The organism is Gellertiella hungarica (assembly GCF_014197145.1).
Taxonomy (GTDB): Bacteria; Pseudomonadota; Alphaproteobacteria; order Rhizobiales; family Rhizobiaceae; genus Gellertiella; species Gellertiella hungarica.
Window position 1 is genome coordinate 849,189 of record NZ_JACIEZ010000001.1, and the last position, 51,438, is coordinate 900,626.

A 51,438-nucleotide genomic window follows, 5' to 3' on the forward strand; every position below is an offset into this window, starting at 1 on the left:
GTTGTTGATGCTGATGACGGCCCAGTGCGCTTCGTTGCAGGCGCTGTCATCACAGATGAGGTTCATCCAGACCGCGCCATTGCCCATGCCAACACCATCGCTGGAGACGATCAGGTCTCCATAGGTCATGGATTTGATGGCCTTGCGGACAGCGGGGGTGACGACCTCGTCCATGCGCTCCGCCAGCTCGTCCGCATCCGCGATCTCGCCATTGGAGGTACGCAGCGGAAACTCCGTTACCTCCGCAAGCGCCGCGGCATCGCCATTCACGATGGCTTCGCGTGCGCTCAGCATGGGTTCGTCCAGATCGTCGGCAAAGCCGAGGACCTGTTCGATCCGGTCGTGGACGGCCATGTCGTCATCCGCCAGCGCGGGCATGGCGGCAAGGCAGGGCGAAACGAGGAGAGGGGCGGCGATAAGGGCAGCGATACGCAGGGCTTTCATGGACAATCCTTGTCTTTGCGTTCTGGTCACACTGCCTCTGGAATAGCACGGGCTCGTCAATTCCGCGTGTCCCGCCCGCGCAAATTGCAGAGCCTCATCCTAGTCGTCCCCAACCATTCTTGTGCAACAAACTTTGGGGATTTCCGGCTGCTTCGACCGCCGCGGCATCCGCTTCGGCAGGCACGTTCCTCCCCATCGAATGACCCCTTGACCCGGCCCGGCAAAAGGAGCATAAAGCGATGAACCGTACCGTACGGTACTTAATCGAAAAGCCTGATCGAGCCCCGCCATGACCGGTGATCCGAGGAGACAGCCAGAGTTTTCGCCCCGCCAGAGCGCGGTGCTGGAGGAAGCGCTGCGTCTGCTCGTCGCGGGCGGGGAAAAGGCCCTTACCACCGCCGGCGTTGCCCGGGCAGCGAATTGCTCCAAGGAAAGCCTCTACAAGTGGTTCGGCGATCGGGACGGCCTGCTCTCCGCCATGATCGCCTATCAGGCGAGCAAGGTGCGCACGCTGGAAACCGAGGGCGAGCGGCTGACCGCGGTGAGCCTGCGGGAGCGGCTCGAGACCTTTGCGCGGGATCTTCTGGCGGTGCTTTCGGGCGATGTCTCGCTGGCGCTGAACCGTCTGGCGATCGGTCAGGTCAGCCGCGAAAGCGCCAAGCTCGGCGAACTGCTGCGCGAGCGCGGCCGGCGGCAGATCGACCGGCGGGCGAGGGCGCTCCTGGATGCCGGTCAGCGCGCCGGGCTGCTCTTCTTCGGTGACGCGGAAGAGGCTTACCGCACGCTCTACGGCCTGATCGTGACCGATCTGCATGTGCGCATGCTGCTCGGCGAAGCGCCTGTGCGCGACGGGGAAAAGCGGGCTGAGAAGGCGGTCTCCGCCTTCCTCAAGCTCTATGGAACGGACAAGGTTTTGGCAGGCTGACCCGCCTGCCGGGAAAAGGAATCAGCATCCCGCCGCGCCACAGGCGGGCGGGATGCGGTGAAGACAACAAGACGAGCCAAGGGAAGGACATAGTCACATGCGCGTCTATTATGATCGTGATGCCGATCTCAACCTGATCAAATCGAAGAACGTCGTTATCGTGGGCTACGGCTCGCAGGGCCGCGCGCACGCGCTGAACCTGAAGGATTCCGGCGCCCAGAACGTCGTGATCGCCCTCAAGGCCGGTTCGCCGACCGTGAAGAAGGCCGAAGCCGACGGCTTCAAGGTCATGACCGTTGCCGAAGCCGCCAAGTGGGGCGATCTGCTGATGATGGCAACCCCGGACGAGCTGCAGGCCGACATCTACAAGGCCGACATCGCTGCCAACATCCGTGACGGCGCTGCCATTGCCTTCGCTCACGGTCTCAACATCCACTTCGGCCTCATCGAGCCGAAGGCTTCCGTCGACGTCGTGATGATCGCGCCGAAGGGCCCGGGCCACACGGTTCGCGGCGAATACCAGAAGGGCGGCGGCGTTCCCTGCCTCGTGGCCGTTCACCAGAACGCATCGGGCAATGCTCTCGAACTCGCTCTCTCCTACGCCTGCGGCGTGGGCGGCGGTCGCTCGGGCATCATCGAGACCAACTTCAAGGAAGAGTGCGAAACCGACCTCTTCGGTGAACAGGTCGTTCTCTGCGGCGGTCTCGTCGAGCTCATCCGCGCCGGTTTCGAAACCCTGGTCGAAGCCGGCTACGCTCCGGAAATGGCCTATTTCGAGTGCCTGCACGAAGTGAAGCTGATCGTCGACCTGATCTATGAAGGCGGCATCGCCAACATGAACTACTCGATCTCCAACACGGCCGAGTGGGGCGAATACGTGACCGGCCCGCGCATCATCACTGCCGAAACCAAGGCCGAGATGAAGCGCGTCCTGCACGACATCCAGACCGGCAAGTTCACCTCCGAGTGGATGCAGGAATGGAAGGCCGGTGCTGCCCGCTTCAAGGGTATCCGCCGCAACAACGACGCCCACCAGATCGAGGAAGTGGGCGCCCGCCTGCGCGGCATGATGCCCTGGATCGGCAAGAACAAGCTGGTCGACAAGACCCGCAACTGATCGGGGCTTGCCGATCCCGGTCATCTGATCCTGCAGGGCTGTCGCCCTGCGGGGGATCGTCAAGAACAAGCCGGTCGACAAGACCCGCAACTGATCGGGGCTTGCCGATGCCGGCACTTCCCTACCGAATGCGGCCTCCGCCATCCTGAATGGCGGGGGCCGTTTCTGTTTGAAGAGAGCAATTGACATAAATAGGAATCCTATATATTGTTTCTTCCATGGAAACACCCCTGGACGAAAACAGCATCGAATTCCGCTTGAGCGAGGGGCTCTCCCGGCTGGCCACCGTGCTCGGCGCGGATGACCGGGCGCGGGCGAAGGCGCTTGGGCTGACCGCCACGCAGCTGTCGGTGATCGAGCTCCTTGCCGGCCGGCCCGAAGGTGTCGGCGTGGGCGAGATTGCCCGTCACCTTGCGGTGACACAGCCAAGCGCGACGGATTCGATCATTGCACTGGAGCGAAAGGGGCTGGTCGAGAAGGTGTCACCCGTCGGTGACCGCCGGGCGAGCATCGTTCGGCTGACCGTGGAGGGCAGGCAATCCACAAGCGCCGGCGTCGCCGTTGCGGGGGCGCTGACGAACGCCGTCTCGCAGCTGCCCGAAGCGCGCAAGGAGGCGCTTCTTGTCACCGTCATCACGCTCATAAGGACGCTGCAGGAGGCGGGGGCCATCCCGGTGCAACGCATGTGCCCGACCTGCCAGTATTTCCGCCCGCATCACCACGCCGATCCCCGCCAACCCCACCATTGCGCGCTCGTGGATGCCGCCTTCGGCGATCCGGAGCTGCGCGTGGATTGTCGCGATCACCGTTCCCCCGATCCCGCGCAACAGGCTGCCACCTGGCGCGCATTCACCAAGGGATGAACCCCTCCAGGCAACAGAGAAAGAAGGAGAACAATCATGCATTTCCAATCACTGGCCGGCGGGCTGCTCGCCGGAGCGGCACTGCTGTGCCCGATTTCAGCCGGCGCCCACGACATCAAGGCCTCGCCCTCCGAGAAGACCGAGGCGGCGTTCGACATCATCGAGACGCGCGTGACGATCCGGGGCGATGAGGCCGTGTTTTCCTCGCGCCTGCGCGGAGAAGCCGGCAGCCGCAAGCCGGATGCCACAGGCAAGTTCGAAGACTCGTCCGTCTATGCCTATGTCTGGCCGACATCGCTGAACAGTGCGGATGTGGGGTTCGAGGCCGACAAGGGGATCGTGGCCCTGGCCGTCACCTTCCATCCGGATTTCGATGACGGGGCGGGCGGGGCCGCCAATCGCACCGTCTGGCATCCGCACTGGGTCGTGCTGGCCAAGGACGGGGCCTGTGGCGGCGGCTTGAAGGTGGTGGACATTCCCGAGGGAACGACGCCGAAAGTGCCGCCGACCTGGCCGAAGGTGCCGCTGCTGATCGACAGCCCGTCCTATCCGACGACGCTGGCGGGCGATTCGGTGGACGTGACGGTGCCGCTTGCGGCCATCGGCGGCAAGGGGCTTGAAGGCGCTTCGTTCGATGGCGTCACTGCCGGGCTCCGCATCGATGCGAACCTGCACCAGCCCTTGCTCTGCGTGGCCGATGTCTTCAAGGTTGCTTCCGGTGACCTGAGCCTTCCGGGGCGCATCATGCCGGCCGACTGACCTGCGGCCCGTGCCGGCCCGGTGACTGCCATCGCCGGGCCGGCTGTTCCTCCCTCCAGGCAAATGGAAAGACAGAACAGGATGATGATTAACGCCGGCAACAACCCTGACGCAACGCAAAATGCGCGCACCATCCCCCTGAAGGCTCTGCTGATCGGCGATGTCCGGCCCCTCGGCGCCCGGGGCATACCGAGCGGTATCGTGAAGGAAGCGGTCCGGCGACCGCTGATGTTGACGCTGACCGGCTTCGAGGGTGACGGGCAGGGCGATACCGTGAAGCACGGCGGGCCGGAAAAGGCGGTTCATCACTATCCCTTCGACCATCACGCGGCCTGGATCCGGGAGATCGGCGAGCACCCGCTCATGGGCGCGCCCGGTGCCTTCGGGGAGAACCTGTCCACTGCCGGTATCACCGAAACCGACGTGGCCATCGGCGATGTCTTCCGTCTGGGCGAGGCGGTTGTCGAGGTCAGCCAGGGGCGCCAGCCCTGCTTCAAGCTCAACGAGCGTTTCGGGCGTGACGACATGGCCGTCGGGGTGCAGAAGAGCGGACGCACCGGCTGGTACTACCGGGTCCGGGAGCCGGGGCGCGTTGCTCCGGAGGCCGAGCTCCGGCTGCTGGACCGGCAGGCGCCCGACTGGACCATCCACCGGCTCTGGCATCTCTTCTATGTCGACCGCCTGAACCGGGAGGGGCTGGAAGGCATAGCCTCGCTGCCGCTTTTGGCAGATAGCTGGCGTGCGCTGGCCCGCAAACGACTGGAGAGCGGCGTCGTCGAGGACTGGAGTGCGCGGCTGCAGGGCCGCAGCCCGGCGCGATGAAGGAGTCGGTTCTAAAATAGGTCAGCATTGTTGACATATCGACCTCTGCGTGATCAACTTTTCCCATCACGGGGAAGAGGAGCCGCATCATGCTGCAATGGGAAAACATCTTCGCAAGCCGCGCCTCGCGCATGAAAGCCTCGGAAATCCGGGAGCTTCTGAAGCTTCTCGAGCGTCCAGACATCATTTCCTTCGCCGGTGGAATTCCCGACCCCGCACTGTTTCCAGCTGAAAAGGTCAGTGCTGCTTACGCAAAGATCATGAATGGCGGTGCCGCGTCCTCCGCACTGCAATATTCCGTCAGCGAGGGCTACCGTCCCCTTCGGGAATGGCTTGTGGGGGAAATGGCAAAGATCGGCATTCCCTGCACCGTCGACAACATCCTGATCACCTCCGGTTCCCAGCAGGTTCTGGATTACCTCGGCAAACTGTTCCTCTCGCCGGGCGATACGGCGCTGGTCACCTGGCCGACCTATTTCGGCGCGCTTCAGGCTTTCAATGCCTACGAACCCGTCTATGACCGCTTGATCCCGATGGGCAACCGCACGCCGGAGGACTATCAGCGCCAGGCTGCCGCCGTCCGGGATGGCGGGCGCGTGAAGTTCGCCTATGTCACGGCGGACTTTTCCAACCCGACCGGAGAGACGCTCAGCCGGCAGGCTCGCCTGCACCTGCTCGATCTCGCCGCCGAGATGGACATCGCGGTCATCGAGGATGCGGCCTATCAGTCGCTCCGCTACGACGGCGAGCCGGTACTGCCCATCCTGGCCCTCGACATCGCCCGCAACGGCGGCGACATCGAGAACACCCGCACGCTTTACAGCGGCAGTTTTTCCAAGACCCTTGCCCCCGGGCTGCGCGTCGGCTTCGTGGTGGCGGCAAAGCCCGTCATCCGCAAGCTGGTACTGGTGAAGCAGGCCGCCGATCTGCATTCGTCCACCATCAACCAGATGGCGATTGCCGAGGTCGTGCCCGACATCTTCGAGGAGCAGGTGGCCAAGATCCGCACGGCCTATCGCGCCCGTCGCGACCTGCTGCTGGCAGCGCTCGAGAAACACATGCCGCAGGGCGTGCGCTGGACAAGGCCGGAGGGCGGCATGTTCGTCTGGGTCACCTTGCCGGAAGGGCTTGACGGGGCGGCGCTTCTCGCCCGCTCTCTCGAAACGGAGAAGGTTGCCTTCGTGCCCGGCCAGGCCTTCCACGCGGATGGTTCCGGGGCAAACACGCTGCGCCTCAGCTTCTCCTGCGCGAGCCCCGACATGATCGAGGAAGGCATGGCGCGTCTCGGTCGGCTATTGCGGAGCGTGATCCTCGATGCCGCCAGCCTGGCCATGAAGGCGGCAGGCTGATTTTTATTGTTCTTCATGATTTTCTCCTTATCGATGGTGCGCCTGACAGGGAGAGAATCGCGCTATGGCCTTCAGACTGGCGACATTCAACGTTGAGAACCTGCTGACGCGGTTCGATTTCTCCGGCTTCCGCAACGAACTGCGGCAGGACAGGACCTTGCGTCTCCTCGATATCAGAAACGAGGCGGTCTACCGCGAAATGGAGGTGGCCCGCGTCGTGGCCGCCACCGACGACACCCGCCAGCAGACCGCACTGGCCATCGCCGATACCTTTTCCGACATGATCTGCCTCCAGGAGGTGGAGAGCCTCGATGCGCTGACGGCCTTCGAAGCAAACTACCTGTTTCGCATGGTCGGCAATGGCTACCAGCACAAGTATCTGATCGAAGGCAATGACAGCCGGGGCATCGACGTCGCGGTCATGATGCGGGACCGCACAGCGGACGGCGAGGCCATCGAGTTCGTCACCATCCGCAGCCATGCCCATCTGACCTACGAGGAGGCAAACCTCTTTTCCTCCGATCTCGCTCCGCTCGAAAAGCCCGAGAACCGCATCTTCCGCCGGGATTGTCTGGAAATCGACATCAAGGTGGGCGGCCGGCCGCTAACCGTCTACGTGGTGCACTTCAAATCGAAGGGAGGCACCCGCGGTCTGCCACCGGGTGCGGCAGGAAGCGACCCGACCCTTCCCGTCCGGCGGGCGGAGGCGGCAGCGGTCCGGGGAATCATCGAGAAGCGCTTTGGTCCGGATGGGGTGAAACGGGCGAATTTTGCCATCTGCGGCGACATGAACGATTTCATGGAGCAGGTCACCGTGACCGGCGATCGGCGGAGCGGCTACAGATTCACGCCGGAAGCGGTGCCCGGTTCTGCGCTGACGGTTCTGGCCGCCGGCGGTTTCGCCGAGAATGTGGTGGAGCGCCGTGCTCCGCTCGACCGGTGGACCCATTACCACGCCCGCGGTCCCGAGGACCGGCACCTCTGCCAGCTGGATTACATCTGGCTGTCGCCCGCGCTTGCTAGGATCAATGCGGGCCGGCTGCCGGAGATCGTCCGGGGTGGCCAGCCGCATCGCACCGTGTTTCCGCCCGGGCAGGAAGTGGAGCGTTACCCCCGCATCGGATGGGACAGGCCGAAGGCGTCCGATCATTGCCCCGTGGTGATGGAGATCGATCTTTCATGAACCAGATGCTGCTCGAAAGGCTCGCAACGGGTTTTCCCGCCGACGGCTCGGTCTTTCCGCTCGCCTCCGCAAGCATTCGTGTTTCCCCGGATCCTCATCCCCTCTATGTCGAACGGCGGGAGGAGATCGTCGCCAACTGGCAGGCCGAGGTGGCCCGCAATCCCTTTCTCTACAATGGCGAAATGATCCTGCTGCGCAGCATGTCTCTTTCCGGTGACAGGCTTGAAGCGCTTGGTCATTGCGTGCCCTATGCCACGCATCTCTGGTGGAGGAAGCAGCCTGACAGGGCCGGCGGGTTCCATGCCTTTTCCTGGGCCGTGCCGCTGACGGCAGACGGCGCTCTGATGGCCATCCGCATGGGGCCGAAGACCGCCAATCCCGGTCTCGTCTATTGTGCCGCCGGATCGCTGGAGGCGGAAGACGTGCGTGACGGCATCGTCGACCTGCGCGGCAACATGCATCGCGAGGTTCGCGAGGAAACGGGGCTCGATCTCTCGGAGGCGGAAGAAGACCCGTGCATGTTCGGCGCGTTTCGCCTCAACACGCTGATGATGTTCCGGTTCTACCGTTTTCGGGAAACGGCCGCCGACCTGGAGGCCCGGGTGCGTGCCCACATGGCCCAGGACAGCGAGCAGGAAATCGACGACATCCTTGCGATCCGCAGCGCGGATCCGCAGACCCATCGCTACAGCCAGTTCATGCTGCCGTTGCTCGATATGGTGTTCCACCGCAGTTGACACCGGCTGCTCTTGAACTCGCTCCTGCGGTCGGGCACCTTGTGCCCCGACATGATCAAGGAGAAGTGCATGACCCGGTCCTATCGCATCTACGACGTCTTCACGGAACGGCGGCTTGAGGGAAATCCCCTGGCGGTCGTCTTTGACAGCGACGGACTGAGCGATCAGGCCATGCAATCCGTGGCGCGCGAATTCAACCTGTCGGAGACGGTCTTCGTGCGAACGCCGGAAAATCCGCTGCACAGCGCCAGCCTCCGGATCTTCACGCCGGCCCGGGAACTGCCGTTTGCCGGTCACCCCACGGTCGGAGCCGCCATTGCCATTGCCGAGCGGGCAGGGGCAGTGCCTGCGGTCGGCATGGTCAGTGTTCTGGAGGAACAGGTCGGGCCGGTGCGTTGTGCGGTGCGTCTTTCCAGCGGGGGCGCCAGTTTCGCCGAATTCGATCTGCCGCGGCGTTCGGTGCAGCTGGGAGGAGGGCCGCCTCGCGAAGGGCTGGCCGACGCGCTGGGGATCAAGAGCACGGAAATCGGCTTCGAGAATCACCTGCCGTCGCTGTGGAGCGCCGGCGTGCCCTTCCTTCTCGTTCCCGTGCATGACGTGGGGGTCGCGGAACGCATCGAGTTCGATCCGCAGCTGTGGGAGAAGGTGGCGCCCTTTGCCGAAGGCCACCTCGCTTCCGCCTATATCTACTGCCGTGGCGGCATTTATCATGCTGCCCGCTTCCATGCGCGCATGTTCACCACGGACATGGGGATTTCCGAAGATCCTGCCACGGGTTCTGCGGCGGCAGCACTCTCGGGGGCCATACACCGCTTCGACGCCCTTCCGGACGGTCATCACAGCACGCTGATAGAGCAGGGCGTGGAAATGGGCCGGCCCTCCTACATCCATCTTCACATCGATGCCGCGCAGGGCAAGGTGGAGAACGCGCGGATCGGCGGACATGCGGTGTGCATTGCCGAGGGTCAGCTGCATCTCTGAGAAAAGGTGAGCAAAAACAGGATGTTCGGTAAAAAGTTCAGTTTGTGACGAATTTTTTTCGACGATGCGCTGGACAAGCCCGCTCATCCTGTTTATACGCCCCATCACGCCACGGCGACGGGCGGACGGGTGATTAGCTCAGTTGGTAGAGCAGCTGACTCTTAATCAGCGGGTCGTAGGTTCGAGCCCTACATCACCCACCATTAACTCTCTGAAATAGTTGACATTATTTGAGCCCCTTTGGGGCTTTCGCCCATCGCGGTTTGTCTAGATTGGAAACCGTTTCCAATTCACTTTCCGTTCTTGTTCTTGAAAGCTTCCGGTTCGATCTCGCTCCAGCGGGCTTCCATCAGCTTCATCGCGTCTCGGGCAAGGCTGCGCAAAGCCACCTCTCGCCCATAATGCTGCACCATCTGCGCTGACATGTTGCAGATCGCTCCCACCTGATTTTCGGTGCAGCCCACTTCCAGCAAATTGATCACGGCATTCTTCCGCAGGCCATGGAAGACGATTCGGTTCTCCCGGAACGGCTTGAACTCGTCACGCTCCATGAGCTTCTGCCATTCTGTCCGAAATCCGTCCGCAGTCTTGTAGTGCGTTGCGCGGGCGCCGGCGTGGAGCATAACGCTGTCGTTCGTCGGAACACGATCGATCCACTGCCGGTAGGCGGAATGTATTGGTATCCAGACCGTCTTCTTTGTCTTCTGGGCCCGCACCGCAATCGTGTTCTCGCCGGCCTTCGGCTTCACCATCGCCAGAACATCGCCTTGGCGCTGGCCGGTGAAGAAGGCTGACATGGCGATCATCTGGAGGTGGAACGGCGCGTGCTCTAGAAGGAGCTCGAACGCCCAGTTGGGCCACGGCACCCAGGGCTCAGTCCCCGGGATCTTCTCTGTATGTTCAACCGGGTTGCTCGTGCAGTATCCTCTCGGGACGCCCCAGGCCATCAGGCGCGAAAGGAAGGCACGGAACTGGTTTGCGGTCGCCGGCGTGTCGCCAAGCTCATCGATCATCAACTGTGCGTCTACCGTCGTCAGATCGGACGGCAGCTCATCTCCAACCAATTCGATTATCATTTTGCCCGACGCCTTGTATCCGCGCTTGGTGGATGCGGACAGGCTCGACCAATGAGGGTTGGTTTCATCTTGGAACGCCTCCACCAGCGATTTGAAATCGCGGATGCCTTCGCGGCCGCGCTTGACGAAGGCGGAGAATGCCTTCTCGGCCGCCGGCCAGAATGCCTTGTCCCTGTGATCCGGAAGTCTTTTCCCGTCCAGAACGAAACCCTTGGAATCACGATCCAGCGCCTCGCAGACCGCTAGGCGCGGGGTGAAGGTGGGCTCCAATGGCTCAGGAAGGGCAATGGACGGCCAAGCAGCGGCCGTGTTCCGGTTTCTGGTATAGAACGTGTACACGGTCACCGAGCCGCGCTTCGAGCGCTTTGTGACCCGGTGAACATGCCTAGGCAGCGCTACTGTTCCGCTTTTCCCTGATCTTGTCACGGAACCTTGCTCCTATTCCTGATGAGACTTCCACGACATGCAGTTTCATCGCCCTATCGAGGTCGTCTCGATACCAAAACTTCCGGCGAGTGCTGTCAACGACCCGGGGGAGCGGGTAGACACTTCCGACACGCTCGAGGAAATCCTCGACATGCTTCTCTCCGCAATAGCCAGCTGCCATTTCTGCGTTCATGCGGGGCGGCCAGCTACCGGCGGGGAACGTTGGAGATCGACGCGTGCTCACTCCCTGCCCTCCCTGCTGCGGATGGCGGCGGCGCGGCAATCTGGGAGTGTGCCTACCCACTCCAATGCTTCTTCAGTGTTGAAGCAGTCTGGTTCGTAATCATCGAAATCCGGGTCAACGGCGTAGATCAACTCTTCGCTTTCTCCATCAAGCTCTATGGTCCATGCTGCCACCACTTCGCCGGGGCAAATATGCTGCCCATACGCGAGCACAGAACATGACAAACCCTTGCGACGAAGCGCCGCTTCAATCTTGCGCTTGCTCATTTCTTCACATCCTCAATGGCACGGGCATGGATAGCTGCGGCGATATCTTCGGCGGCTTTCCGCGCCGAAAATGCCATAATCGATAAGTCTCCATCCCATGCCGCTTTTTCGTTGTCGGCCACCTCCGCACACGCCTCCCGCTCTTCCCGCCGTCCTGCCTCGTATGCGTCGGAGAGGGCGGTGGCGATGAGTGTTATCGCCGCGTCCGTGGAGGTGCGGTGATCGGCATCGAGCGCGTTCTGATAAAGCGTTGTGGCCTCCCTGTAGCGGTCAGTCATTGGCCTCACCTCCCTTCAGGGCGGCTCGGGCGTCTGGGCTGAACGAATACCCGACCTTTGTCAGCCTCTTGCTGTCGTTGGCTCCGAAATAGATGGTCTGCTCGCCGCCCCACCAAAGAGCCTCTCCGAGCTGCGGTTCATCCTCTGATGGCTCTGCGTAGACGTATGTTTCGTCAAACCAGCCTGGGCGATATTGAGAGATGACGTGATAGCGAACGACCTGCCGGCCATCCTCCAGCGTCATTGCCAGCTTCTCGATTATGTTCCCACCGCCGCTCACGCCTCACCTCCCTTCAGGGCGGCTAGACGCAATTCGGCGTTAGTTTTGTCGCGATGTAAGTTCCACAACAAAGCGATACGTTCTGCTGCTTCCCTCAGTTCCTCGTAGCTCAGCTTGTAGGAGTATGCTGTTGTGGCGAGGCCAATGTCATCGACTGCCAGCCGAACGGAACGATGCCCATCCCATGCGGCTTCTTGACTGTGCAGGGGGTGGTTGTCTCCGTACGTCCTTACTTCGCGCTGGTCTGTCCAGTGGTTTTCCGGCGTCCCGCTCATGCCTCACCGCCTTCGATCCATTCGAGAGCATTCTTTGCCTTCTCCTGCACCGTCAGGTGACGGCCACGACGGATAGCGCGAGCGGCTATCGTTAACGCTCCGCGTGCCCAATCACGCGTTTTCCACAGCGTCTCGGAGAGCATGACATCAATGAGCGCGGCGCATTCTTCGCGCGTCTCCTCCACCGCCTTATCCCGTTCCTTGATTGCTTGGGAGAGGGAGGCTTCGGCGGCGGTGGCGCGGTCTCGTATGCCGGCAGCCATGTTGCTGATTTGAGTGATGATGCCAGCCGTATCATCAAGCATCTGCCATTCCGCAACATGTGGATACGACTGCTCATGCATGGCTTGCGCAAGCATACGTGCCTCCCTGTTTGCTGCATTGGATGCGGTTTCGAGGCGGGTGATTTCAGATCGAGCCGTTGTGAGTGCGTCTGCAAGGTTGCGAGCCTTCCCGTTCCAGAACCGCCACAGGCTCTCCTCTTTCGCCTCTCCGTCAAGTTCGGCAACCTGCTGCCGAAGCCGCTCGTTCTCCTCCTCCAGCGCCTTCACGCGCTGCTCTGCGGTGGTGGCGCGAGAGAGCGTGTCGTTGTAATCCTCGATAGCCGCATCGGTGATGCCCTGAGCAATGCGCAAAGATTCCGTCAGCCGCTCGTTCTCCTCCCGGAGATCGGTGGGCGGGGTGGTGAGGGCGGACAGGATGCGACGCTCGTAATCGGCTTGGGCGGCGGCTTTGGCTCCTGCAATCCCACCGTCAACGAGAATTCCTGATCCTTGCTTCCAAGGTGCCCAACATCCAGTCCCATCGATCTCCCAAACAGAATAGTGCCCGAACACGCTTTCAGCTACTTCCGTGTAGGTTCCAGAAGCGCCTTCTTTCCACTCCAGCGGCTTTACCGCCTCGGCAGGCTGCACGGATAGGGCTGCCTCTCGCACGATGACGCGATAGATATCCTCGATCACCGAGGCGTCTTCCAGCGCGCCATCAAAAACCTCGTCGATGATTTTACCCATCAGCGCACGGCTGATGCCGGCAGGCTGCGCGGATAGGGCGGCGGAACCACAAATGGCGCATGGAATGTTCGGTGCCTTCGGGTTATCTTCGCAGGCGCAGCACTTGATTTCATCAGTCACGGTCATTGCTCGACCCTTTCATATCGGCCTTTGGCCCAATTGAATTTCATGTCTGCCGGTGGCTTGCGAAAGCTGGACGGCTTCTTGATGCCGAGCGCCTTGTCCTGCATCCGCACCGTCTTTGCGGCCATCGGGATGTCGTGCTTGGTGGTCTTGTGCTTGTGGCAACGGATGCAAACTGCCGCGCAGTTCTCCAGGCTGTTGTCCTTGGAGTTAGCATCCATGATGATGTGGTCGAACTGCACGCCTGAGCCGAGCGGGGCGCAGCAGCGCTGTCCATCTGGCAACCCGTACATCTTGCCAACGGCCTCACAGGCCATCCCAGAGCGTTTCAGGGCCTCTCGCTTGGTGTGCTTGGAGAACTCCTTCCGGGCCATTCACGCGCCCTCCCTGATCATCTGCGTCTTGATATCGCGCAGTTCCTTGATGAGGTGACGGCGCGGCTTGTGTGCGCGGCGTGCGGCTGCAATCTGGGTCTCAAGCGACCGTATGCGCGGGTTGGCCCGTCGCATGCGTACGCCGGTCCACCATGTGCAGATTTCGAAGGTGATGCGGTCGAGCCATCTCATGGTTCACCGCCTTCCGCCTTGGATAAGCCAAAGAACGACAGAACCTTCTCAGCCAGGGTCGGGCGGCGCTGCCACAGCCTAAGTTCTCCTACACGGCAACAATTCCCGCCGAACATTAGCTCAACTTTGCAAAACCAACCGACGCGCTCGCATCGTCCGTCCCATGTTCTATGCACACATGTTCTGCAGGACTTAACCTGTGTCATCGTGCAGCCTCCTGCGTTTCCTGCTGATCGAGCCGTGCCATGCTGATCGCGCCAAAGCTGGCAGCCCAGACAACAAGACCGGCGATGATGGAGAGGATGAGAACCCGCGCCGTGCTTGCCACACGCGAGGCCTCAAGGATTTCATATATGGGTATCTGGCAGCACCCATCCGGGCAGCCGCAATCAAACTGGCGGGCAGGGCAGGTCATTGTGCGCTCCTCGGCTTCAGATGCTCCGGAGAGCAGTCGAGAACCTCTGCGAACCATGCGATGGCCTGTTCTTCCGTCCGCTGCTCGTTGATAACGGCCCTGATCGCCGCCACGGCTGATTTCAGTTGTCCCTCGGCAGCCCGCGACAGGTGTGAAACAAGGTTTGCCGACATCTGCCCGACGAGTGCCAACCGATCGCCAGGCGGGAGGCTCTTCTCCCGCGCCGTAGACAGGCCCTTGCGGGCAAGATCCACCAGGTGGATGCGGTCGCTGCTTGTAAGGTTGGAGGCCGAAGACGGGGGCGGATCTTCGGCCTCCCCGGACGAGGTGCAGGGTTCACTCTCGTCCGTTTTGGTATCTGCGTTCAGGTTGAACACCACGCCGCGCTCGGTGCCTTCCTTGATGATGAATTCCAGAAACTCGGTCATCTCGTCCTTCGACAGGTCTGACGATGACAGCTCGATTGGCAGAAAGGTCTTCTTGTCGAGGCTCGGCAGGAAGGTGATCTCCCGGCCGAAGGCGTGCAGAAATATTGCCTTCCATTCTGCCGGCTCGTACTTCCGGCCCGCATGGTCAAGCTGCCTGGAAACCTCTGTCAGCAGCGCCCACATCAAATCGTTTTGCGGAAGGCTGCGCTTCGTTGCCTTGATTTCGACTCGGCAGCCCTTGGACGCGCCTTGGATTATGCGGATGGCTGCGGCCTTGTCTTCGTGACTGTTCAGCACAAAAAGAGCGCGGTCCATTACGCGGCATCCCCATACTTGGCCCGGAGCGCAGCCTCCTTGTCTTCCAACTCGATCAGGAAGTCTGAGACATCGATTTCCAGCTTGGAGATGAAAGCGTGGTCTGCCGTGACGCGCTGGATGTGGATCTGCATGCTCTCCGGCAGCCTCGGGTCATAAGACACGAAATCGCACCAGCCGCGCTTTGTGCAGGCCATCTGCCATTGCATCTGCTTGAGGTACTTCCCGTCGATCTCTGCTCCGAGAAGCGTCTCTATGTGGGTTGCGGTGTTCGGGCATTTGATCTCGACAAGCCCGAGTTCACCGACAAGGCCATCCGGCGAAGCGCCAGACATCGCAATGCGCGGGTGGTCGACAAAACCTACCTCGACAACATCCTGGCCGGTCATGAACTCGTAGAGCCTCCGAGCTTCTGGCTCCATGTCAGTTCCCCACTGCATGGCCGCATTGGTGAAGCTTTCGCGTGGCTCTCCAGTCAGGCGCTCGCAAAGCAGCTCGGCCATGTAGTTCGCCCGGCTTGCGCCCCAGCCCGTCTTAGTGCGGGCTGTGGCGTCTGCGATGCGAGAGGCAGTTACCTTTCCGAGCCTCACGCGGAACCATTCGTCGGTGCGCTGGACGGTCTCAAGCATTGGCCGACCTCACAGCGCTCTGCTGCGCCCGGTAGGCAATACGGCGGCGGAGGGATGCAACAGCGTCGTTGAACTTTCCGGCCGGCAGTTCCTTCACGCTATCGATGCGCCAGTGCTCGCAAAAAGCAACCTTGTCTAGGTCTGCCTCTTCGATCAACTGGTTGAGGGCCAAGAACTGCTCCTCATTGATCACCTGAACGTTGGCTACTCCAGCTGCATGCCCATCATCGTCTTCACCGCGGCTTGTGAGATTCAGCAGTGCGCCTGCCGTGTATCGCTTGCCGTAGCTGGTGGATGATCCGACCGCTTGAACAGCATTCTTGCTGCCGCTGGTATCAGCGGGCAATTCCATCTCGGTTTCTTCCCGGTGGCCTTCCCTGTGGGCCAGGACACCGGTTACGACAATGTGCCCATCACGTTTCCCAGTTCGGAAGCTGATGCCGAAGCCATGCCTGGCCAAGATTGGCTTTATCGCCTCGTTGATGTCTTCCCAGAGCGCATACTTGCTCTGCACATTCCCGTTGCGGTCCTTGATGCCGCCGCGCTCGTTGATAACGGGCAGCTCCTTCTGCATGTCTGCAAATGCAGCATCGAAGGCAGCCTTAGCGTTTCTCGCCATGATCCGCTCCTGCATCTGCAGAAGGCGCTCCATCTTGTCGATGTCCACATTAGGGTCCAATGCAGCACGCTCGATCATATGAATTACGGCGGCGCTGTCGTTGACCGCAGGTGCTACTGCAGTTTGCGAAGGGGCTTGGATTTCGACTGCGTTTCCCATTCGATGTGCCTCCATGTTGCGTTTCGCTGCGGCCAGAACCGAGTTGCTCAGTTCGCCGATGTGCTGTTCGTTTCCGGGGATTTCGATCAACGGCTCCATGTGATGCGGGCCTCTTGGTCGATGATGTCTGCGCGCTTCTGAATGGCCTCGGCGCGTGCGAGAACAGCGGCGAGGGACAGAGCGGAAATGAGGGTGAATAGGGCGGTGCTGCGGAGGGTGGCGGTCATGCGTCACCGCCGGTCTGCACGCCGATTTCGCACAGCTTGCGGATCGCCTCGGAAAGCGTCGAGATACGGTTCTGGAAGCGCCAGTCGTTTATTGCTTCGAGCTGCGCGTCAGAGATCTTGACTTGAACCCGAACGGTTTCCCCGCCGGAAAGCTTCGGGCGGCTCATGCCTCACCGCCTTTCGCCAGCTCGGCAATGAGGGCGTCGGCGTACCAGACTGCCTCGCGGACGATCTCGTTCGCTCGCATGTACGTGCCGTCATTGCCGTTGGACCCGAGCAGCCCCTGCATAGCCAGACCCGCGAAATATTCGCGCTTTGTCATGCCGGCGTTATCCTGCCATTCAGGAAGAATCCCGGGGTGAAGCGGGAAGGCGCGTTCGTGGTGCTTTGTCATCACGCGGCCTCCGACACTGCCGAGGCCTTGACGAGCTCGCGGCGCTGGACGCTGTAGCCGAGCGCCGATGCCAGCCGGCGAAAACGCTGGTCGATCTCGTCGTTCATGTGCCGGGCGTCGGACGGATCGACCCAGCCCATGGCGAATGACCGCTTCGCGATTTCCGTCGCGTGGATCTCGACCTCGGTGAAATTGACTTCCTTCTGCATCGCGATCACTCCGCAGCTTCGAGGAATTGAACAGGGGCGGGGAACGGGAAGCCGTCGAACACGCCTTTCCATTCCAGAGATTTCCGCTGCTCGTCGGTGATGCCGACAAGCTGGTTGCGGAACGGGATTGGGGAAAGTGAAGATGCCAGCACGTCGGGGTGGCCGGCCTGAGCGAGAGCTTCACGAAGAGCGGCCGCGTGGCGCAGGTAGCCAAGGTAACGGGCCGATGCGTTCGGCGCCGCCTTGCCGGCCGCGTGCAGATTGCGGACCTTCACGATGATCTCGTTCAGATCCTTGATCGTCTCGGCGAGCGCTTCGATCTTGAGCTTTTCATGCGAGTGCATCGGAAATCCCCTTGAAATGGCGGGAATGCTGAACCTGTCCCGCCTCGCCTTGCGTCTTCAGCCCGTGGGCGATCTGCTTGGCTGATGGAGGTAAGATGCATTATGCATTCTTATGCGTCAAGAAGAAAAAGATGCAAAAAGCATTCTTTTTGTTTGACCGGCGTCACGAGGCGATATTATGGATTGCAAATCGACGGGCGACCGGGTGCAATCCCCGAGCTGGTGAAGCCCGAGGCGCGGGGAGCGAAAGTCCTACTGTGCTGCCAGAAAATGAGGACGGGACGACCGAGAGGCGGACCTGCTAATTCGACCGACCGACCGACGGTTCAAGCCGAATGCAAACGCTCCTCCTGCCTTTCAGGTTGTCCTGAGGGGTAGGGGGAGCTTTGCTTGTCTCCCTCCCTTTTCTCGGGTTCATAACCTGAATTTCAATAGAGGTTTAATACTCTTCTTGAGGTGGTAATTCTCGATAAGAAATATCTGTGATTTCAATGGCATCAGTTTTGTCAATGGTTGAAATTGCAACCGAACCAAAAAAACCGACTCGACTCTAACCGTGACTCCTGCTTTTAAATCCGTGAACGGAATGAGAACAAACAGGAGATGATCATGTCGCGTGCTCCAGTCGATCACCCAAACGCTATGCGCCTGGTTGTCGAGCTTGCGAGCCTATACGTGGCGTGTGATGATTGCGGCCATTCCCGCGTCCTGGACCTGAACAGCCTGAAGAAAGCCGCTGCGCTGGGCGTCCACAACTACATGCAGCTCTGCCGGAAAATCCGCTGCAGCGAGTGCCCGAAGGTGCCGGTGTCAGCCAGAAACTTGACGATCCGCCCGACTTGGGTGGCCGAGTCAGTCTACACTGTGGCGTGAAACACGATCTTGTGCACCGAGAACACCTGCTTGGTGTCGAAGGTGAGTTCGTTCGCTTCGCCCTCTTCGGGGTTGTGCTGCCATAGCCTGGTGACTTTCGATGACTGCGAGCGGAATTCCTTGATGTAGCTCTCGCGGCCGTTCTCTTCGTCGGTGACGATCTGCACGACGACATCGTCACCAGTCCGAACCGGCTCATTGGGATTAATCCAAACGGTTTCGCCAGCCTTGAACCGCGGCTCCATAGACGTGCCGTAAACGCGCACCGCGTAAGCGCCCTCGACGCCCTCGAGCATCGGCGGAACGAATAGTCGGCCCACCTCGGCACCATTGAGGATGAAGCGCCCGTTCGGGCCGGTCACGGACTGTCCCAGCAGCGGGATGTAGCCGTCGCTCGTGAAGCTCTCGTAACGCGGCGGGAAGCTGGCGTTCGGTCGAGAACGGAACGCCGCGGGCTCTTCACGATCGTCTTCGTCCTCAGTGTCGGCATCGCTGCCCTTGCCACGGAGCAACCAGTCCAGCGAGACCTTGAATCGGCGGGCATACAGCTCCGCCTCCCGTGTGATCCCGCGTGTACCGTTCTCGTGCTGCGCATAGGTCGAATAGGTGACGCCCAGGGATTCCGCGGCCGCTCTCGCGGTCTTGAACCCAGCTCGCTCACGCGCGGCCTTGAGCCGCTTACCAATTTCAACTGATTCTGCCATGCGCACAGTCTGCACAAAATAAAAATGCGATAGGCATTGACAAGAAAGAATGCGAAATGCATCTTATGTGCATGACGCACGAACCTACACACTCCGAAACCATCCGGACCGCGATGGCGACATTGGGTCTCAACCAGCCACGCTTCGCCGATGAACTGGGTGTTGACCAAGGCACTGTGTCCAAGTGGATCAACGGCAAGGCAAACCCGTCAGGGCCTGTCCTCAAGCTCATCGACCGGCTTCTGGCAGACCATGAGAGCCAGGCGATGGCGGAGGCATCCGAATGAGCGCCGACCTGGACGCCATTGCACAGCGAGCCATTGAGCATCGCACCCATGACAATCGAAAGCAGATCGGGAGGCCGGCGAAATGAGCTGGAACCACGACATGTCCATGGCGCCACGAGATGGCTCGCATGTGATCCTCGCTCTGTCGAACAAACAGGTACTCCGCTCATACTGGTGCGAGCCGAAAGGTGAACCGGCGCATTGGTGCATGCTGAGCCACAAGAACGACCCGGTGGCCTGGATGGCTTGGCCGGAGCATCCCTTCACAGCTGATCCCGCCGGTGCCGCAGATACGGCGGGTGATGATTTGCGCGCACCTGTTGCTGCGGAGCAGGGTCAAATTGCTCGGGAAGGGGATGCGCCCCGTGAAACCGGCCGCGTCAGCGGTGCCGCTTCGGGCCCGAGCACTGCCCCCATCATCCTTCACCATCACATCTTCCTCGACGACGTGGGGTCCGGAGCATGAACCCGGTCTACTGGACTGCGCTATCGCTGACGGTTCTCGCCCTTATGGTGCTGGCCTTCATGATCCTGACGGTCATTCAAGCGGGCAAGCGCGGCGACGAAGTGAACGATGCCGACGTAGCAGCTCCCGAAGGAGACCTGTCCTGGTGTTTCTTCGATGCTGACGATGATCGAGGTGAACGCAAATGAGCGCGGCACTTCGTGACGAGGTTCTGCATCGATTTGCATCGGTTCCTTTCGCCGAGACGGATTACAGCCCGGCCGCCCGCATCGTGCGGAAATTGGTTGCTGTCTATCCAGCGCAGATCACGGGCAAGCAGCTTGCCCAGGAAGTCTTCCAGGACCCGCTGACTGGCAATGCCTTCGCGGCTCTCTGTCTTCATTTCAACCGGGCCAATGAGGCCCTCGCTCCCTGTGGTTTGGCGATCCGGCGGAGCGGAGGGGAACCTCATAGCACGTACTTCATCACTTCAACCAAAGGGGAAACCCGCCGAGCGCCTGCTCGGTAACTTCGAACTTCGGCCTTGGCCGGCGTCCCTCTGTGCACAGGGAAAAAAGCACAGGGAACGTCGGAAATGTCCGAAAATCGATTGGAGAAATCCGAAATGTCGAGCGTCGAATTCGCATCAACAGCACTCAAGCGGCATGTGGCGCCGCGCGATTGTGCTGATTCCGTGAAAGAGCGCATCCGGATCGCGGCCCGGAAGCTCGGCTGGTCTTTCTCCAGAACCAAAGACGTCTGGTACGCCGACCCGCGCGTATCAATCGACGCCGACGAGTTGCGGGCAATCGAGGATGCAGCACGTGTCAGATACGCGCGCGAACAATTCCACTCAATCGATGAGCTCATTGCCGAGGCGGAAGCTCTCCTGGCTGGCCCTGAGGCGGATTTCTATCGCCCTCTGGTTACTGGCTTCCGCGCGGTCATTAGCGCGCTTCATCGCACCTGAATTGCCACCGGACCTGTGACGCTCCGGCGCCACAGGTTTTTTCAACACCTCAGCCGTCGGAAAATTCCGACAACCAAGGGACAAGGGACATGACCACGGGTGACAACACAAAGCTGAGTGCGGAGGATCGGCAGAAGCTATTTGCGCACCACTTCCGCAAGGAACTCGCCGCCGAGAATGCACGACGTATGGCGGTCGCCGAGAAAGCGGCGAACAGGAAGCTGGCAAAAGCAGCGGACCCGACCTTTACCGCCCAGAAGTTCGACCACTACCTGAAGGCCCATTTCGGAGAGGATGACCAGAAGCCCGTCGACAGGCTTCGGTCCGACCGGGAGAACCTCGAGTGGCTTGGCCTCATCCCTTCCACGAGCGGCGGTGATCTGCTGGCACAGGCAGACCGTGTTGACCGTGAGGGAATGACCAGGGCGAAGGGCTACAAGGCTGGGCTGCTCGGCATGGACCGGGTGTCCGGATACGACGCCGGGAGCGTCGACGACAAGCTCTGGCTCGAGAGTTACGACGCCGGCCGCACGGAGTACGAAACCGATATTCCCGACATCCTCGCCCGCATCCAGTCGTCTCAGGACAGTGAGGAGCCTCCGGAAGGCGACCCCTTCGAAGATGATGCCGACTGACTACCAGAAGTTCCCCAGACCCGGTTGACGATCCTCCTCCCAAGCCAGCCGGGCACCTGCCCGGGGCGCGAATGCCTCGGGACCCTCTCGCAGCGAAGAAAAGAATGAGAATTCACGTCGACAGCACCAGCAGAGGCGAGAGCCGACTGACCCAGCGCCAGTCAACGATCGTCACGCTCCTGTCAGACGGCAACTCGGTCAAGGAGATCGCCCGTCTGCTGGGCATCAGCATCAGGACCGTGGAGCGACACATCGATGTCGCCCGGAAATCAACCGACACCCCGAACATCGCGGCGCTGGTGGCGAAGGCCATCAGGCAGCGGTGGATCAGCTGAACAAGTGAGGAAATCAATGATCGTCATGGGTCTTGACCTTGCCACCCGGTCCGGATGGGCCGTGAGGGACAGCGAAAAGCACCGCTCGACCATCCAGTGCGGAACGTTCTCGGTTCAGGACTATGCCTGGGAGGAGAAGTACCCCGTCGCAGCAAACCTCTTCTATCGGCTCGTGAAGGAGCACCAGCCGCATTTTGTCGCCATTGAGCGGCCGGAGCATGGCGTCCGCCAGTTCAAGAAGAAGGGCAAGGCGGACTTGACGGGCAAGGAGGAGATCGTTTCGACCATCAACCCTGCCGCGCTCCAGCTTACCGGCATCGCCGGCGCCATCACTGCCATCTGCATGATGATGAAGATCCCCTTCGGTACCATCGCAGCCACCTCATGGCGCCCGATTTATTATGGGAAGGGCGTGAAGCCAGGTGAGGGAGAAGACTGGAAGGACCTCGCCATCGCCACCTGCGAGCGCGAGAAGATCAAGCTCCCCAAGACCAAGGCCGAACAGCGTGATGCCGCCGAGGCAGTGGGTATCTGCACCTGCTGGGCCCGGTGCGACATCCCGAAAATCGAGTGGATGCAGGATCGGTTCATCGCTCTCCGTACCGGAGCCTTCGAGCAGAAGCGGAGGGTGGCATGAGCGATTACGGTTCATTCCTTCGGGAGAAGGTGCGGCTCGCGCCGGCCTCCGGCATCGATATCGGGGCGCATCAGGTCAACCCGATCCTCAAGCCGCACCAGCGCGATCTCGTCGTATGGGGCGTCCGAGGTGGAAAGCGTGCCATCTTCGCCGCCTTCGGCCTTGGCAAGTCGGTAATTCAGATCGAGATCCTTCGCATCATCACGCAAGCTATTGGCGGCCGTGGACTTATAGTTCTCCCTCTCGGTGTTCGCCAGGAGTTCCGTCGCGACGGCCGTATGCTCGGCGTCGAGATCAAGTTCATCAGGTCGATAGAAGAGGCTGGGTCGACCGGCATCTACATGACCAACTATGAAACCGTCCGCGACGGCAAGATCGACCCGAACGCATTTGACGCGGCCTCACTCGACGAGGCTTCGGTTCTTCGCTCCTATGGCTCCAAGACCTATCAGACGTTCCTCTCGATGTTCGACGGCGTCCGGTACAGGTTCGTCGCTACAGCAACTCCCAGCCCGAACCGCTACAAGGAGCTGATCCACTATGCCGGCTTCCTCGGCATCATGGACACAGGGCAGGCCCTGACCCGCTTCTTCCAGCGCGACAGCACCCAGGCCAACAACCTCACGCTATATCCTCACAAGGAGCGCGAGTTCTGGCTCTGGCTCAACAGCTGGGCGATTTTTCTGCAGCGACCATCAGATCTCGGATACTCTGATGATGGATATGATCTGCCTCCCATGAGCGTGATCTATCACGAGGTGCAATCCGACATCGCAGACGGTGGCGTTGATAGAGACGGGCAGACAGTACTTTTCAAGGACGCTGCCATAGGTGTTGTGTCGGCTTCGAAAGAGAAGCGCGAGACGCTGAAAGCGCGTGTCGCAAAGGTAATGGAGATCCTGAATGTCGAAGGAATCGGAGCGGGAACGCAATGCGCGGCGCAGGCAGACCAAGGAGTATCGCGAGTATCAGCGGAACTACCAGCGCGAGCGGTATCATCGCGTCAAGGAGCAGGTGAAGGAATATCGGGAAACGCCGGCGCGGAAGGCTTACATGGCCGCGTACGTGAAGAAGAACAGGGCGAAGCACAGGCATGCGGCAAAGCTGAAAACGTACGGGCTTGTGCAGGAGCAGTTGACGGCGCTTCTGGAGCACCAGGAGCATCAGTGCCCGATCTGCCTGAAGTTCCTTGCCTATCCAGTGACACCATCGATCGACCACTCCCATCAGACAGGCGTGGTGCGAGGAGTGCTCTGCCGGAAGTGCAACGCCGCGATCGGGCTTCTGGAAGAGAACACGGACAACCTGGAGCGAGCGATCGAGTACCTGAGTATTCATCGGCGGCGCGAAATCAACAGTGTGTTATCTGGTGCGATCTCAACGACGAACAGCAAGCCATCGAGCGAGAGCTCATTGCTGCCGGCATAACGGTATCTTCGCTTTACGGCTCACAGACGCTTGATGAGCGGGAAAAGCTGCTAGACGACTGGAAAGCCGGTCGGACCACCGTGTTTCTGTCCAAGCCGACCATGTATGGGTCCGGTGTCAATCTGCAGCAATGCAGCAGGATGATCTTCTCCGGGATCACCTTCAAGTTCAACGACACAATCCAAGCCATTCACCGGGTCTACCGCTTCCTACAGTCGGCGCCCGTATCCATTCACATCATCTACGCCGAGAGCGAGCGCGAGGTTCTCCGCACGCTGCAGGGCAAATGGGAAGCGCACAATCACATGGTGGCGAACATGAGCGAGATCATTCGCGAGCATGGGCTCGACAAACTGTCAGCGGCCGAGGTCCTGACCCGAACCATTGGCGTTGAGCGCATCGAGGCGAGAGGAGAGGGTTGGCTGGTGGCGAATAACGATTGCGTCGAGGAAGCCCGGGCAATGGCTGACAACTCCGTCGATCTGATCGTGACCTCGATACCGTTCTCGAACCACTACGAGTACACCCCGAGCTACAACGACTTCGGTCACACGGACAGCGATGACCACTTCTTCCAGCAAATGGACTTCCTGACGCCTGAGCTCCTGAGGATCCTCAAGCCAGGCCGTGTCTATGCCTGCCACACGAAGGACCGGATCCTCTTTGGCAATGTGACTGGCATGGGTATGCCCACGGTCAACCCGTTTCACGCCCGCACCCTGTTCCACACGACCAGCCACGGCTTCGCCTACATGGGGATGATCACGGTCAACACGGACGTCGTGCGCGAGAACAACCAGACCTATCGGCTCGGATGGACCGAGAACTGCAAGGACGGGACCAAGATGGGTGTGGGCTCGCCAGAGTACATCCTCCTCTTCCGGAAGTTGCCTTCGGACACCTCGAAAGCCTACGCCGACGAGCGTGTGACCAAACAGAAGGAAGACTACACACGCGCCCGCTGGCAGGTCGACGCGCATGCATTCTGGCGGTCCTCCGGCGACCGGCTCCCAACCCCCGAGGAGCTGGCAACCCTTGGCCCAGACCTGCTCGCCAAGGCTTTCACCGAGTGGACGCTCAACAACGTTTATGACTACGAGACACACATCCGCATCGGTGAGGCGCTGGAGAAGCGCGGGGCCTTGCCATCAACATTCATGAGCCTCGCCCCGGGCGCCCACGACCCGTTCACCTGGCATGACGTCAACCGCATGCGCACCCTCAACGGGGACCAGACGAAGAAGGGGTTGGAGAACCACATCTGCCCTCTGCAGTTCGATATCGTCGACAGGCTGATCAAGCGCTTCTCGAATGAGGGCGAGCTTGTCTTCGACCCCTTTGGTGGGCTGTTCACCGTCCCATATCGGGCGCTCAGGTTGAAGCGCCGCGGGCGCGCCGTCGAACTCAATCCCGGCTACTTCCTCGACGGGATCAAATACCTCGAGGCGATGGAGCGCGAGATTTCCACCCCCACCATGTTCGACATCTTCGAACGGGGAGGTGAAGCAGCATGAACGCCATGTCCATTGACCGGTCCAACATGGACCGCATCACGGAAGACGATGCATTCGCGGCCGCCGAGGTGTTCTTCGCCTGCATGTTTGCCAACAACGATGTGCTGAAGGATGCGGGCCTGGCCGCCGAGGACTTCGGGGAATGGATTCACCAGGTCATCTACGATCGCGCCCTTGAGCTATACCGTACCACCCAGAACGTAAATCCAGTCGCCCTGAAGCCATTCCTCCCGAAGCATCTGGAACGCATGGACTGCACGCCGGCCCAGTACCTCTCTCGCCTTGCGATGGCGGGGGCAGACCCGACGCTGCGAGACAGGCTCGAAGGTTCCATCCAGATCATCAAGGGCGTTGCGCTCGCCCGATATCTCGCGCGTGAGGCCGATACGGTCACCGAGCTGTCGAGGGAAGGGCATGGGCTTCTCACCCTTCTGGACGAAATCGACCATCTGCAGTCGCGCATCAAGGATGTCTCTGGTCGGCTCTCCTCGCTCCGGTCGACTGTTTCGCCTGGCTCCGCCTACCTTCAAATGTTTAGCCATTCATCCAACCGGGATGGCGTTGTCGGCGTTCCGATCGCTCTGCAGGAGATCGCCCACGTTCTCTCCGAGCCGGTTTTCGAAGCCGGGAACCTCTATGGCCTTCTGTCGAGCTCCGGCGAAGGCAAGTCATCGCTCACGATGCAGTTGATCCACAAGCCGCTAATGGCCGGCCATCCTGTTCTCTTCCTCTCCTACGACCAGTCCGCGGCGCAATGCATGCGCCAGATGATTGCCCAGAACCTCGGCATCAGTGTCCGCCAGCAGCGCGACCCGATGCGAATGATGACCCAGCAGGAGCGTGACCAGTGCGTCAAGTTCGCGATGGATATGGACAGCCGTCCATTCGAAATCATCCGCTGTCAGCGCGAAGGTGTCGCCCAGCTGGTGGCGTATGCCCGCCGGTTCATCAAGCAGCGCCGCAATGGGAACACGCCCTTCATCGTCATTGACCACATCGGCAAGGTGAAGCCGCGAGACCCGAAACTGTCTCCTGATCGCATCTCCGGTGAGGTGACGGCTGAGCTAAAAGCTTTAGCCAACGAGACCGACAGCGCGGTCCTGATCCTCACACAGCGCAATAGCTTCGGCACCCGTCGGGATAACCCGAGGCCCATCGCTGCCGACCTTTATGGCGGCGAGGGGGCGAAGGCTGACTTCGACGCTATCGTCTACCTGTACCGCCCGGAGAAATACAAGGCGGAGCGAATGGCCACGGCCGCCACTGACGCCGACTGGAAGAAGATCAACAAGGTCTTCGGAGAGGATGTCGAGGGAATAGCCGAGATCGGCTCCGTGAAGGTCCGGTTCGGCGATCCCACCATCAAAGAACGCCTCAAATTCGAGGCCGAATTTACCCGCTACGCCCCCATGAAGCCTGCTCGAGCAGAGGAGTTCGATTTCTGATGTCTACGACAGCAACGCGGGCCATCGCGCCCCTGACCCTCCCTGACGTCATCCCCTGTCAGGTCACTACCAGCCCCCCGGAACTTCGCCTGGTAGCACCGACAGCGTTGAGCGTTGACGACAGCTATCAGCGCGGGCTTTCCGAGCGCTCGATCAAGCTTATTCGCAAGATCGTTTCGGAATGGAGCTGGACCGCATTTAAGCCGCCGGTAGTGGTCGAGGTCGATGGTCGCCTCGATGTCATTGACGGTCAGCACACGGCCATAGCGGCAGTGACGCATGGTGGAATCGAGACGATCCCTGTTCTGGTTGTGCAGGCTGCCAGCCAAGAGACCCGAGCGAGCGCCTTCGTGCGACACAACCGAGACCGAATCCAAGTCACGGCCACCCAGCTCCACAACGCCATGGTAGCCGCTGGCGATGAGGATGCTGTGACCGTCTTCCAGGTATGCGAGCGGGCCGGCATAAAGATTCTTCGCAATCCTCCCGCGATGGGCAAGTTCCAGCCCGGAGAGACACTCGCTGTCAGCACCATCAACATGCTTGTGAACCGCCGCCATGCCGCGGGCGCCCGCAAGGTGCTCGACGTGTGCGCGGCCACCAATGCCGCCCCTGTCCCGGCGCATATGATCAAGGCCGTCGAGCACCTGATGCATGCAAAGGAATACCAAGGCGAGATCGATCCCGACCGGATCAGTTCTGTCATCGTTGCCAAGGGCGCTTCGCTCGACAATGAGGCGCAGCGCTTTGCCGTAGAGCGCAAGGTGCCGTTCTGGCGAGCCTATGCCTCGGTCATCTTCATGAACCGCAAGGCTCGTCGAAATGGATGATCTGATCGAACAGCAGCAGAAGCGGATCTACGAGCTCGAATGCCGCGTGCGCGAGCTTGAGGAAGAGCTGATGCCTTCCACCGTTGCAATCCCGCTGGAATGGGGCCTGCCGCGCTGCGAGGCCCGCATATTCGCCATGCTCACGACCCGCGATGTGGTGCCCAAACAAACGCTCCATCTCGCGCTCTATGGCGACCGGTTCGACGGACACGATTACCCACCGCAGCTGGTGGAATCCCACATGAGCAAACTTCGCAAGCGGGTGGCGCCGTTCGGCGTCAAGATCACTGGAAAAAGGTTCGAGGGATACCGCCTCCACAACAGGCACCGCTTCATCTCTCAAGCAGCTGCGCCATCAACAAATCCGAAAATCAAAAGTTCTGAGGAGCAAAGCCTCTGATGTCGATCCTTTCCCTTTTTCCTCCGTCCGAGAATTGCGCCACATACCAGGGCGAGCCGCCGCACCTTCGGCTGATCGTCGACAGCTTCGCCGGCGGCGGCGGCGCTTCGACCGGCATCGAAATGGCCCTCGGCCGTTCGCCGGATATCGCGATCAACCACAATCCGGCGGCACTGGCGCTGCATGAAGCGAACCACCCGCAGACGCTTCACCTGTCCGAAAACGTCTACAAGGTCGATCCTCTGGACCATCTGCGCGGCCGGCATGTCGGCCTGATGTGGTTCTCACCGGATTGTTTCCCATCGGGCACTATGATCCTGACGGATCGCGGATACCGCCCCATTGAGACCATTCAAGAGGGTGATCGCGTTCTGACCCACGCGGGGCGCTATCGCCGGGTCTACGCCACGATGCGGTCGGAGAAAGCCGTACGCAATATCGATGTGCAAGGTGTTCCGACGATCACCGTGAGCGATGAGCACCCGTTCTACGCTCGGGCAATGCACAACGTTTGGGACAATGCGAACCGGCGCTACCAGCGTACCCTCGCACCAGCCGCCTGGGTACTTGCGAAGGATCTCCGAACTGGAGCTGCGCCAATGAATGCCGCCGGCGGTGACCGGCATTTCTGCGCAACGCCGTGCTCCTTCGAGCACATCGCCATTCCCGAGGTGGGAGGGCGCGGCATCGCCATCGATGAGCGACTGATGTGGCTTGCTGGCCGCTACGTCGCGAATGGGTGGACACGGCTCTCAATAAACCGCGCAGAGCTTGTATTGGTCTGTGGCAAGCACATCGCAGACGATCTTGCCTCCGAGCTTTCATCTTGGCCGAAGACGGGTGACCGTGCCGCCGCGGGAGAGCTTACCTGGCACAGGCGTGACACGGCGACCGCCCACCAGTTCTCGACAAACAATCGTGGATTGGTCGAGTGGCTTCGAAATGAATTTGGGCACGGCAGTTCAGAAAAAAGCTTCCCCGCATGGGTATTCTCAGCGCCGGAAGCATATCGTCGGGCCCTTCTGAGGGGCTATGCTTCCGGAAATGGCAGCAAAGTCGATACGGGCGCCAACATAGTCACAGAGACGGTGACGGTGTCGAAGGCCCTTGCTCTTTCAACAAAAGCGCTCGTCGAAAGTCTGGGATACACTGCAACGGTGGCTCAGCCGCGCAAGAATCCCTTGTCGATCGAAGGTCGCACGGCAACCACAAGACCGTCATACCTGGTTCGTTGGCGCGAGGTTGCTTCACGATCACAGACGGTGCGCGATCACCTTCACAATTGGTCTCGTGTACAGCGGGTTGGTGAACCGACCGAAGTCGTTCAGGTCTTCAACATCTCAGTTGAAGAAGACGAAACCTATGTCGCAGATGGAATCGTTGTTCATAATTGCAAGCACTTCTCCAAGGCGAAGGGCGGCAAGCCAGTCGAGCGCAACATCCGCGACCTCGCCTGGATCATCCCCGGCTGGATCGAGCGCATCCAGCAGAGCGGCGGCAAGGTCGACGTCGTCGCCATGGAGAACGTCGAGGAATGGAAGGACTGGGGGCCGCTCGTCGAAACTGAGCGCGGGCTCTATCCGTGCCCGGATCGCAAGGGCCAGACCTTCAAGCAGTGGTGCAAAGCGATCAAGAAGCTCGGCGGCAAGATCGAGTGGCGCGAGCTGCGCGCTTGCGACTTTGGCGCCCCGACGATCCGCAAGCGGCTGTTCGTCATTATCCGCTTCGACGGGGAGCCGATTGTCTGGCCGGAGCCTTCCCATGGCGCCCCGACCGACCCTGACGTGATCAGCGGCAAGAAGCTGCCCTGGCGCACGGCTGCCGAATGCATCGACTGGTCCTTGCCGTGCCCGTCGATCTTCGACACCTCGGCTCAGATCTGGGAAAAGCACGGCCTGCGCGCTGTTCGCCCGCTGGCCGACAACACCCTTGCTCGAGTCGCCCGCGGCATGAAGCGTTACGTGCTGGATGCGGAGCGGCCCTTCATCGTCAACCTGACGCACGGCGCGCGGCTCGAAGACCTCGACCAGCCCTTCAACACGATCACGGGGGCTAACCGGGGAGAGAAGGCGATCGTTTCGCCTTCCCTCATCTCGGTTGCCCACGGCGACAGCGGTGGACGCCGGGAATACCCGCTGGACGATCCCTATGGTGTCGTCACGGCTGGCGGAGTGTCGCATGCGGTTATCGCCCCCTCCATCCAGCGCTTCAACACCGGCGCGACCGGCAGCGGCGCGGATGAGCCCATGCCGACGGTCACGGCGAACAGCTTCATCAAACGGCCCGGCGGCGCGGCCCCGCTCGGCGTCCTCGCTCCTCACCTGATGACGATGCGCAACGCGGGCAAGCCCTTCAACGGCGCAGATGAACCGGCGCACACGATCACCGCTGGAGGCGCTGGCCTATCTCTTGTCGCGCCGGTTCTGTCCTATGCACAGCAGGGCGGCGGCAATCGATCGGTCGAAGACCCGCACCACACGATCTGCGCTAGCCCGAAGGATCAGAACTCGGTCATCGTCCCAACGCTGGTCGGCTGCGGCGGCCGGGCCGGGCAGAGCCGCCCGCGCGCCGGGGATGAACCGGCGGCGACTATCACGGCCAAGGCCGATTCCTGTGTGGCGACCGCTTTCATCGCGCAGCACAACAACGACAGTCGGCGGATCGGCGGCGTCAACCCGGGCCGTCCGGCTGATGAACCGCTCTCGACCGTGACCGCGACCGGTGCGCAGCAGAGAGCCGTGGCGGCTTTCATCGCTCGGCAGTTTGGAACCTCGACCGGGCATGCAATCGACAGCCCGTCCGCGACTGTCATGGCAGACGGCGCTGGCAAGTCCCAGCTCGTCGCCCCGTTCCTCCAGGCCTATTACGGCACTGGCGATGGTGGTGAAGAAGACCAGCCCGCCCGGACGATCACGACGAAGGACCGCCACGGCCACGTCGAGGCGGCGCTCGACGCCCCGCCTTTCACCGAAGCGCAGGCCGGCCGCGCCCGGGAGGTTGCCGACTTCCTGCGCGCTCAGGGCTTCTGGGACGAGCGGGAGTTCGCCACGATCCAGATCGGCGGCAGCACCTTCGTCATCGTCGATATCGGCATGCGGATGCTCACGCCCCGCGAGCTCTATAACGCGCAGGGCTTCCCGCCGGACTACGAGATCGAGCGCGCGCCGGACGGCACCGTGTTCCCGAAATCAGTCCAAGTCTCCTGTGTCGGCAACAGCGTCTCGCCGCCCGTTGCCCGGGCACTGATCGCAGCGAACTGCGGCCACATGGCAGTCTTCCGGGAGGCAGCGGAATGAACCAGTTCAGCATCGGAGCGCAGGCTGTCGCCGGCGGTTACATCGCGTGGTTCCGTCGGGTCCACAAGGCGGACAACGAGATCCTTCTGGGCAAGGGCGGACAGCCCATCATCTACGCCACGAAGGCGGAAGCGAAGGCCGCGGCGGGGGAGCGCCTGTGCGCCTACATTAACGGGTCGCTGGTGCGTGACGGGGAGAAGCTTCAGGCTCGATCTGAGGCCGACGCGGTGTTCAATCTCAAGCCCTTCGTCAAGCAGCGTGGCAAGTCCCGTCGAATTCAGGTGGAGCGGAAGGGAGGTGCGGCATGAACCTTGAGTTCCACGCCCGCACCTATTCCAGCCTCGCAGAGCAGCAGGCGGAAATCCGCAAACGCCGCGCTAGGCTTGGCCTTGTCGGCAATCGCCGATCCGTCAAGGAGTCCACGGTTGAGGATGCCCGGCCGGAGCCAGTCGAGGTCAAGAAAGTAGATCCGCCTCCACCAGCGACCGTCCATGTTGTGACGCCATCAGAAGTGAATTTCCAACCGGCGCTCGCCGTCGGTCGGGTGAAACAGTACCTGAAGCGGCGGTGCGAGGATCTGGATGTTACCGTGGACATTCTCAAGATGCGCTCCCGCTCTCGTCCTCTTGTTCGCCTCAGGCATCAGATCTGGTGGGAGCTGCGGATGAAGTTCCATCTCTCCTACACCGACATGGCTATTCGCTTTGGAGGCCTCGACCATACGACCGTGATGCACGGCGTCCACAAGTTCCAGGCTGCCATCGACGCCGGCGAGGTGCCGAACCCCCTGACCGGTCGCCTCGAGCCGAAGGAGGGGTAGGGATGGCGATTGATCCTGCGGTCATTTCCCTGTGTGCGGAGGTCGGCATCGAGTGCATCGAGGGCACCGCCTATCCCAAGCTGGGGCAGACGCGGGCTCATCGCACGATCAGACGGATCGTCAAGAAATACGGGGAGGCGCACGCTCGCCTCGTCCTTGTCACGCTCGCCGACACGGCGAACAACAAGGCCTGCCTCGACGAGCATTGCCTCTGGGCGACTTCTGACTTGGTCCGAAAGTTCCGGTCGGAGATCGAGCAGGATTCGACCTTCTGGTTGGAAGTCTGGGACCGGCTCCCTGTCGGCTTCCTTCAAAGCAGGACATTGGAAATGCGCGGATGGGTGAGGCAGCGGGATGCACTTGCTGCTATGATCTACGAGCGGTTGCGCCGCGTCTTCGGACAGCCAGACCTATTGGAGGAATGACATGACCCCGGAACAGATCGAAAAGCTCTTCGTGACGGCCGCCGAAATCGAGCGCAAGCTTCCGCCAATGGGTGAGCGGCCGGCGAGGCTCAAGGCGCAGGCCATCCCTTTCATGCTTCCCGAGGGTGAGGCAAAGCCAGGGCGGTCGCTCCGACCCCGTGAAGTCTCCCACTGGGAACTCTGCAACGAGCTCATGCGATTTGTCCCGAGAGAGCGCGATCGGCGCTGCCTGTGGGCGTGGGCTATGGGAGAAGCGGGCACACTGCGCGACCCTGCCAGCGGAGAAAGACTGAGCTTCTCGCGCTGGTGCGATAAGGTGGAGGGCATCCACCGGAACACGGGTTCGCACCGCCAGAAGGTGGCAATTGCATGTATTGCTGCAATTTTTCTTCGTAACACATTGGCAGATATACGAAAGCTGCAAAAAGAGGCGTTGCAAAACGAGCCTGAAATCAGCGATAAATCTGCCAACATGAACGAACCGCGAGAATGGAGCTGGAGGGCTCCCGGAGCCTTCACCGCAGAGGCGGTGCCCGAGGCAAGAGACTTCTCCTGGGCCGAACAGCGGAACGAAATGAGGCGCAAGCGGGAAGCCGCAGCGCGTTAAAGGGATACACCCCGGAGAGGGCGCACCGAAGGCCGCAAGGCTGGAAGCCCATTGAGATGTGGTCTTGGGCCTCATCCGCTCCGGCGCCGAGGGTGCTAGGCGTCGGCAGTATTCGCCCGAATGGGCATCGAGAGAGCGACCCCGGTACCATGAGGGCAAGCGCTGAAAGATGGTGATCAGGGTGGCCCGGCGTAGGGGCAGGTGGGTGGCATCACCTTCGAAAGGACGCATCAAACCCGCCCGGTTCGCCGCGGCGGGTTTTTGATTTCGGGGCCATGCGCCCCAGACAGGCCGTGTGACCGCCTTCGAAGGGTGCACGGGACGCGCCGGAAGCACGGGATGTGCGGGCAGCCCTATCCTACGGGTATCAGGGGCCACGGGATCAACGCGGGCGGAGGGAGAAGGCGGCATCATTAGGATGGTTGGCAGAGCGGCTTAATGCAGCGGTTTGCTAAATCGCCGGGCCTTCGCGGTCCCGTAGGTTCAAATCCTACACCATCCGCCAGTTCAGATCGGGAGTTGCGGCAGCATCGCGTTGTTGCCGATTGGTGATATGCCCTCCCGGAGCATTCCCAGCGCCCTAGAGATGGGGCTGGCCACATGAACGCTTCCGGTCAACCGGGCATGTGGCGAGACGAAAGACCGGCAGGCAAGTTGCTGCTACGGCGATGCCGCAGGACGAAAGCCTGATAGCGAGGCGCGGAACGGGTCAACATACCGGTCTACGGCGCGGAGTGGGGAAGCCCCAGCCTCGAAGTTTCGCCAGCATAGCTCAGTAGGTAGAGCGCCTGCCTTGTAAGCAGGATGCCGTGGGTTCAATTCCTGCTGCTGGCACCATTTATAGCAGAAACCCGCTACCCGCGGATAAACCCGATCAAAGCTCCTCCCAGGAGATGCGGTGCCCGCCACCAGCCGAAGCCAGTGGCGGGCACATTGTTAAGAGGCAACCCCATGATACATGCCGTGTAGACCGAGTTTATTGGCTTGCTGCTGAGCGACGATGTTCGCTTCAGCATGAGTGCTGAATGGGCCGATGAGCTTGTGCTTGTCGGCTTCCCATACCGCAACCCAGTGGCCTCTGATCGTGTAGCCCATCGTGACTTTCGTCGGCGTCATTGTGAAGACCTTTCGATTCTATCCGGGCACATCGCCCGTTCGAATCAGTACCATCGAGATGGTTGTCTCCATCTTCGCTGGCCAGATGGTCAGCCTTCTTAGCCCGAAAGGAAGCGACATGCGCATGATCCGAAGTATCTTCGGCGCCCTCGCAATGATGGCGCTCTCAGTCTGTGCCGCCATGCCGGCCGCCGCCGTGCCCATCGATCCAGGTATCAGCATGGCGCTGAACGCCAGCGCGGACCGGCAGGCCCCGGCGACCGCCGTCGAGCATCTCCAGATCGTGGCCATCGCGCCCGATGCGCAGAAGCTGCAGCTGCCCGCCATGGGTCGAAGTATCGCCTATGCTGGCCAGACCATGAATGCCGCCTCCACCGAGACCAGCCCGCCGGACAGCGCCAGCGATTACTCGCTCAGTCGCTACCGAATGCGATGCTGATCCCGCTTGCCTGAAAGGGGGACGGGGCCGAAAGGTCCCGTTCCAGTCGTCACGGTTGCTGCCTTCCGGGAATGTCGTAGTCTTCTCGCTTGCGCCAATAACGGCCGCTACGGCTCCATACAGCATCAGGTGTCAGCTTGTTGAAAGCCTTCAGCACATCCGGCCTAATGCCCAGGTTCCCGTTGCTGTTAGTAATGGTCAACGCTTCGTCTAGGTCGTGGATATGTCCTACCGCGTGCTCTTGATAAAGAGTGCCATCTTTTTGGAGTTCCGAAGCCATCCACCTCGCCGCCGCTTGGACGGTCATTTCTTTTCATCCTCTGCAGGGATCACAGCATCCCTGTGGAACATCGCCTTCTCGTTCTTTTGACCCGCAAACCACGACGTGTGAACGGTGTCGCCGGTGATCAAAATAACGGTCATTTTTGGTCCGCCCGACTTCAACTGTACGATATCCCCGATCTTAATTGCCATGTCGCTTGCTCCCTTTACGCTTTCTGAAACTGGCTCATCCCAGCTTCTTTGAAAAACAATCAAAGCCTGCATCAGGAAATCAAACATGTCCAGAGGTGGTAAGCGAGACGGCGCGGGTCGCAAGGCCGGGACGCCGAACAAGGCCACGCAAGAGCGGCAGAAGAAGGTTGCATCCACGGGCATCACCCCGCTTGATTACATGCTGAAGGTAATGCGCGACAGCAAGGCTGACCCGTCGCGGCGCGATGAAATGGCCAAGGCCGCCGCGCCCTATGTCCATCCGAAGCTTGCCAGCACCCAGCATACCGGGCCGCGGGGAGGCCCCATCCAAACCGTAGATTTATCGAAGATGAGCGATGAAGACCTCGACAGGCTTGAAGCTATCATCGGTCCAATTGCCGTCACTGGCGGAGATCCGGGCGGAGAGGGCTAGGCGCGCAGCAGAGGCGGAACGAGAGCGCGTAGCCAGAGATGCCGAGCGCATCCGCGAGCGCTGCAAGACCCTGGCCGGCTTTGTTTCCGAGGCGTGGCCGATACTCGAGCCGAAGGCAAAGCTCGTATGGGGCTGGCCCCTGCAGGCGATGGCCGAGCACCTCGAGGCGGTGACGCGAGGGGACATCACCCGGCTGCTGACGAATTGCCCTCCGGGCTTGATGAAGTCGCTTCTGCACTCGGTCTTCTGGCCGGCATGGGAGTGGGGCCCCGCCGGTCTCCCACACATGCGGTACCTGACATCGTCCTACAGTCAGGAAAACGTGCTGCGCGACAACACGAAGATGCGCCGGCTGGTGGAGAGCCAGTGGTTCCAGTCGCTTTGGCCGGAAGTCCGGATGTCTCCGGATCAGAACGCCAAGGGGAAGTTCGAGAACACGAAGTCGGGCGCCCGCGAAGGCAGGCCCTTCGCCTCGATGACCGGCGGTCGCGGTGATCGGGTGATCATCGACGACCCTCATTCGACCGAAACTGCAGAGAGCGAGACCGAGCGCAAGAACACCATCCGCATCTTCCGGGAATCCATCTCCGACCGACTGAATGATCCCGAACGGTCTGCAATCGTGGTGATCATGCAGCGCCTGCACGAGGGCGATGTATCGGGCACCATCATCAAGCTCGGCTTGCCGTATGTGCACCTTTGCCTGCCGATGGAGTACGAGGCTGGGCCGTTTAAGCGGGATGGAAGGATCATTGACCCGGAGTCGCCGAACGCCATCGGCTTTGTCGACCCCCGGTCCTCCGAGGGCGAGCTCCTCCTGCCAGAGCGCTTTAGTCGCGAGGCCGTCGAGGGCCTGAAGAAGGCCAAGGGTGAATACGCCTATGCCGGCCAGTACCAGCAGCGACCGACGCCCCGCGAGGGCGGTCTGTTCAAACGGGAATGGTTCGACGGCAAGATGATCAACTCTGCACCGCCGGGGACTGTATGGGTTCGCCATTGGGACTTGGCCGCCACCAAAGATGCAAAGGCGGCGCGCACTGCTGGCGTGAAGCTCGGCCGCGCGCCGGATGGGTCTTTCATCGTCGGGCACGTCGTCAAGACCCAAGAGGAAGGCGCAAGGGTCCGCGCTCTGATCAAAGGCACCGCCGAGATCGACGGCAAAGACGTCGAGATCAGCCTTCCTCAGGACCCGGGCCAAGCCGGCAAGGTCCAGGCGCAGGACATGGTTCTTCTGCTCGCCGGCTGGAAGGTAAAGGCTCAACCGGAAACCGGGGACAAGGTAACCCGTGCCGAGCCATTCTCCAGTCAGTGCGAGGCGGGCAACGTCTACATCGTCAAGGGGGAGTGGAACGAGAGCTACCTCGATGAGCTCTGCCTCTTCCCCGGCGGAGCTTTCAAGGACCAGGTGGACGCAACATCCGGTGCCTTCGGGCGCCTTCTGAAGCCACGGGCACCGGTTGCCGCGACTGGCGCAACTCGCAGGAACTGAGATGGACAAGAGCAACGATCCCAGCACTCCGAGCCTTGCCCATCAGGCCCTGTCCGAGTGCTGGGCCATGATCCGGGCGATCCGGCGCGGCGCAGCCGCTATTCGGGAGGCGGGGGAGAAGTACCTCCTCAAGTTTCCATCGGAAAGCAAGGAGGAGTACTCCCGCCGCTTGAAATCCTCCCCTTGGCGGCCGGAGTTCATGGATTCGCTCCAGACCCTCAGCGCCAAGCCCTTCACCAAGGAGGTGAAGCTGGCGGAGGACGCAACCCCGGCGTTCGAGGATATCGCCCAAAACATCGACGGGCAGGGGAATAACCTGCACGTCTTCGCCAAGGATGTTTTCGAGGGCGCGGTGTCCATGGGTGCCCATGGCATCCTCGTCGACTTCCCGACGGGTACCGGAGCGGTCACGCTCGCCCAAGAGCGGGCGCAAGGCGTGCGCCCTTATTGGGTGCCGATCAATGCCGACGATATCCTCGAGGTGACCACCGAGCAGCGGGGAGCCAGCCGCGTGGTGACGTACCTCCGGATCAAGGAAAGCCGGATCGAAAAGACGGGCTTCGAACAGAGACGGGTGCCGCTCATTCGCGAGATCGAGCCAGGCGCTTTCCGTGTCTGGAGGGAGGAGAAGAGGGCCGACAAGACCGAGTGGGTGCTCGACAGTGAAGGCGCCATGACACTCGACGAGGTGCCGTTCGTCTTCTTCGCCACCGCAGACAAGGAGGGCGACCAGTACGTGCGCCCGCCGCTTCTCGACCTGGCTGACATTCAGATCGAGCTCTACAACGCGCTGTCGAAGAAAGAGCAGACCTTTACCATCGCCGCATCGCCGATGCTGACTGCGAATGGCATGGCGGCGCCCGATGACGATTCTGCAATCGAAACCGGGCCGGGCAGGGTGCTTTATGCTCCCGGCGGTGAGGGTGTGAACGCCAGCTGGGACTACATCCAGCCGAACGCGGCCAACCTGAAGGAGATCCGGGAGGACATCCGCGAGATCATCGAGGACATGCGCCGCATCGGCATGCAGCCTATGACCCAGAAGTCAGGCAATACCCCGGCGCTGGCGTTCCAGTTCGACGGCGAGAAGAGCTTCACGGTTCTCCAGTCCTGGGCCCTCGGTTTGAAGGATGCGCTCGAGCAGGCATTCGTCTTCACTGCCAAATGGATGAAATCGGAAGGGCAGGCGCCGAGCGTCATGGTCCATACCGATTTCGCTGTCGGCCTCTATGGGGCCCAAGAGGTGAACGCGCTGCTCGAGGCTCGCAAGGAGGCTCAGATCAGCCAGGAGACCTTCTGGGATGAGATGCAGCGCCGGGGTGTTCTCGGCCCACAGTTCGACCGGGAGGCGGAGAAGGAACGGCTGGCGATCGAAAACCCGCCATTTGACCCTGAGGGGCAACTCGATCCGGTTGTGGCTTAGCCCAGCCCGAGCGCCTTAGCCTTCTCCGAGACGGGGCATTTCGCCATCTCGGCCCTCAGTTCGTCGATGAAGCCCTGAAGTAAGAGGTAGCCGCTCCAATGGCCCTCGGAGTTCTCCGGCGAGGTCACCAGGAGGGTTGCCAGTTTGTCTGCCTGGAAGACAACCACATCGCACAGCGCGACAACTGCCGATGTTGGCTCGATGAGTGCCACTGCATTGGAAAGGCATGCTCGCACGTTGCGCGAGAACTGCCCTGACCGCCTGCTCACGCCCTTTGCGTCAGCAAGGATGATGTCGAGGTAGACTTCGAATGCGCGTTCAATTTCAGGCTCTTGGTGCGAAAGCTGATAGTCCGCGCAGTTAGCGGCCGCGGAGACGAACTGTCTATTGTGGAGGTCCCTCTCCGGGTTTTCCCGGAGATATCTCCAGAACCCCCAACTCGATCGGGAGTTGCGCAGAACCGGGCGCTCCGGCGCCCGGCTCAATGACCTGTGCCTGTCGTGCGGATGCCGCGGGCGAAACGCGGCGGATGCCGCATAGCAAGGGCGGATGCCCGGAAAGACTACCCCGATGAAGCTCAAGCTCGTTGAAATGAATGGCGTCACCTATGCCGAGGTGCAGGACGGCAAGCCGGTATACGAGACCGACGACGGCAAGACCGTGGCCTTCGATGCGCCCGGTACCGTCGCAACCATCACCCGCCTCAACAACGAGGCCAAGACCCACCGCGAGGCCAAGGAAGCCGCAGAGGGCAAGCTTAAGGCCTTCGAAGGTCTGGACGCCACCACCGCTCGTGACGCCCTCGACAAGCTCTCGCGGATCGATGCCAAGAAGCTGGTGGACGCCGGCGACATGGACGCCGCCATCCAGACCGCACTCAAACCTGTGCAGGAGCAGCTGGCAGCCGCGATCAAGGACAAGGAAACGCTCACCTCCTCCCTTAACCGGGAAGTCATCGGCAACGCATTCGGCCGCTCCAAGTTCGCCTCGGAGAAGCTGACCCCGGCCGGCGTCGACCTGATCCGCACGCTCTACGCTGATCGCATCAAGGTCGAGGACGGCAAGCCCATCGGCTACGACCAGAACGGCCAGAAGATTTACTCCAAGGCCCGACCCGGTGAGGTCGCCGACTTCGACGAGATCGTCGAGAGCCTGGTCGACAGCTATGCCTTCAAGGATCACATCCTGAAGAGCACCGGCCACAACGGCACCGGCAAACAGCCTGGCTCCGATGGTACCGGCAGCGGCCGCAGCATGAAGACGAGCGAGTTTCAGGCGCTCGCTCCCAAGGACCGCGCGGCCTTCATGGAAAAGGGCGGCACGCTGGTCGATTGATCGCCGCATATCTGCCGCGCCCGGATGGGTGGCGGTGTCACGGGCTGGATGGCCCACCCAACCCAAAGACAATTCCATCCCATCCACGAAAGGTAAACTGAGATGGCGAATACGCTTACCTCCCTCGCACCCACACTCTTCTCCGCTGCAAAGGAAGTGGCCAATGAGCCCTTCGGCGTGGTCGGTGCGATCAACACCACCTTCGACGACAAGGGCGTTGCCAAGGGGGACAAGGTCTCGGTCGACGTGGCCCCGGTCCGTGCGGCTTCCGACTTTACCCCCGCCAACGTTTCCTCGACGGGCGGGGATTCCACTGGCTCGAAGATCGACGTGACCATCTCCAAGTCACGCAAGGTCGACTGGCACCTTACCGGCGAACAGCAGCGCTCTCTGGAGAACGGCGGGATCAACCAGGACTGGGTGAAGCAGCTGATCGCCCAAGGCATGCGCACTCTGCGTAATGAGGCCGAAGTCGATGCGGCTATCGCGGTGAAGCTCGGTGCCTCGCGCGCATACGGCACCGCAGGCACCACGCCGTTCGCCACCGATCTGCAGGCGCTGACCAACGCCCGCAAGATCCTCGTCGACAACGGCGCTCCCAAGGCGGACATGCAGATGGTGTTCGACACCAACGCTGGCCTCAACCTCCGCAACCTCGGTGTGCTGCAGAATGCCTATCAGGCGGGCAGCGACCAGGAGCGCCGCACGGGCGAGTTCCTCCCGCAGATGGGCTTCCGGCTGTCCGAGAGTGCCGGCATCGGCATTCACACCAAGGGCACCGGCTCTGGCTACCTGATCAACAACGCTGCTGGCTATCCGATCGGGGCGACCCAGCTGACGCTTGACACCGGTACCGGCACGATCGTCGCTGGCGACGTCATCACCATCGGCTCCGACCCGAACAAGTATGTGGTCAACCAGGCGCTTGCAGGCGGTGTCGTTACCATCCAGGCTCCTGGCCTGCGACAGGCGGCCGCCGACAATGCCACGGTCACCGTCGGCAACAACTACACCGCCAACCTCGCATTCGAGCGATCGGCGGTCGTGGGTGTTTTGCGCCCGCCGATCATGCCCGCCAATCCGACGATCCAGCAGATGCTGATCAGCGACCAGTTCGGCATGACCTACCTCATGCTGGACATCGCCCAGTACGGCCAGAGGACTTGGGAAATTCACCTTGCCTGGGGCTTCCAGTCGGTGAACGGGGAATTCTCCGCAACCGTGCTCGGCTGATCCTGATCCATGACCGGGGGTTTCGACCCCCGGCTGCTCCACTTCAAACCACGGAAAGCAGATATGTCCGAAGACGAACAGGAACAGGTCGCCCCGATCCAGACCGTGCGTATGGTGCGCCTCGATGATGGCAAGACTGGCGACATTCATCCCGATGAAGTCGAACACATGCAGGCGTTTGGCTGGCGGATCTGCGAAGACCAGACCGGGACCGGTGACGCCGACGATCTGTCGTCCAAGTCTGACGACGAACTGCGCGCGGCCGTCACCGAGGCGACCGGGACCGCTCCGCATCCGAACGCCAAGCGCGAGACGCTGATCAAGAAGCTGCAGGAAGCCCAGAAGGGTGAGTGATCATGAAGAACCGGGTTGTCTGGCTGGATCGCGGTTGGCAGCCCGTTTCCATCGGCTTCTGCCCTTCTGAAAAAGCGTGGCGCCGTGAGATGAAGCGGCTCGGCTGCAAGGGCGAGGCCTATCCGTCATCCGACGGACGTTGTACCCGGTTCGAGGCGTCCAAGTCCAATTCCGAGTGCATCATCGTCACGTTGCGAGATGGGGCGGAGCGCGACCATTCATTGGTCGAGGTGGCCGGCCTGTTGGTCCATGAAGCGACCCACGTATGGCAATTCATTATCGAGAGCATCGGGGAAGGAAAGCCGTCCGCGGAGCTCGAAGCCTATTCCATGCAGGCGATAGTTCAGGCGCTCATGCAAGCGTTCGATGAGACGAGGGGGCTACCGAAATGACGTTGATCGTTGAGGACGGTACCGGCCTCCCGAATGCCGAGAGCTACGAGACAGCATCTGGCTTTCGAGCCTATGGCCTCAAGGTCGGCCTCGACTTGGTCGCCATTGACGATGACAAGAAGCTTGAACAGGCCCTTCGCCGGGCAACGATATGGCTCGACGGCCGTTACGGCGCCCGGTTCCTCGGTTGCTGCACGAGCAGCACGCAGGCGCTCCAGTGGCCACGCGCAGGTGTCCGGTATCGCCAGACGGTCATCGGGTCCCACGAAATCCCGGATCGCCTCCGCGCGGCTCTGTGCGAGGCTGCATGGCGGGAATTGTCGAGCCCGGGCGCATTGTCTCCCGATGCGCCAGCGACGAAGATTAAACGCGACAAGGTCGGCGACGTCGAGACTGAGTTTGTGAGGGGCGCCGCCGGTGCCCACGACGAATTCCCGGCGATTGATCTGCTCCTCGTGGGGCTGATAACCGGCGGGGCAGCGGCCTACAGCGGGCGGGCAGTGCGCGCATGACAGACTATGACATTCGGAAGCTCGTCCGGCGCGGGAAAGGCACGCAGATCACCTTGCCCGGCATCGAGGAGAGTGCAGGTGGAAAGGCCGCCTACCTCAAGGCCCTTCGGAAGATGCTTCGGGAACTGGGCGGAGCGGCGCGTCAGGCGCGGGGTCGGTTCGATCTGGAAAGCCTCGCACGGCTTGCGCTGTCGCTCGTGAGCACCGCGGAGCAGACGGTGAACCGGATCCTCAACCTCGAGGCTCAGCGGCATACGGACACCTTCGTCAACAGCGCTCGGCGTGCCCTCGGCATCGACCTGAGTGGGGTGGTCAGGCAGGAGGACCTAGCGGAGTTCTTGCGCCTGGTCGCCGCCCGGAATGCGTCCCTGATCAAGAACCTTTCCGACGATACCGTGAAGCGAGTTGAGCAGGCGGTCTACGACAACCTGATCGCAGGCAACTCCCGGGAAACGCTTCGAAGGGCACTGACTGACCAGTTGGGGATCGCCGACAGCCGGGCGAAGCTGATCGCGCAGGACCAGATGGCAAAGCTGAACAGCGAGCTAAACGAGTTCCGCCACAAGCAGGCGGGGATCAACGAGTACGTCTGGACAACCAGTCGAGATGAGCGCGTGCGGGCGCGCCACCGTGCGCTCGAGGGGAAGGTCTACCGGTACGGGGAGCCGACTGGTGCAGAGGATGGACTGGCTCCAGGGCGGCCGATCCGATGCCGGTGCATCGCCAAGGCCGTCGTTCAGTTTTGAAGGGTGTCGGAAACCTCTTCGCCATCATCTATGGCTTCAATCGCGAACATGAGGCGGCGAGAGGCTGCAAGGATCTCCATCGATTCCTTGTCCTGACGCTTGAGGTGCTGTTTCACCTCTTCGACCTGCTGGGCAACGTCGAGGATCAGGCGCTTCAGCTCGCGATATTGATCGTCTGTCATCATGAAAGGTGAATGCCAATGGCTTGCCGCTGTCAAGAGCGCCGGGAAGCGATCCGCCGCGCCATCGCTGCGAAAACGGTGACTTCCCTGAAAAAGGAAGCTGCATTCGTCGCGCGGACCTCAGCGCAGGATCTGCTGCGGGCCATCAACATCCGCCGCAACAACCCGAAAGGATAGAAAATGGCCCGCGTGACATCCAACCACGACGCCCCGCTTCCGCTCCCGGGAGGTCCCATCATCCGGCCAGGCGCCACGGCGCGCGTCGAGCGATGGGAGGCGATCAGCGGCAATTCACTCATTCAGGCTTGGCTATCTGCCGGGCTCCTGCGCGTGGAGGCGGACGATGTTCACCATATCGGTCAAGCGCAAGAACCCGGGAGCGGTTCAAAAGCTCGCCCGGGCGCTCACGGGTCCGAGGCAGGTGAAGGTCGGGTTTCCAGCGGGCGCGGCCGACGGCGACGTCATTAATCGCGCGGTCTGGAATGAGTTCGGTACACGTGGCGGTGCTTCTGGCGGTGGATGGGGCGGCCCGATCCCCGAGCGGCCATTCATGCGCAACGCCATGCGGGACAATCTGTCGAAATACCGTAATGCAATGAAGTCCAGCGCCGCACCGATCCTTCTTGGGAAGTCGACACTGCGCCAGACGCTTTCAAAGCTAGGCATTCTCGCGCAGAGCGACATCCAGGGCGAGATTACTGCCCTGACATCTCCAGCGAACAGTCCGGTGACGGTGGAGCGCAAGGGTTCGAGCAAGCCCCTAATCGACACGGGTGAGATGCGGGCCTCTGTCACATGGAAGGTGGACGAATGAAAGCGGCTGCTGCAATCGAGAGGCGGGCAGTCTCGGTTACGCTTCGGCGGCGCTCAGCTGGCGCCTATGACCTAGACGGCCGGTTCATCGATGGATCGGAGACCAGTGAACCAATCAAGGCGGTCATTCAGCCAGCCGGAGGGAACCAGCTGCGGGATCTCCCCGAGGGCATCAGGACAGAAGCCAACTGGATGATCTGGAGCCGTTCACCGATCGCCGTTGATGATCGCATCATCAGCAGCTCGGTCAGCTACCGGGTCGTCTATGTCTGGCCTCGCGCCGAAGGCGGCTTCTTTCGCGCAGCGCTAGGCAGGGAAACGCGATGACCGAGGATCAGGTAATCAGCGCCGTCGTGCGCTTTGTCGCCCGGGTCACCGGGGTTAAGGCCATCCGGGCGCATGAAGGCGGACAAGCTCCTGCCTTACCGTATGTCATGGTCAACCTGATCGGGATGTCCGAGATTAGGGAGCATCCGACGGATGTCGAGTTCACCGACACCGGCCAGCCCAATACCTCGGGGAAGAACATCATCAATGCGGCTCCGGTCATTGAGATTGAGTGGCGCTTTTCGGTTCATGCATACGGCCCGAACCCGGCTTCCATGCTCCGCCCGGTCCTGTCGGCCATGAAGCTCGCCCAAGTTATGGAGCCGGCCATGCCCGGACTCATCTTCTTCGACGCGTCGGCAATCCGCTCAATTCCCGAGTGGGTGAACAACCAGTGGGAGCCGCGCGCCCAGGTCGATTTGTTTGCGCGCGCAGTGATCCGAGACGCATTCGCTGTCGATGTAGTCGACACCACGAGCTTTGACGCTCAACCCATGGCCTGAACGGCCAACCACCATCCACTGAAAGGAAACAGGCATGGCCGTGCTCCCCTACAGCCGCGTCGTGAACGTCACGCTCACGCGCAACGATGCGTTCCCCAGCCGCCGCGGCTTTGGGACGCCTCTCTTCCTCTCCACCGTCGCCAAGACCGGCAAGGTCGACGCGACCAGCCGCACCAAGGCCTACGCCTCCATCGATGAGGTCGCTGCTGACTGGTCGGCATCCGACGACTTCTACAAGGCCGCCGAGGTGGCATTCTCGCAGAACCCGCGCCCGACGCAGATCAAGGCCGGCTATGTGGCGCTGGACGGCACGCCGACGGCGGCCGAGCTGAAGACGGAACTCGATGCGCTCTATGCCTACGATGCGGACTGGTATGTCGTGACGGTCGCCAGCACCCTGCGCGACATCGCGTCCGTTGATGGGCTGGTGGAGTGGATCGAAGCGAATAGCAAGCTCGCCATCATCGATTCGAACGACACCGGCACCGAGAACCCCGCCAACACGACCTGCCTTGCGGCGCGCAAGAAGGGCACGGTCGAGCGCTCGGCGGTCTTCTACCACACAAGCGCCCTGCAGTGGCCCGCGATGGCGCTTGCCGCCTACATGGCAACCCGCGTCTTCGACGATGCCGAAAGCGCCTACACTGCCAAGTTCAAGACCCTGCGCGGTGTCAACCCGGTCAACCTCGCCTCGGACAAGATCACTGCGATTACCGGCTTCGTTTCCGGCGTCGGACAGGCCAGCGCATCTGGACATTGCGCGAATACCTACATCGACATCGGCGGCCGGAACTTCGTGGTCGAGGGCTCGACGCTCACGGCGAACGTCTTCCTCGACGAAATCCATGCGTCCGACTGGATCATCGCCCGCACGGAAGAAGCCGCGCTCGGGATCCTGCTGAACAATGCCCGCGTCCCCTTCACGGACCAGGGCCTGCAGCAGATTGCCGGCGCTGCCCGCCAAGTGATGCAGGTTGCGACCCGCGCCGGCCTGATCGCCAAGGACATCGATCCGGAGACGAATGAATACCGGCCGGCCTATGAGATCACGGTCCCCTCGGTCTTCGATGTCCCCGAGAGCCAGCGCAAGGCCCGGATCGCTCCTGCGATCTCCGTCCGGTTCCGGTACGCCGGCGCGGTCCACTACACCACCATCAACTACAACATGACCTTCTGACGGGAGACCTGATCCATGGGTGTTTCAAGCGCATATTCTATGGTGAACGTCTCGGCCACGCTGGACGGTCGCCAGGTCCTCGGGCTCTGGGACGGCGACGATACCATCGTCGTCACGCCCGGTGCCGATGTCGGCACGATGATGATCGGCGCCGATGGTTCTTCGCTGTTCTCGCAGTCTGCGGACAGTTCGGCGCGCATCAGTCTCAAGCTGATGCATACCAGCCCGACGCATCGGCAGCTTATCCAGAAGTGGAAGCGGCAGAAGCAGCTCGGCGGCGCCGGCACGGCGTTCCCGTTTGCCTTCATCGATTCCACCTCGGGCGAAGGTGGCTCCGCGGACAAGTGCTATATCCAGGCCGCTCCCGCCGACGGCAAGGGAAAGAACGCCAGCGTCCGTGAGTGGGTGCTGGTGACCGGCGAATGGAATCCGGAGGTGCCGAATGGCTGAGAAGAAGATCGGGGGCTCGGTCTATAAGGTCGAGCCCATGCTGGCCACGCAGGCGATCATCCTGCAGGCGCGCCTTGCTCGCGTCATCGGGCCCGCTATTTCGAAGCTTCCGGGCATCCTCGCATCACGCAAGGAAGGCGCCAGCGACGAGCAGAAGGCCCAGGCCGATGCAGACGCGGTTTCGGCTGTCACCGAGATCTTCTCGCGGTGCCCGCCGCATGAGATCGCGGAACTGGTCAAGGACGTTGTCGAGGTCGCAATGGTTCAACGTCCCTCAGGGGTTTATGAGCCGGTAGATTTCGACCTCGATTTTACCGGTCGCCTCGGGGATGTCATTCCAACCGTGGTGTTCGTGCTGGCAACGCAGTTCGGGGATTTTTTCTCCGGCGCCCTGGCGAATGGACGCCCAACGACCAGGGCAAAGGCTTAAGCGATCGAGAAATTGCTAGGGTCGCGCCGAACCTGAACCTCTTCCTGTGGCGGCCCATTCTCGCGGACCCACCGCTGTATTCCATGGTGGACCTTCGGGAGTGGGTGACGCTCTCGGACGTTCTTGACGCCCATGAAGCGCTCGATCTGAAGGCGGCAATGACGGAACGTGCACGGGAGAGCTAGGGCTTACTTCAGTAGGCCGAACCGCTTGGCCGTTTCTTCGAGGAGCGCGCATGCGGCGGTCTTTTCGATGTCACTCATGCTGGCAAAACGGTTCTTCTGGAGGTTCCCGCTTGCCTGCACCATGGCCCTTGCGTTGGTCGACATCGGCCCAACCTTGTCACGGATCAATGCCTTCACCTTTTCCGCCTCCAAGCCATAGCCACAGGTGTCGGCGGAACTGATCACTTGGCCGATCTCGCGGGCAAGAAAAATGTCATCGCTTTCGCCCGCAATGGCGGGGCCGGCGGTAAGCGCAAGGCAGGCAACGAGCAGTCGTTTCATCGGGGAGCTCCGGTTTCCTCCTAAGGTGTCCCGGCACTTAGAGGTTTTCAAGTCATGATTGTCGATGAACTGATCGCTATCCTCGGTTATGAGACCCGGGGCGAGGGCGAGTTGCGCCGTTTTCAGGGGAACCTCGACACAGCCACTCGGCAAATCGGGGCCCTCGGGGTAGCGGCCGGCACCTTCGTCGGCACGATCGCCGCGCAGGCGTTCTCTCGCCTTGCAGACAGCATTGGCTCTCTGCCGGGAGAGGTCATTAGTGTTTCGGCCCAGTTCGAAAGCCTTGAGGCATCGCTCACCACCGTCACCGGGAGTGTCGAACAGGCGCGATCCTCCATGGACTGGATCAAGCAGTTTGCTCGAGATACGCCCTATGAGGTCGGCTCCATCACGGATGCGTTCATCAAGCTGAAGAGCTATGGCATTGATCCGCTTGCCGATGATGCCCTGAAAACGCTGGGCGACACCGCGTCGGCGATGAACAAGCCTCTCAACCAGGCCGTCGAGGCGCTGGCGGATGCCACCAGCTTCGAGTTCGAGCGCCTGAAGGAGTTCGGGCTTCGAGCGCAGCAGAAGGGGGACGAGGTAACCTTCTCGTGGACCGAGAACGGGAAGCAGCTCTCGAAGACGATCAAGAAGAACAGCGAGGAGGTTCGCAAGTTCGTTCTCGACCAACTAGGCGACCGGTTCAATGGCGCAATGCTCCGCCAGTCGAAAACCTGGAACGGCATGATGTCGAACCTAGGGGACGCGTGGACCGCGTTCCTGCTGAAGATCGGAGAAGGCGGTTTTTTCGACGCCGTGAAGGGCAAGCTCGGTCAGCTGCTCGATTACTTCAACCGGCTGTCGGAGAACGGCACGCTGGATCGGTGGTCGAAGAACCTCAGCACCGCATTCACAGCAGTCGCCGACGGAGTAGCCAGCTTTGCCGTCCGCATGGGCAGGCACTTCGAAACAATCGCCGGGATCATTGAGCGCAACAAGGGCGCCTTCGAGACGTTCAAGTGGGCGTTGGCTGGCTTGGCGATTTACCTCTTCCCGACGGCATCTATCATTGCCGCCGCCGCCTTGGCGATCGATGATTTTCTGACCTACCTGAGGGGTGGAGATTCCGTTATCGGTGACTTCACTGAGGCCATCGGCAACCTTCTGGGGGCCGACCCGCAGGGGGTGGCGGACGCGCTGACGGGCATTGCACTCGCCGCTGGCGGTCTGGCCGCGGCGAGTGTCGCTGTCGGTAGCTTCACCGCTTCGTTGTGGCCGCTTGCCGCAGCGCTTGGCGCGGTCGCCGGCGGATACTTCCTCGCCAAATCCTTCTTCGACGAAATGGACAAGAAGGCGGCCGGGATCAAGGCAGTCGAGAACCCGAGGACTAAACCCGGCTACGTGGAGGGATCCGGTGAAGACCGCACCGGCTTCAACAGCGACAACCCGAACGGATATCTCAAGCCGAGCGACTTCTCGGCTGACTTTGAGGCTGAAAAGCAGCGCCTGATCGAGGAAGAGGCCCGTCGCGTCGGCGCAGACAAGGCGGCGCCCAGAAGGCCAACGGCCTTCGAGCGGTTGGGGGGCGACTACATCCGCTCCGACATGATCGAAAATGCTCAAGGAAACTTCGGCAAGACCGGTGCGGCACAGGCTGCACAATCGGTCAATTCGACGGTCAACAACACGCTGAACGACTCGAGCGACAAGTCGACGACGGTGAATGTCGGCGGCGTGACCGTGAACGGTGTACCGAACGTCTCCGGCGCCGTCGGTGCGGCGGTCGGCCAGGCAGTCGGCAATAGCGCGGCGAAATCGGCCAAACGGTCTACGTGGTGGGAACAGGGTGAGAAATTCTGATGAGCGTCATCGCCTTCTCTCGCGCCATTGGACCAGTGCCGCTCTCGTGTTTCGTCTCGGAGCGGCACTCGTCCAGCCTGGACATCACGGAGATACCGATCGAAACGGGCGCCAACATCACAGACCACGCTGTGGTGAAGCCCAAGACCGTTATGCTTGATGTCGGCGGCCAGAACGCTGCCGCCACGTTTGCCGCGCTGGTGCGGTTTCAGGAAAGCCGGGTGCCCTTCGTCCTGGTTACTGGCCTGAAGGTCTATCAGAACATGCTGGTGAAGCGGATTGACGCCGACCGGACCGCTGACTTCTCCACCGTTCTCAAGGCTCGCGTGGAGCTTCAGGAGATCATCCTCGTCGGTACCGCATATGCCGCCGACCCGAACGGCGAGCCCACTGGCGCATCTGAGCGAGGGAGGCCAGGGGGAGCGGGCTCCACACGCGCCGCGCCGCCCACGCCCGAACGGTCGGGCGATGCAGCAACGGCCGGGAGGTCAACAGGGACAGTTCAGATGGGCGACAACCCGACCTCGACCTATCCTGATCAGTCAATTCTGAAGGGGCTGCTGGAATGAACCGGTTTCGAATAGCTAACCATGCCGACCAGCAGTTCTCCACGATCATTTCCGGCCGCCGGGTGACAATCCGGCTCAGGTTCAATCTCACGTCGTCCCGATGGTCGTTTGACCTCTCGCTAGATGATCTGCCTGTTCTGCATGGGCGGCGGGTTGTGACGGGTGTCGATCTGTTGGCGCCGTTTGGCCTGGGCATCGGCCTCCTGTTTGCGGCCGCACTAACGCCCGGAGCTGTTCCGGACCGTGCAGGGCTGGCAGGTGGGACGGTTGGGCTCTTCAGCGCCACAGAGGCAGAGGCGACAGAAGCAAGGGCGGCGTGATGCTCCAGTATCTTCGGAAAGTGCGGGCCTCGTTCTCGGGCGGCTTTGTGGTCAACCCGGGCGGGATCAACAAGCACGATCTCATGATCGAGTTCTCCATCACCAAGGACCTGTCGTCCTCCGCAAACAGCGCGGAGATCACGCTGTGGAACTTGAACGAGGATCACCGCAACGCGGTCGGGAAGGTGTTTGACGAGATCACGATGGAGGCCGGCTACATCCCGCCCGGTGGCGCCGGAAACGTGGGCGTCATCTTCAAGGGAGCGGTGCGGGATGTCGAGCACACACGGGAAGGGCCCGACATCAAAACCACAATCCGCTGTGGCGATGGGGCCAGGGCGCTTCGGAAGGCCACCATCTCCAAGTCCTTTCCCAAGGGCACGCCGATCAAGGATGTGATCGAGGAAATCCAGAAGGAAATGGAAAAACAGGGGGTGAAGCGAGGCGAGTGGAAGTTTCCGGATCAAATGCCGGAGAAGTTCAAGCGCCCCTACGCTGTGTGCGGCCTTTGCCGGGACGAGCTCGACACCATCGGCCGGGGTCAGAAGTTTTACTGGTCCCTTCAGAACGAGACCTTGGAGATCGTCCCAGGCGACGGCTTCATCGGAGGCGTGGTTCTGATCACGCCTGAAACGGGCATGATCGGCACGCCTGCCATTACCGACAACGGCGTGACTGTGAAGGCCCTGCTGAACCCGGAGGTTCGGCCCGGGCGCCGCGTGCAAGTCCAGAGCCAGACCCTTCAGATGAATGGTGCTGACGGGATGTATCGCGTTTCGTCGGTCACTTTCACCGGCGACAACATGACCGGGCCGTTCGAAATGGACATCGAGGGCGAGGCGCTGAGCGGTGGGAAGGTTAACGAGGGACTGCCAAAATGACAGGGTATCTGGGAAAGCGGACCAACCAGGATCGTGATGTTGTCGGCCGCCAGATCCAGAACAAGCAGGAAAACCAGTGGGGCCCGATACCCGGCGAGATTGTCTCCTATGACGCTGCGGCCGGCACGGCGACTGTGAAGCCGCTCTACAAGCCTGTCCACAACGGTAATGCGGTGGATATGCCGGAGCTGTATGAAGTTCCCGTGGATCTGCCACGCACCGGCAGTGCAGGGATGACCTTTCCAATCCCGGCCGGCACAAAGGTCATGCTGACGCCTGCAATGCGCTCCATGGACAACTATGAGGCCGGGGAGGGCGGCGAGCCCTTCGATGGCCGATCCTTCCATTTGGCGGATATGCGGGCATCGATCG

At 61.3% G+C, this 51,438-nt stretch carries 75 protein-coding genes, 3 tRNA genes and 1 pseudogene (2 of these 79 running past the window's edge); 53 read left to right on the plus strand and 26 right to left on the minus strand.

What is annotated here, in order from left to right; all coding sequences use genetic code 11:
- Positions 1–444, minus strand: partial view of a hypothetical protein gene (locus GGR23_RS04020; protein ID WP_183364798.1) — the 5' portion only. 3 nt of this gene lie to the left of the window's left edge; only the first 444 of its 447 coding nucleotides appear in the window; it begins with the start codon at positions 442–444; its stop codon lies beyond the left edge, outside the window.
- Between the two features lie 289 nt (positions 445–733).
- On the opposite strand from GGR23_RS04020, the gene GGR23_RS04025 reads away from it, so the two are divergent.
- From GGR23_RS04025 to GGR23_RS04070, 10 genes are all read left to right on the plus strand, one after another.
- Entirely contained in the window at positions 734–1,369 is a 636-nt protein-coding gene (locus GGR23_RS04025) for a TetR/AcrR family transcriptional regulator (RefSeq protein ID WP_183364799.1), read from the plus strand.
- A gap of 97 nt (positions 1,370–1,466) precedes the next feature.
- Positions 1,467–2,486, plus strand: coding sequence for a ketol-acid reductoisomerase (ilvC, locus tag GGR23_RS04030; RefSeq protein WP_183364800.1), 1,020 nt, complete (start codon positions 1,467–1,469; stop codon positions 2,484–2,486).
- 218 nt (positions 2,487–2,704) lie between these two features.
- A complete protein-coding gene (locus GGR23_RS04035) occupies positions 2,705–3,349 on the plus strand; it encodes a MarR family winged helix-turn-helix transcriptional regulator (RefSeq protein ID WP_183364801.1) in 645 nt (214 codons plus the stop codon).
- 36 nt (positions 3,350–3,385) lie between these two features.
- Positions 3,386–4,108 (plus strand): hypothetical protein, encoded by a 723-nt coding sequence (locus GGR23_RS04040; protein ID WP_183364802.1) that lies wholly within the window; start codon positions 3,386–3,388, stop codon positions 4,106–4,108.
- 84 nt (positions 4,109–4,192) lie between these two features.
- Positions 4,193–4,930, plus strand: a complete 738-nt coding sequence (locus GGR23_RS04045) for an MOSC domain-containing protein (RefSeq protein ID WP_183364926.1) — start codon at positions 4,193–4,195, stop codon at positions 4,928–4,930.
- An 89-nt stretch (positions 4,931–5,019) separates the two neighbouring features.
- Positions 5,020–6,279, plus strand: a complete 1,260-nt coding sequence (locus GGR23_RS04050) for an aminotransferase-like domain-containing protein (protein WP_183364803.1) — start codon at positions 5,020–5,022, stop codon at positions 6,277–6,279.
- A gap of 64 nt (positions 6,280–6,343) precedes the next feature.
- On the plus strand, positions 6,344–7,462 hold the full coding sequence (locus tag GGR23_RS04055; protein ID WP_183364804.1) for an endonuclease/exonuclease/phosphatase family protein: 1,119 nt from the start codon (positions 6,344–6,346) through the stop codon (positions 7,460–7,462).
- On the plus strand, positions 7,459–8,199 hold the full coding sequence (locus GGR23_RS04060; protein WP_183364805.1) for an NUDIX hydrolase: 741 nt from the start codon (positions 7,459–7,461) through the stop codon (positions 8,197–8,199). The genes GGR23_RS04055 and GGR23_RS04060 overlap by 4 nt, the downstream gene beginning before the upstream one ends.
- A gap of 69 nt (positions 8,200–8,268) precedes the next feature.
- Positions 8,269–9,180 (plus strand): PhzF family phenazine biosynthesis protein, encoded by a 912-nt coding sequence (locus GGR23_RS04065; RefSeq protein WP_183364806.1) that lies wholly within the window; start codon positions 8,269–8,271, stop codon positions 9,178–9,180.
- A 127-nt stretch (positions 9,181–9,307) separates the two neighbouring features.
- Positions 9,308–9,383: transfer RNA gene (locus GGR23_RS04070), tRNA-Lys, on the plus strand.
- An 87-nt stretch (positions 9,384–9,470) separates the two neighbouring features.
- On the opposite strand, the gene GGR23_RS04075 is transcribed toward GGR23_RS04070, so the two are convergent.
- From GGR23_RS04075 to GGR23_RS04150, 17 genes are all read right to left on the minus strand, one after another.
- Positions 9,471–10,682: a tyrosine-type recombinase/integrase gene (locus GGR23_RS04075; RefSeq protein WP_183364807.1), complete on the minus strand. Its 1,212-nt coding sequence runs from the start codon at positions 10,680–10,682 to the stop codon at positions 9,471–9,473.
- Between the two features lie 240 nt (positions 10,683–10,922).
- Positions 10,923–11,192: a hypothetical protein gene (locus tag GGR23_RS04080; protein ID WP_183364808.1), complete on the minus strand. Its 270-nt coding sequence runs from the start codon at positions 11,190–11,192 to the stop codon at positions 10,923–10,925.
- The gene (locus GGR23_RS04085) at positions 11,189–11,470 is read right to left on the minus strand and encodes a hypothetical protein (RefSeq protein WP_183364809.1); all 282 of its coding nucleotides are present in this window, start codon (positions 11,468–11,470) and stop codon (positions 11,189–11,191) included. Before GGR23_RS04085 ends, GGR23_RS04080 begins: the two co-directional genes overlap by 4 nt.
- The gene (locus GGR23_RS04090) at positions 11,463–11,750 is read right to left on the minus strand and encodes a hypothetical protein (protein WP_183364810.1); all 288 of its coding nucleotides are present in this window, start codon (positions 11,748–11,750) and stop codon (positions 11,463–11,465) included. The genes GGR23_RS04085 and GGR23_RS04090 overlap by 8 nt, the downstream gene beginning before the upstream one ends.
- Complete coding sequence (locus GGR23_RS04095; RefSeq protein WP_183364811.1) at positions 11,747–12,025, minus strand: hypothetical protein; 279 nt, start codon at positions 12,023–12,025, stop codon at positions 11,747–11,749. The genes GGR23_RS04090 and GGR23_RS04095 overlap by 4 nt, the downstream gene beginning before the upstream one ends.
- Positions 12,022–13,164, minus strand: a complete 1,143-nt coding sequence (locus GGR23_RS04100; protein ID WP_183364812.1) for an AAA family ATPase — start codon at positions 13,162–13,164, stop codon at positions 12,022–12,024. Before GGR23_RS04100 ends, GGR23_RS04095 begins: the two co-directional genes overlap by 4 nt.
- Complete coding sequence (locus GGR23_RS04105) at positions 13,161–13,535, minus strand: HNH endonuclease signature motif containing protein (protein ID WP_183364813.1); 375 nt, start codon at positions 13,533–13,535, stop codon at positions 13,161–13,163. Before GGR23_RS04105 ends, GGR23_RS04100 begins: the two co-directional genes overlap by 4 nt.
- Positions 13,536–13,727 carry a hypothetical protein gene (locus tag GGR23_RS04110; protein WP_183364814.1) on the minus strand — a complete coding sequence of 64 codons (192 nt, stop codon included), beginning with the start codon at positions 13,725–13,727 and terminating at the stop codon, positions 13,536–13,538.
- 202 nt (positions 13,728–13,929) lie between these two features.
- Entirely contained in the window at positions 13,930–14,055 is a 126-nt protein-coding gene (locus GGR23_RS23395; protein ID WP_281375652.1) for a hypothetical protein, read from the minus strand.
- A gap of 83 nt (positions 14,056–14,138) precedes the next feature.
- On the minus strand, positions 14,139–14,885 hold the full coding sequence (locus GGR23_RS04115; protein ID WP_183364815.1) for a recombination protein NinB: 747 nt from the start codon (positions 14,883–14,885) through the stop codon (positions 14,139–14,141).
- Positions 14,885–15,514, minus strand: coding sequence for a lambda exonuclease family protein (locus GGR23_RS04120; protein WP_183364816.1), 630 nt, complete (start codon positions 15,512–15,514; stop codon positions 14,885–14,887). Before GGR23_RS04120 ends, GGR23_RS04115 begins: the two co-directional genes overlap by 1 nt.
- Positions 15,507–16,391, minus strand: a complete 885-nt coding sequence (locus GGR23_RS04125; protein ID WP_246364894.1) for an ERF family protein — start codon at positions 16,389–16,391, stop codon at positions 15,507–15,509. The genes GGR23_RS04120 and GGR23_RS04125 overlap by 8 nt, the downstream gene beginning before the upstream one ends.
- Positions 16,379–16,519, minus strand: coding sequence for a hypothetical protein (locus tag GGR23_RS04130; protein ID WP_183364817.1), 141 nt, complete (start codon positions 16,517–16,519; stop codon positions 16,379–16,381). Before GGR23_RS04130 ends, GGR23_RS04125 begins: the two co-directional genes overlap by 13 nt.
- Positions 16,516–16,686 carry a hypothetical protein gene (locus GGR23_RS04135; RefSeq protein ID WP_183364818.1) on the minus strand — a complete coding sequence of 57 codons (171 nt, stop codon included), beginning with the start codon at positions 16,684–16,686 and terminating at the stop codon, positions 16,516–16,518. Before GGR23_RS04135 ends, GGR23_RS04130 begins: the two co-directional genes overlap by 4 nt.
- Complete coding sequence (locus GGR23_RS04140; protein WP_210296832.1) at positions 16,683–16,913, minus strand: hypothetical protein; 231 nt, start codon at positions 16,911–16,913, stop codon at positions 16,683–16,685. The genes GGR23_RS04135 and GGR23_RS04140 overlap by 4 nt, the downstream gene beginning before the upstream one ends.
- Positions 16,913–17,122 carry a hypothetical protein gene (locus GGR23_RS04145; protein WP_183364820.1) on the minus strand — a complete coding sequence of 70 codons (210 nt, stop codon included), beginning with the start codon at positions 17,120–17,122 and terminating at the stop codon, positions 16,913–16,915. The genes GGR23_RS04140 and GGR23_RS04145 overlap by 1 nt, the downstream gene beginning before the upstream one ends.
- A gap of 5 nt (positions 17,123–17,127) precedes the next feature.
- Entirely contained in the window at positions 17,128–17,466 is a 339-nt protein-coding gene (locus GGR23_RS04150; RefSeq protein ID WP_183364821.1) for a hypothetical protein, read from the minus strand.
- A gap of 609 nt (positions 17,467–18,075) precedes the next feature.
- On the opposite strand from GGR23_RS04150, the gene GGR23_RS23080 reads away from it, so the two are divergent.
- A complete protein-coding gene (locus GGR23_RS23080) occupies positions 18,076–18,339 on the plus strand; it encodes a hypothetical protein (protein ID WP_210296834.1) in 264 nt (87 codons plus the stop codon).
- Here GGR23_RS23080 and GGR23_RS04155 read toward each other — a convergent pair.
- Complete coding sequence (locus GGR23_RS04155; protein ID WP_183364822.1) at positions 18,324–19,043, minus strand: XRE family transcriptional regulator; 720 nt, start codon at positions 19,041–19,043, stop codon at positions 18,324–18,326. The genes GGR23_RS23080 and GGR23_RS04155 overlap by 16 nt on opposite strands.
- A 71-nt stretch (positions 19,044–19,114) precedes the next feature.
- On the opposite strand from GGR23_RS04155, the gene GGR23_RS04160 reads away from it, so the two are divergent.
- The 8 genes from GGR23_RS04160 (at position 19,115) to GGR23_RS04195 (ending at position 22,352) form a co-directional block, all read left to right on the plus strand.
- Entirely contained in the window at positions 19,115–19,330 is a 216-nt protein-coding gene (locus GGR23_RS04160) for a helix-turn-helix domain-containing protein (protein ID WP_183364823.1), read from the plus strand.
- A gap of 82 nt (positions 19,331–19,412) precedes the next feature.
- The gene (locus GGR23_RS04165) at positions 19,413–19,796 is read left to right on the plus strand and encodes a hypothetical protein (RefSeq protein ID WP_183364824.1); all 384 of its coding nucleotides are present in this window, start codon (positions 19,413–19,415) and stop codon (positions 19,794–19,796) included.
- The gene (locus GGR23_RS04170; RefSeq protein WP_183364825.1) at positions 19,793–19,984 is read left to right on the plus strand and encodes a hypothetical protein; all 192 of its coding nucleotides are present in this window, start codon (positions 19,793–19,795) and stop codon (positions 19,982–19,984) included. Before GGR23_RS04165 ends, GGR23_RS04170 begins: the two co-directional genes overlap by 4 nt.
- On the plus strand, positions 19,981–20,304 hold the full coding sequence (locus GGR23_RS04175; RefSeq protein WP_183364826.1) for a hypothetical protein: 324 nt from the start codon (positions 19,981–19,983) through the stop codon (positions 20,302–20,304). Before GGR23_RS04170 ends, GGR23_RS04175 begins: the two co-directional genes overlap by 4 nt.
- A 66-nt stretch (positions 20,305–20,370) precedes the next feature.
- The gene (locus GGR23_RS04180) at positions 20,371–20,745 is read left to right on the plus strand and encodes a hypothetical protein (RefSeq protein ID WP_183364827.1); all 375 of its coding nucleotides are present in this window, start codon (positions 20,371–20,373) and stop codon (positions 20,743–20,745) included.
- 89 nt (positions 20,746–20,834) lie between these two features.
- A complete protein-coding gene (locus tag GGR23_RS04185; RefSeq protein WP_183364828.1) occupies positions 20,835–21,380 on the plus strand; it encodes a hypothetical protein in 546 nt (181 codons plus the stop codon).
- Between the two features lie 104 nt (positions 21,381–21,484).
- On the plus strand, positions 21,485–21,715 hold the full coding sequence (locus tag GGR23_RS04190) for a response regulator transcription factor (RefSeq protein WP_183364829.1): 231 nt from the start codon (positions 21,485–21,487) through the stop codon (positions 21,713–21,715).
- 25 nt (positions 21,716–21,740) lie between these two features.
- Positions 21,741–22,352, plus strand: a complete 612-nt coding sequence (locus GGR23_RS04195) for a hypothetical protein (RefSeq protein ID WP_246364896.1) — start codon at positions 21,741–21,743, stop codon at positions 22,350–22,352.
- Positions 22,353–22,363: 11 nt separating this feature from the next.
- Here the strand turns inward: GGR23_RS04195 and GGR23_RS23585 are convergent, their stop codons facing one another.
- On the minus strand, positions 22,364–22,561 hold the full coding sequence (locus GGR23_RS23585) for a hypothetical protein (RefSeq protein ID WP_382340289.1): 198 nt from the start codon (positions 22,559–22,561) through the stop codon (positions 22,364–22,366).
- An 844-nt stretch (positions 22,562–23,405) separates the two neighbouring features.
- On the opposite strand from GGR23_RS23585, the gene GGR23_RS23590 reads away from it, so the two are divergent.
- The 13 genes and pseudogenes from GGR23_RS23590 (at position 23,406) to GGR23_RS04260 (ending at position 33,954) form a co-directional block, all read left to right on the plus strand.
- Positions 23,406–23,780 (plus strand): endonuclease VII domain-containing protein, encoded by a 375-nt coding sequence (locus GGR23_RS23590; RefSeq protein ID WP_183364928.1) that lies wholly within the window; start codon positions 23,406–23,408, stop codon positions 23,778–23,780.
- A pseudogene (locus GGR23_RS23595) lies at positions 23,702–23,977 on the plus strand (helicase C-terminal domain-containing protein); the annotation flags it as partial. The gene GGR23_RS23590 and the pseudogene GGR23_RS23595, both read left to right, overlap by 79 nt.
- Before the next feature lie 120 nt (positions 23,978–24,097).
- The gene (locus tag GGR23_RS23600) at positions 24,098–25,294 is read left to right on the plus strand and encodes a DNA methyltransferase (RefSeq protein WP_425486184.1); all 1,197 of its coding nucleotides are present in this window, start codon (positions 24,098–24,100) and stop codon (positions 25,292–25,294) included.
- The gene (locus GGR23_RS04215; RefSeq protein ID WP_183364831.1) at positions 25,291–26,739 is read left to right on the plus strand and encodes a DnaB-like helicase C-terminal domain-containing protein; all 1,449 of its coding nucleotides are present in this window, start codon (positions 25,291–25,293) and stop codon (positions 26,737–26,739) included. Before GGR23_RS23600 ends, GGR23_RS04215 begins: the two co-directional genes overlap by 4 nt.
- Positions 26,739–27,569: a DUF6551 family protein gene (locus tag GGR23_RS04220; protein ID WP_246364899.1), complete on the plus strand. Its 831-nt coding sequence runs from the start codon at positions 26,739–26,741 to the stop codon at positions 27,567–27,569. The genes GGR23_RS04215 and GGR23_RS04220 overlap by 1 nt, the downstream gene beginning before the upstream one ends.
- Positions 27,562–27,969, plus strand: a complete 408-nt coding sequence (locus GGR23_RS04225; protein ID WP_183364832.1) for a helix-turn-helix domain-containing protein — start codon at positions 27,562–27,564, stop codon at positions 27,967–27,969. Before GGR23_RS04220 ends, GGR23_RS04225 begins: the two co-directional genes overlap by 8 nt.
- A complete protein-coding gene (locus GGR23_RS04230) occupies positions 27,969–31,265 on the plus strand; it encodes a DNA cytosine methyltransferase (protein WP_183364833.1) in 3,297 nt (1,098 codons plus the stop codon). Before GGR23_RS04225 ends, GGR23_RS04230 begins: the two co-directional genes overlap by 1 nt.
- On the plus strand, positions 31,262–31,573 hold the full coding sequence (locus tag GGR23_RS04235) for a hypothetical protein (protein ID WP_183364834.1): 312 nt from the start codon (positions 31,262–31,264) through the stop codon (positions 31,571–31,573). Before GGR23_RS04230 ends, GGR23_RS04235 begins: the two co-directional genes overlap by 4 nt.
- Positions 31,570–32,085 (plus strand): helix-turn-helix domain-containing protein, encoded by a 516-nt coding sequence (locus GGR23_RS04240; protein ID WP_183364835.1) that lies wholly within the window; start codon positions 31,570–31,572, stop codon positions 32,083–32,085. Before GGR23_RS04235 ends, GGR23_RS04240 begins: the two co-directional genes overlap by 4 nt.
- A 2-nt stretch (positions 32,086–32,087) precedes the next feature.
- Positions 32,088–32,510 (plus strand): hypothetical protein, encoded by a 423-nt coding sequence (locus GGR23_RS04245; protein ID WP_183364836.1) that lies wholly within the window; start codon positions 32,088–32,090, stop codon positions 32,508–32,510.
- A gap of 1 nt (position 32,511) precedes the next feature.
- Entirely contained in the window at positions 32,512–33,117 is a 606-nt protein-coding gene (locus tag GGR23_RS04250) for a hypothetical protein (protein WP_183364837.1), read from the plus strand.
- Positions 33,118–33,533: 416 nt separating this feature from the next.
- Positions 33,534–33,622: transfer RNA gene (locus GGR23_RS04255), tRNA-Ser, on the plus strand.
- Positions 33,623–33,878: 256 nt separating this feature from the next.
- Positions 33,879–33,954: transfer RNA gene (locus tag GGR23_RS04260), tRNA-Thr, on the plus strand.
- A gap of 99 nt (positions 33,955–34,053) precedes the next feature.
- Here the strand turns inward: GGR23_RS04260 and GGR23_RS04265 are convergent.
- A complete protein-coding gene (locus tag GGR23_RS04265) occupies positions 34,054–34,212 on the minus strand; it encodes a hypothetical protein (RefSeq protein WP_183364838.1) in 159 nt (52 codons plus the stop codon).
- A 145-nt stretch (positions 34,213–34,357) separates the two neighbouring features.
- Here GGR23_RS04265 and GGR23_RS04270 point away from each other — a divergent pair, with 145 nt between their 5' ends.
- A complete protein-coding gene (locus tag GGR23_RS04270; RefSeq protein ID WP_183364839.1) occupies positions 34,358–34,672 on the plus strand; it encodes a hypothetical protein in 315 nt (104 codons plus the stop codon).
- Between the two features lie 49 nt (positions 34,673–34,721).
- Here GGR23_RS04270 and GGR23_RS04275 read toward each other — a convergent pair whose 3' ends face one another.
- Positions 34,722–34,979: a DUF6953 family protein gene (locus GGR23_RS04275; RefSeq protein ID WP_183364840.1), complete on the minus strand. Its 258-nt coding sequence runs from the start codon at positions 34,977–34,979 to the stop codon at positions 34,722–34,724.
- Positions 34,976–35,233 (minus strand): YodC family protein, encoded by a 258-nt coding sequence (locus GGR23_RS04280; RefSeq protein WP_210296836.1) that lies wholly within the window; start codon positions 35,231–35,233, stop codon positions 34,976–34,978. Before GGR23_RS04280 ends, GGR23_RS04275 begins: the two co-directional genes overlap by 4 nt.
- On the opposite strand from GGR23_RS04280, the gene GGR23_RS04285 reads away from it, so the two are divergent.
- The 3 genes from GGR23_RS04285 to GGR23_RS04295 all read left to right on the plus strand — a co-directional run bounded on the left by GGR23_RS04285 (position 35,232) and on the right by GGR23_RS04295 (position 38,491).
- Positions 35,232–35,579 (plus strand): hypothetical protein, encoded by a 348-nt coding sequence (locus GGR23_RS04285; protein WP_183364841.1) that lies wholly within the window; start codon positions 35,232–35,234, stop codon positions 35,577–35,579. The two genes, GGR23_RS04280 and GGR23_RS04285, sit on opposite strands and share 2 nt — an antisense overlap.
- Positions 35,503–37,068: a phage terminase large subunit gene (terL, locus tag GGR23_RS04290; RefSeq protein ID WP_183364842.1), complete on the plus strand. Its 1,566-nt coding sequence runs from the start codon at positions 35,503–35,505 to the stop codon at positions 37,066–37,068. The genes GGR23_RS04285 and terL overlap by 77 nt, the downstream gene beginning before the upstream one ends.
- A gap of 67 nt (positions 37,069–37,135) precedes the next feature.
- Positions 37,136–38,491: a DUF4055 domain-containing protein gene (locus GGR23_RS04295; RefSeq protein WP_183364843.1), complete on the plus strand. Its 1,356-nt coding sequence runs from the start codon at positions 37,136–37,138 to the stop codon at positions 38,489–38,491.
- Here the strand turns inward: GGR23_RS04295 and GGR23_RS04300 are convergent.
- Entirely contained in the window at positions 38,488–38,760 is a 273-nt protein-coding gene (locus GGR23_RS04300; protein WP_183364844.1) for a hypothetical protein, read from the minus strand. The two genes, GGR23_RS04295 and GGR23_RS04300, sit on opposite strands and share 4 nt — an antisense overlap.
- 301 nt (positions 38,761–39,061) lie before the next feature.
- On the opposite strand from GGR23_RS04300, the gene GGR23_RS04305 reads away from it, so the two are divergent.
- The 6 genes from GGR23_RS04305 to GGR23_RS04330 all read left to right on the plus strand — a co-directional run bounded on the left by GGR23_RS04305 (position 39,062) and on the right by GGR23_RS04330 (position 43,063).
- Complete coding sequence (locus GGR23_RS04305) at positions 39,062–39,826, plus strand: DUF6651 domain-containing protein (protein WP_183364931.1); 765 nt, start codon at positions 39,062–39,064, stop codon at positions 39,824–39,826.
- A gap of 102 nt (positions 39,827–39,928) precedes the next feature.
- Positions 39,929–41,059 (plus strand): major capsid protein, encoded by a 1,131-nt coding sequence (locus tag GGR23_RS04310; protein WP_183364845.1) that lies wholly within the window; start codon positions 39,929–39,931, stop codon positions 41,057–41,059.
- Positions 41,060–41,122: 63 nt separating this feature from the next.
- Positions 41,123–41,413 (plus strand): hypothetical protein, encoded by a 291-nt coding sequence (locus GGR23_RS04315; RefSeq protein WP_183364846.1) that lies wholly within the window; start codon positions 41,123–41,125, stop codon positions 41,411–41,413.
- Between the two features lie 2 nt (positions 41,414–41,415).
- On the plus strand, positions 41,416–41,805 hold the full coding sequence (locus tag GGR23_RS04320) for a hypothetical protein (protein ID WP_210296837.1): 390 nt from the start codon (positions 41,416–41,418) through the stop codon (positions 41,803–41,805).
- Complete coding sequence (locus GGR23_RS04325) at positions 41,802–42,317, plus strand: DnaT-like ssDNA-binding protein (RefSeq protein ID WP_183364848.1); 516 nt, start codon at positions 41,802–41,804, stop codon at positions 42,315–42,317. Before GGR23_RS04320 ends, GGR23_RS04325 begins: the two co-directional genes overlap by 4 nt.
- Complete coding sequence (locus GGR23_RS04330) at positions 42,314–43,063, plus strand: phage head morphogenesis protein (protein WP_183364849.1); 750 nt, start codon at positions 42,314–42,316, stop codon at positions 43,061–43,063. Before GGR23_RS04325 ends, GGR23_RS04330 begins: the two co-directional genes overlap by 4 nt.
- Here the strand turns inward: GGR23_RS04330 and GGR23_RS04335 are convergent.
- Positions 43,054–43,248: a hypothetical protein gene (locus tag GGR23_RS04335; protein ID WP_183364850.1), complete on the minus strand. Its 195-nt coding sequence runs from the start codon at positions 43,246–43,248 to the stop codon at positions 43,054–43,056. The two genes, GGR23_RS04330 and GGR23_RS04335, sit on opposite strands and share 10 nt — an antisense overlap.
- Positions 43,249–43,588: 340 nt before the next feature.
- Between GGR23_RS04335 and GGR23_RS04340 the strand changes: the two genes are divergently transcribed.
- From GGR23_RS04340 to GGR23_RS04365, 6 genes are read left to right on the plus strand one after another with little or no spacing between them, the layout of a single operon-like run.
- Positions 43,589–44,059: a hypothetical protein gene (locus GGR23_RS04340; RefSeq protein ID WP_183364851.1), complete on the plus strand. Its 471-nt coding sequence runs from the start codon at positions 43,589–43,591 to the stop codon at positions 44,057–44,059.
- Positions 44,056–44,385, plus strand: coding sequence for a hypothetical protein (locus GGR23_RS04345; protein ID WP_183364852.1), 330 nt, complete (start codon positions 44,056–44,058; stop codon positions 44,383–44,385). The genes GGR23_RS04340 and GGR23_RS04345 overlap by 4 nt, the downstream gene beginning before the upstream one ends.
- Complete coding sequence (locus GGR23_RS04350; protein ID WP_183364853.1) at positions 44,382–44,888, plus strand: phage neck terminator protein; 507 nt, start codon at positions 44,382–44,384, stop codon at positions 44,886–44,888. The genes GGR23_RS04345 and GGR23_RS04350 overlap by 4 nt, the downstream gene beginning before the upstream one ends.
- A 34-nt stretch (positions 44,889–44,922) precedes the next feature.
- A complete protein-coding gene (locus tag GGR23_RS04355; protein WP_183364854.1) occupies positions 44,923–46,065 on the plus strand; it encodes a DUF3383 family protein in 1,143 nt (380 codons plus the stop codon).
- 15 nt (positions 46,066–46,080) lie between these two features.
- Positions 46,081–46,515: a phage structural protein gene (locus tag GGR23_RS04360; protein WP_183364855.1), complete on the plus strand. Its 435-nt coding sequence runs from the start codon at positions 46,081–46,083 to the stop codon at positions 46,513–46,515.
- Positions 46,508–46,945 (plus strand): phage tail assembly chaperone, encoded by a 438-nt coding sequence (locus GGR23_RS04365; protein ID WP_183364856.1) that lies wholly within the window; start codon positions 46,508–46,510, stop codon positions 46,943–46,945. Before GGR23_RS04360 ends, GGR23_RS04365 begins: the two co-directional genes overlap by 8 nt.
- A gap of 188 nt (positions 46,946–47,133) precedes the next feature.
- Here the strand turns inward: GGR23_RS04365 and GGR23_RS04370 are convergent, their stop codons facing one another.
- Positions 47,134–47,451 (minus strand): hypothetical protein, encoded by a 318-nt coding sequence (locus GGR23_RS04370; RefSeq protein ID WP_183364857.1) that lies wholly within the window; start codon positions 47,449–47,451, stop codon positions 47,134–47,136.
- 54 nt (positions 47,452–47,505) lie between these two features.
- Here GGR23_RS04370 and GGR23_RS04375 point away from each other — a divergent pair, with 54 nt between their 5' ends.
- The 5 genes in view from GGR23_RS04375 to GGR23_RS04390 are tightly spaced (each overlapping or abutting the next) and all read left to right on the plus strand, a layout consistent with a single transcriptional unit that may run on beyond the window.
- Entirely contained in the window at positions 47,506–49,296 is a 1,791-nt protein-coding gene (locus tag GGR23_RS04375; RefSeq protein WP_183364858.1) for a tape measure protein, read from the plus strand.
- Entirely contained in the window at positions 49,296–49,865 is a 570-nt protein-coding gene (locus GGR23_RS04380) for a phage baseplate protein (RefSeq protein ID WP_183364859.1), read from the plus strand. The genes GGR23_RS04375 and GGR23_RS04380 overlap by 1 nt, the downstream gene beginning before the upstream one ends.
- The gene (locus tag GGR23_RS23605; protein ID WP_382340260.1) at positions 49,862–50,185 is read left to right on the plus strand and encodes a phage baseplate plug family protein; all 324 of its coding nucleotides are present in this window, start codon (positions 49,862–49,864) and stop codon (positions 50,183–50,185) included. The genes GGR23_RS04380 and GGR23_RS23605 overlap by 4 nt, the downstream gene beginning before the upstream one ends.
- Positions 50,185–51,066 (plus strand): phage protein, encoded by an 882-nt coding sequence (locus GGR23_RS04385; protein ID WP_183364860.1) that lies wholly within the window; start codon positions 50,185–50,187, stop codon positions 51,064–51,066. The genes GGR23_RS23605 and GGR23_RS04385 overlap by 1 nt, the downstream gene beginning before the upstream one ends.
- On the plus strand, positions 51,063–51,438 hold the 5' portion of the coding sequence (locus GGR23_RS04390; RefSeq protein WP_183364861.1) for a Gp138 family membrane-puncturing spike protein. It continues 287 nt past the right edge of the window; the window shows 376 of its 663 coding nt (coding positions 1–376); the start codon lies at positions 51,063–51,065; its stop codon lies beyond the right edge, outside the window. Before GGR23_RS04385 ends, GGR23_RS04390 begins: the two co-directional genes overlap by 4 nt.

Coding starts and splice junctions, on each gene's coding strand:
- GGR23_RS04160 (WP_183364823.1), top strand. CDS start 19,115: ATGACGCACGAACCTACACACTCCGAAACCATCCGGACCGCGATGGCG.
- GGR23_RS04305 (WP_183364931.1), top strand. CDS start 39,062: ATGAAGCTCAAGCTCGTTGAAATGAATGGCGTCACCTATGCCGAGGTG.
- GGR23_RS04175 (WP_183364826.1), top strand. CDS start 19,981: ATGAGCGCGGCACTTCGTGACGAGGTTCTGCATCGATTTGCATCGGTT.
- GGR23_RS04385 (WP_183364860.1), top strand. CDS start 50,185: ATGCTCCAGTATCTTCGGAAAGTGCGGGCCTCGTTCTCGGGCGGCTTT.
- GGR23_RS04165 (WP_183364824.1), top strand. CDS start 19,413: ATGAGCTGGAACCACGACATGTCCATGGCGCCACGAGATGGCTCGCAT.
- GGR23_RS04125 (WP_246364894.1), bottom strand. CDS start 16,391: ATGGAGCCGTTGATCGAAATCCCCGGAAACGAACAGCACATCGGCGAA.
- GGR23_RS04140 (WP_210296832.1), bottom strand. CDS start 16,913: ATGACAAAGCACCACGAACGCGCCTTCCCGCTTCACCCCGGGATTCTT.
- GGR23_RS04095 (WP_183364811.1), bottom strand. CDS start 12,025: ATGAGCGGGACGCCGGAAAACCACTGGACAGACCAGCGCGAAGTAAGG.
- GGR23_RS04130 (WP_183364817.1), bottom strand. CDS start 16,519: ATGACCGCCACCCTCCGCAGCACCGCCCTATTCACCCTCATTTCCGCT.
- GGR23_RS04135 (WP_183364818.1), bottom strand. CDS start 16,686: ATGAGCCGCCCGAAGCTTTCCGGCGGGGAAACCGTTCGGGTTCAAGTC.
- GGR23_RS04315 (WP_183364846.1), top strand. CDS start 41,123: ATGTCCGAAGACGAACAGGAACAGGTCGCCCCGATCCAGACCGTGCGT.
- GGR23_RS04080 (WP_183364808.1), bottom strand. CDS start 11,192: ATGAGCAAGCGCAAGATTGAAGCGGCGCTTCGTCGCAAGGGTTTGTCA.
- GGR23_RS04120 (WP_183364816.1), bottom strand. CDS start 15,514: ATGCTTGAGACCGTCCAGCGCACCGACGAATGGTTCCGCGTGAGGCTC.
- GGR23_RS04265 (WP_183364838.1), bottom strand. CDS start 34,212: ATGGGCTACACGATCAGAGGCCACTGGGTTGCGGTATGGGAAGCCGAC.
- GGR23_RS04225 (WP_183364832.1), top strand. CDS start 27,562: ATGGATGATCTGATCGAACAGCAGCAGAAGCGGATCTACGAGCTCGAA.
- GGR23_RS04040 (WP_183364802.1), top strand. CDS start 3,386: ATGCATTTCCAATCACTGGCCGGCGGGCTGCTCGCCGGAGCGGCACTG.
- GGR23_RS04320 (WP_210296837.1), top strand. CDS start 41,416: ATGAAGAACCGGGTTGTCTGGCTGGATCGCGGTTGGCAGCCCGTTTCC.
- GGR23_RS04055 (WP_183364804.1), top strand. CDS start 6,344: ATGGCCTTCAGACTGGCGACATTCAACGTTGAGAACCTGCTGACGCGG.
- GGR23_RS04240 (WP_183364835.1), top strand. CDS start 31,570: ATGAACCTTGAGTTCCACGCCCGCACCTATTCCAGCCTCGCAGAGCAG.
- GGR23_RS04295 (WP_183364843.1), top strand. CDS start 37,136: ATGATCCGGGCGATCCGGCGCGGCGCAGCCGCTATTCGGGAGGCGGGG.
- GGR23_RS04360 (WP_183364855.1), top strand. CDS start 46,081: ATGGGTGTTTCAAGCGCATATTCTATGGTGAACGTCTCGGCCACGCTG.
- GGR23_RS04115 (WP_183364815.1), bottom strand. CDS start 14,885: ATGGACCGCGCTCTTTTTGTGCTGAACAGTCACGAAGACAAGGCCGCA.
- GGR23_RS04085 (WP_183364809.1), bottom strand. CDS start 11,470: ATGACTGACCGCTACAGGGAGGCCACAACGCTTTATCAGAACGCGCTC.
- GGR23_RS04170 (WP_183364825.1), top strand. CDS start 19,793: ATGAACCCGGTCTACTGGACTGCGCTATCGCTGACGGTTCTCGCCCTT.
- GGR23_RS04155 (WP_183364822.1), bottom strand. CDS start 19,043: ATGGCAGAATCAGTTGAAATTGGTAAGCGGCTCAAGGCCGCGCGTGAG.
- GGR23_RS04275 (WP_183364840.1), bottom strand. CDS start 34,979: ATGACCGTCCAAGCGGCGGCGAGGTGGATGGCTTCGGAACTCCAAAAA.
- GGR23_RS04310 (WP_183364845.1), top strand. CDS start 39,929: ATGGCGAATACGCTTACCTCCCTCGCACCCACACTCTTCTCCGCTGCA.
- GGR23_RS23080 (WP_210296834.1), top strand. CDS start 18,076: ATGTCGCGTGCTCCAGTCGATCACCCAAACGCTATGCGCCTGGTTGTC.
- GGR23_RS04190 (WP_183364829.1), top strand. CDS start 21,485: ATGAGAATTCACGTCGACAGCACCAGCAGAGGCGAGAGCCGACTGACC.
- GGR23_RS04325 (WP_183364848.1), top strand. CDS start 41,802: ATGACGTTGATCGTTGAGGACGGTACCGGCCTCCCGAATGCCGAGAGC.
- GGR23_RS04250 (WP_183364837.1), top strand. CDS start 32,512: ATGACCCCGGAACAGATCGAAAAGCTCTTCGTGACGGCCGCCGAAATC.
- GGR23_RS04180 (WP_183364827.1), top strand. CDS start 20,371: ATGTCCGAAAATCGATTGGAGAAATCCGAAATGTCGAGCGTCGAATTC.
- GGR23_RS04355 (WP_183364854.1), top strand. CDS start 44,923: ATGGCCGTGCTCCCCTACAGCCGCGTCGTGAACGTCACGCTCACGCGC.
- GGR23_RS04195 (WP_246364896.1), top strand. CDS start 21,741: ATGGGTCTTGACCTTGCCACCCGGTCCGGATGGGCCGTGAGGGACAGC.
- GGR23_RS04350 (WP_183364853.1), top strand. CDS start 44,382: ATGACCGAGGATCAGGTAATCAGCGCCGTCGTGCGCTTTGTCGCCCGG.
- GGR23_RS04110 (WP_183364814.1), bottom strand. CDS start 13,727: ATGAGATGGCTCGACCGCATCACCTTCGAAATCTGCACATGGTGGACC.
- GGR23_RS04230 (WP_183364833.1), top strand. CDS start 27,969: ATGTCGATCCTTTCCCTTTTTCCTCCGTCCGAGAATTGCGCCACATAC.
- GGR23_RS04370 (WP_183364857.1), bottom strand. CDS start 47,451: ATGAAACGACTGCTCGTTGCCTGCCTTGCGCTTACCGCCGGCCCCGCC.
- GGR23_RS04185 (WP_183364828.1), top strand. CDS start 20,835: ATGACCACGGGTGACAACACAAAGCTGAGTGCGGAGGATCGGCAGAAG.
- GGR23_RS04340 (WP_183364851.1), top strand. CDS start 43,589: ATGTTCACCATATCGGTCAAGCGCAAGAACCCGGGAGCGGTTCAAAAG.
- GGR23_RS04150 (WP_183364821.1), bottom strand. CDS start 17,466: ATGCACTCGCATGAAAAGCTCAAGATCGAAGCGCTCGCCGAGACGATC.
- GGR23_RS04060 (WP_183364805.1), top strand. CDS start 7,459: ATGAACCAGATGCTGCTCGAAAGGCTCGCAACGGGTTTTCCCGCCGAC.
- terL (WP_183364842.1), top strand. CDS start 35,503: ATGAAGACCTCGACAGGCTTGAAGCTATCATCGGTCCAATTGCCGTCA.
- GGR23_RS23590 (WP_183364928.1), top strand. CDS start 23,406: ATGGCCGCGTACGTGAAGAAGAACAGGGCGAAGCACAGGCATGCGGCA.
- GGR23_RS04270 (WP_183364839.1), top strand. CDS start 34,358: ATGATCCGAAGTATCTTCGGCGCCCTCGCAATGATGGCGCTCTCAGTC.
- GGR23_RS04380 (WP_183364859.1), top strand. CDS start 49,296: ATGAGCGTCATCGCCTTCTCTCGCGCCATTGGACCAGTGCCGCTCTCG.
- GGR23_RS04050 (WP_183364803.1), top strand. CDS start 5,020: ATGCTGCAATGGGAAAACATCTTCGCAAGCCGCGCCTCGCGCATGAAA.
- GGR23_RS04375 (WP_183364858.1), top strand. CDS start 47,506: ATGATTGTCGATGAACTGATCGCTATCCTCGGTTATGAGACCCGGGGC.
- GGR23_RS04065 (WP_183364806.1), top strand. CDS start 8,269: ATGACCCGGTCCTATCGCATCTACGACGTCTTCACGGAACGGCGGCTT.
- GGR23_RS04105 (WP_183364813.1), bottom strand. CDS start 13,535: ATGGCCCGGAAGGAGTTCTCCAAGCACACCAAGCGAGAGGCCCTGAAA.
- GGR23_RS04220 (WP_246364899.1), top strand. CDS start 26,739: ATGTCTACGACAGCAACGCGGGCCATCGCGCCCCTGACCCTCCCTGAC.
- GGR23_RS04145 (WP_183364820.1), bottom strand. CDS start 17,122: ATGCAGAAGGAAGTCAATTTCACCGAGGTCGAGATCCACGCGACGGAA.
- GGR23_RS04215 (WP_183364831.1), top strand. CDS start 25,291: ATGAACGCCATGTCCATTGACCGGTCCAACATGGACCGCATCACGGAA.
- GGR23_RS04035 (WP_183364801.1), top strand. CDS start 2,705: ATGGAAACACCCCTGGACGAAAACAGCATCGAATTCCGCTTGAGCGAG.
- GGR23_RS04365 (WP_183364856.1), top strand. CDS start 46,508: ATGGCTGAGAAGAAGATCGGGGGCTCGGTCTATAAGGTCGAGCCCATG.
- GGR23_RS04280 (WP_210296836.1), bottom strand. CDS start 35,233: ATGTTTGATTTCCTGATGCAGGCTTTGATTGTTTTTCAAAGAAGCTGG.
- GGR23_RS04045 (WP_183364926.1), top strand. CDS start 4,193: ATGATTAACGCCGGCAACAACCCTGACGCAACGCAAAATGCGCGCACC.
- GGR23_RS23600 (WP_425486184.1), top strand. CDS start 24,098: ATGAGCGAGATCATTCGCGAGCATGGGCTCGACAAACTGTCAGCGGCC.
- GGR23_RS04245 (WP_183364836.1), top strand. CDS start 32,088: ATGGCGATTGATCCTGCGGTCATTTCCCTGTGTGCGGAGGTCGGCATC.
- GGR23_RS04235 (WP_183364834.1), top strand. CDS start 31,262: ATGAACCAGTTCAGCATCGGAGCGCAGGCTGTCGCCGGCGGTTACATC.
- GGR23_RS04285 (WP_183364841.1), top strand. CDS start 35,232: ATGTCCAGAGGTGGTAAGCGAGACGGCGCGGGTCGCAAGGCCGGGACG.
- GGR23_RS23605 (WP_382340260.1), top strand. CDS start 49,862: ATGAACCGGTTTCGAATAGCTAACCATGCCGACCAGCAGTTCTCCACG.
- GGR23_RS04345 (WP_183364852.1), top strand. CDS start 44,056: ATGAAAGCGGCTGCTGCAATCGAGAGGCGGGCAGTCTCGGTTACGCTT.
- GGR23_RS04025 (WP_183364799.1), top strand. CDS start 734: ATGACCGGTGATCCGAGGAGACAGCCAGAGTTTTCGCCCCGCCAGAGC.
- GGR23_RS04100 (WP_183364812.1), bottom strand. CDS start 13,164: ATGACCGTGACTGATGAAATCAAGTGCTGCGCCTGCGAAGATAACCCG.
- ilvC (WP_183364800.1), top strand. CDS start 1,467: ATGCGCGTCTATTATGATCGTGATGCCGATCTCAACCTGATCAAATCG.
- GGR23_RS04335 (WP_183364850.1), bottom strand. CDS start 43,248: ATGATGACAGACGATCAATATCGCGAGCTGAAGCGCCTGATCCTCGAC.
- GGR23_RS04330 (WP_183364849.1), top strand. CDS start 42,314: ATGACAGACTATGACATTCGGAAGCTCGTCCGGCGCGGGAAAGGCACG.